This window comes from Microlunatus sp. YIM B11417 (assembly GCF_059617205.1).
In genome coordinates, this window is the sequence record NZ_JCAMPJ010000001.1 from 1841442 (window position 1) to 1897377 (window position 55936).

The following is a 55936-nucleotide window of genomic DNA, read 5'->3' on the forward strand; positions in this document are numbered from 1 at the left end:
GGCACGAGCTGGACGAGGCCGCCCCGGTCGACGCGGGCCGGCTGCTCGGCATCGGCCTGATCATCTCCGGGTCGAGCACCGTCGCGCCGATCCTGTTCGGCGGCCGGATCGGGCAGAGCTACGACATCTCGATCGCCGTGCCCTGGTTGGGGAATCCGCACCTGGTCACGTCGGTGTTCTTCGACGTCGGGGTCTACCTGGTGGTGATCGGCGTGATGCTGGACCTGGCCCGCAGCCTCGGCTCCGGGATCGACCAGCACGAGGAACAGGACCGCACGCCGTCGCCGCTCGGCGCGACCACCGCGGCCGGATCGAGCGAGGCCCGATGAACCCGGTCATGGAACCCAACCTGGCCCTGATCATCGTCGGCGGCGTGTTGATCACGGCCGGCGTGTACCTGCTGCTGGAGCGGTCGCTGACCCGGATCCTGGTCGGCCTGCTGCTGGCCGGCAACGGCGTGAACGTGCTGTTCCTGGTGGCGTCCGGTGCGGCCGGGGGAGCGCCGATCATCGGCCTGACGGCACCGGAGCGGATGAGCGATCCGCTGCCTCAGGCCATGGTGCTGACCGCGATCGTGATCACGCTCGGGATGGCGGCGTTCCTGCTCACGCTGGCGTACCGGAGCTTCCAGCTGAACGGCAACGACGAGGTCGCGGATGACGTGGAGGACCGCAGGATCCGCGAACTGGCCGAGGCGGACCTCGCCTCGGCGTCGTACGACGAGGCCGACGCCTCCGTACCGTCGGAGGACGAGCGGGTGATCATCTCCGAGGACGAGCGGCCCGAGGAGCCGGTGGATCCCAGCGATCTGCCGGAGCCGGACGAGACCGAGGCCGACACCGCCGGGACCGGGGGTGCACGGTCGTGAACAACCTGTTGCCGCTCCCCGTCCTGCTGCCGCTGGTCGGTGCCGGCGTCGCCCTGGCGCTGAGCCGCCACCCGCGGATCCAACGGGTCGTCTCGACCGCCGTCCTGTTGCTGGTGCTCGCCGTCGAGGGCGTCCTGGTCTACCTGACCGATGCGGTCGGGCCGATCGTGCTGTGGGTCGGCGCCTGGCCGCCGCCGCTCGGGATCGCCCTGGTCGCGGACCGGATGTCGGCGCTGATGCTGGTCGTCTCGTCGCTGGTCACGCTGACCGTGTTGATCTTCGCGATGGGTTCGGATCTCGAGGAACGACAACGGGAGACACCGGTGTCGATCTTCCACCCGACCTTCCTGGTGCTGGCCGCCGGCGTCTCGAACGCCTTCCTGGCGGGCGATCTGTTCAATCTGTTCGTCGGGTTCGAGATCCTGTTGTTCGCCTCCTACGTGCTGCTCACCCTGGGCGGCACCGGGGAACGGATCCGGGCCGGCACCACCTACGTCGTGGTCAACCTGCTGTCCTCGTTGCTGTTCCTGGTCACCATCGCGGTGATCTACGCGGCCACCGGTTCGGTCAACCTGGCCCAGCTGGCCGGCCGGCTCGCCGAGCTGCCGGACCAGCTGCAGTTGATCCTGCAGTTGCTGCTGCTCACGGTGTTCGCGATCAAGGCGGCCGTGTTCCCGTTGTCGGCCTGGCTGCCGGACTCGTACCCGACGGCACCGGCACCGGTCACCGCCGTGTTCGCCGGCTTGCTGACCAAGGTCGGCGTGTACGCGATCATCCGCACCCAGACCGTGCTGTTCCCGGACAGCCCGCTGACCGGGCTGCTGATGTGGGCGGCGCTGCTGACCATGATCATCGGCATCCTCGGCGCGGTGGCGCAGTCCGAGATCAAACGGATGCTGTCGTTCACCCTGGTCAGCCACATCGGGTACATGATCTTCGGCGTCGCACTGGCCAGCACCGGGGGCTATGCCGGGGCGATCTTCTACACCGCGCACCACATCACGATCCAGACCACCCTGTTCCTGGTCACCGGGCTGATCGAGCGGCGTGGCGGCACCACCTCGCTGAGCGAACTCGGCGGCCTGGCCGCCCTGTCGCCGCTGCTCGGCGTGCTGTTCTTCGTCCCGGCAATGAATCTGGCCGGGATCCCGCCGCTGTCCGGGTTCGTCGGCAAGCTCGGGCTGCTCGGCGCCGGCGTCGCCGTCGGAACCCCGCTCGCGTACGTCCTCGTCGCGGGCGGGGTGCTGACCAGCCTGCTCACCCTGTACGCGATGGCGAAGGTGTGGAACCGGGCCTTCTGGCGTTCCGCGCCGGACGGCGTGCCGGACCGGGAGGGGACCCTGACCGTGCGGCGCGGCAAGATCGAACTGCCGCGCGGCATGGTGATCACGGCCGCCTTCCTGGTCCTGATCGGGTTCGCGATCACGTTCATCGCCGGCCCGCTCTACGGGTATGCCGAGCGTGCCGCCGGCGACATGCTGCTCCGAGCCCCGTACCTGCAGGCCGTGCTGCCGGAGGGAGTGCGATGAGCGACGCTGCCGAACCCGGGCTGCCTCCGCGACGGAACGGACTCCAGCCGGCGACGATCATCGTGCTGGCCGTGGTGTGGATCGTGCTCTGGGGCGAGTTCTCCCTGCTGATCGTGATCAGCGGGCTGGTCGTCGGCCTGGTGATCACCGTGCTGTTCCCACTGCCACCGGTGCCGTTCGAGGGCCGGGTCCGCCCGCTGCACCTGGTCTGGACGGTGCTCCGGCTGATCGGTGATCTTGCGCTGGCCAGCGTCGACGTGGTCCGGACGATCCTGCGCCCGACACCGCCGCGCGGCGCCGTGGTCCGGGTCAAGCTGCGGTCGGACTCCGATCTCTACCAGACCCTCACCGCGGAACTCGTGTCGCTGGTGCCGGGCAGCATCGTGATCGAGGCCCGGCGCTCCAGCCGCACCCTCTATCTGCACGTGCTCGACGCGACCGGCCCGGGGGAGCTGGACCGGGTCCGGCGCGAGGTCCGTACCGCGGAACGACGGGTGCTCGCCTCGCTCGGCAGCAAGGCGGAACGGGCGCGGCTGAGCGAGGGGGAGCTTCCATGATCGTCACCGTGATCCTCGGCATCGGCATCGTGCTGCTCGGTGTCGCCGCCGTGCTGACCTTGATCAGGATGTCGAAGGGCCCGAGCACGCTGGACCGGGTGGTCGCCGCCGACGTGATGATCGCGATCGTGATCGCCTCGCTGGCCACCGAGGCCGTGATGCACCAGCACGCGACCACCCTGCCGGTGATCCTGGTGCTGGCGCTGCTCGGCTTCGCCGGCTCGCTCAGCATCGCGCGGTTCGTCTCCGACCGGGACAAGGCCGTGAAGTGGAACGTGCCGCCCGACTTCGATCCGAAGCGGGGGGACCGGACATGACCGGCGGGGTCGACGGCGTGCTGGACGTGATCGGCGCGGTGCTGGTGCTGCTCGGCGCCGTGCTCTGCCTGACCGCGGCGATCGGGCTGCTCCGGCTGCCGGACGTGCTCAGCCGGATGCACGCGGCGACCAAGCCGCAGACGCTCGGGCTGCTCTGCGTGCTGGCCGGGATCGGGTTCACCCTGCGCCACCCGGCCGTGATCGGCCTGCTGGTCCTGGTCGGCCTGTTGCAGCTGTTCACCGCGCCGGTCGCGGCGCACATGGTGGCCCGGACCGCGTACCGGACCCATCAGCTGGACGACGACCTGCTGGTCACCGACGAACTGTCCGACGATCTCTCCGATGCCGGCTTCGAGCTGGTCACCCCGGACGACGAGGACACCGATGACGTCGGCGGGCGCTCGGCAACGTAGGTTAGGGGCCATGGGGTGGACCGAGATCACCGACGTGGCTCAGCTCGAGGAACTGATCGGGACGCCGATGCAGCGGGTCCGGGACAAGGTACGACCCGCCCTGCACGACGTCGACCGGGCCTGGCTGGCCGCCGCGCCGTTCTGCCTGGTCGCGACGTCGGCCGTCGACGGCAGTTGTGACGTCTCGCCGAAGGGCGATCCCGCCGGGCAGCTCGCGTACGTCATCGACGACAGGACCATCGCCGTCGCCGAACGCCCGGGCAACCGGCGCGCCGACGGCTACCGCAACATCCTGTCCAACCCGCATGTCGGCCTGATCTTCCTGCTGCCCGGCCGCGGTGACACGCTGCGGATCAACGGCCGGGCCCGGCTGGTCTCGGACGCCGATTTCTTCGACCGGATGGTGGTCAAGGGACACCGCCCGGTGCTCGCGCTGGTGGTCGAGATCGACGAGGTCTTCCACCACTGCAGCAAGGCCTTCCTGCGGTCCCGGCTGTGGGACGCCGAGACCTGGAACCACGACGGCGTGCCGACCCGGCCCGAGATCGCGAAGCTGCTGGAACGGCCCGAATCGACGATCGAGGAACTGCGCACGTACTACGGCGAGCAGTACGCCGACAAGCTGTACTCGGCCTGATCGGACGCCGTGTCGCGACCGCCGGAAATCGGGAATCCGGTTGACTTGTGGAATACTGGGTGCTGTCCAGGGCGCTTCCAGCGCCAGGACTCGACCGCCCGGTGCATCGAGGTGACAGCTCGACACACCAGGTATGGGCACCTTCACCGCGACGCAACCGCCCGGCTGTGGACCTGGCCTGCGACCGCGGGAGGCACCCGGAGTCGACCACTGCAAGCTTTCGCAGCCCGGCCTCGGCCGGAGCAGCTGACGAGGTGGCACGTTCAAGGCGTGCCCTGAAGGAGTCCGGATGCTCGAACATGAGCCCGACACGCATACCCCCGACGAGACACTCTTCGGCGATTCGACGCCGGAGCAGGTGACCAAGCCGCCGACCCGCCGCCGGCGGGCCGCTACGCGCCCGGCAGGACCGCCGAGCCCGGCACCGACGCTGGACCTGCCCTCCGAACCGCCCGCCGCCGAGGCCCCGGCCGCCGAGGCGCCGCCGGCGGAGCCCGTGGCCGAGACGAAGGCCGCCCCGGCGAAGCGGGCGGCCAAGAAGACGACCTCCCGCCGTACCACCAAGAAGGCCGCCGCGGCCGCTGAGTCCGCCGAGCCGGCCGTGCCCGCCGCGGCTGAGACACCCGCCGTCGACACCCCTGCCATCGACACCCCTGCCATCGAGACCCCTGTGGTCGAGGCCCCTGCCGAGGAGGCCCCCGCAGCCGAGGCCGACGCACCGAAGACCACCCGCCGCCGGACCAAGAAGGCCGCGGCCGAGCCGGCCGAGAAGAAGCCCGCACGGAAGCGGACCAGCAAGAAGGCCGCAGCCGCCGAGCCGCCGGCCGAGGAGCCCGTCGTGGCGCCGGAACCGGCCGCCGAACCGGCCGAGGACGAGCAGCCGGTCGCCGCCGAGGCGCCCGCGGCCGAGCCGGTCGCCGCCGAGATCGCGGACGAGGAGCCGCCCGCCGAGGACGTACCGGTTGAGGACGAGTCGGAGACGGCGGAGCCCGAGGACGAGTCGGCCGAGGAGCCCGCGGAGCAGCCGGCCGATCCGATCGCCGAGGCGGTCGCCGCTCTGCTCGGTCAGCCCGAGACGGCGCAGGAGGACGCGTCCGACGACGAGTCGGCCGACGACTCGGCGTCCGACGAGGCCGGCGATGACGTACCCGATGGTCATCGGCGCCGCCGGCGTCGGCGGGGCGGTCGGCGCCGTCGTCGCGGTGGCGGCGAGGGTGACGACGACGAGGCCACTGCTGAGGCCGACGGGCCGAAGGAGACGACCGCCGAGGCGGCGGAGTCCGGCGAGCCCGAGGCGGAGTCCGCGGACGCCGAGTCCGAGGGCGACGGCACTCGTCGCCGGCGGCGGCGCCGGCGTCGTCGTGGCGAGGACGGCGACGAGGGTTCGAGCTCCGGCTCGAGTGCCCGGGGTCGCCGGGACACCAAGTCCGAGGTCACCGGCATCGACGGGTCGACCCGGATGGAGGCGAAGCGGCAGCGCCGCCGGGAGGGCCGCGAGGCCGGCCGGCGCCGTGCCCCGATCCTGTCCGAGGCCGAGTTCCTGTCCCGCCGCGAGTCGGTCACCCGCAAGATGGTGATCCGGCAGCGCGAGGACCTCACCCAGATCGCCGTCCTGGAGGACGACGTGCTGGTCGAGCACTACGTCGACCGGGAGTCGGCGGCGTCGTTGATCGGCAACGTGTACCTCGGGCGGGTGCAGAACGTGCTGCCCTCGATGGAGGCGGCGTTCATCGACATCGGCCGCGGCCGCAACGCGGTGCTCTACGCGGGCGAGGTCGACTGGGACTCGTTCGGTGTGAGCGGCGACGAGCGCAAGGTCGAGCGGGTGCTCAAGTCGGGCCAGACCGTGCTGGTCCAGGTCTCCAAGGACCCGGTCGGCGCGAAGGGCGCCCGGCTGACCAACCACGTGACGATCCCGGGCCGCTACATCGTGTACGCGCCGGGCGGGCACCTGTCCGGCATCTCCCGCAAGCTGCCCGACACCGAGCGCAAGCGGCTGAAGGACATCCTCGCCGACCTGGTGCCCGACGATGCGAGCGTCGTCGTCCGTACCGCTGCGGAGGGGGCCAGCGAGGACGAACTGGTCCGCGACGTCAACCGGCTCCGGGCGCAGTGGGAGGACATCGAGAAGAAGGTCAAGTCCGGCAGCGCGCCGCAGTTGCTCTACGGCGAGCCCGACCTGACCGTACGGATCGTCCGCGACCTCTTCACCGAGGACTTCGCCGAGCTGATCGTGCAGGGCAACGGTGGCAGCACCGACGCCTACGACGTGATCCAGTCCTATGTCGGGCACGTCGCGCCGCATCTGGCGGACCGGATGAAGCGCTGGGACGGCGACGAGAACAGCGACCTGTTCGCCGAGTTCCGGCTGGACGAGCAGATCGCGAAGGCCCTCGAGCGCAAGGTGTTCCTGCCCTCCGGCGGCTCGCTGATCATCGACCGGACCGAGGCGATGACGGTGATCGACGTCAACACCGGCAAGTTCACCGGCAGCGGCGGCAACCTCGAGGCGACCGTCACCAGCAACAACCTGGAGGCGGCCGAGGAGATCGTCCGCCAGCTCCGGCTGCGCGACATCGGCGGCATCATCGTGATCGACTTCATCGACATGGTGCTGCCCAGCAACCGCGAATTGCTGCTGCGCCGGCTGGTCGAGTGCCTCGGCCGTGACCGGACCCGGCACCAGGTCGCCGAGGTGACCAGCCTCGGCCTGGTCCAGATGACCCGGAAGCGGATCGGCACCGGCCTGCTGGAGGCCTTCAGCACGCCCTGCCCGCACTGCAACGGCCGCGGTCTCGAACTGCACGACGTCCCGGTCGAGTCGCAGGCCCAGCCGGACGGCGGCGCGCGCGAGCAGCACCGCGGTGGCGGTGGCGGCGGTCGTGGCCGCGGCGGTCGGTCCCGGTCCCGGGGCGGCAGCGGCGGCGGTGGCAACCAGAACGGCGCCAACCACTCCGACAGCGAGTCGAAGAGCGAGCAGAAGGCGGAGCAGCCCGCCTGATCAACCAAGGATCGGGGAACGCCGGCCGTTCGGGTCGAAGAGCGTTCCCCGATCATGGCGCTCGGCGAAGTTGCGCAGGGCATGATCACGAAGGCTGGTCGAACCGGCCAGTTCGGCCGCCGCGGCGACCTGCAGGGACAGGGTCGCCCGGTGCACCATCGCCCGCCGGAGCACCTCGGTCGAGCAGAGGGGAGCGATCGCGTCCGCGCCGTGGAACCCGATCAACGGCGCGAGGTCGATCGCAGGATCGCCGACGCACGCATGATCAAGATCGAACACTCCCGCCACCCGCCCGCCGTCGGCCCAGAGCAGGTTGTGCGGCCCGAAGTCGCCATGGCACACGGCAGGGACGGCCGCCTGTTCGGCGATGATCACGTCCTCGACGCGCTCCCGGGCAGCGTCGCGGGCCGAGGCAGGAAGGCGCGGAACCAACGTGGCGGCGACGAACTCCGGCCAACGCCGTCCGCCGCACCAGGTCCGTGGTTCCGGCAGGTCTTGGTACCGGCTGGGATCCAGAGCCGCGAACCCGTCCAGAACACTGCGGTAGGCCGCTCCCCGTACCTCGTCGAGAGCGGCAGGATCCGCTCGCCCCGGCACCCGAGTGATCAACACCGCCGACCAGCGTTCCCGGTGCAGCGGTCCGTCCAGGAGCCGGGGGAGCGGGATCGTGGGACCCTGCCCGGCGAAGGTCCGCAGGATCACTGCCTCGCGTTCGGTACGTTCAGCGAATCCGGTCCCGGTCGTCACTCGAACGATCGGTCCGTCTGCCGGGGTGATCACCGTGTGGAAGGCCCCGGAGCTGACCTCGGCACCGTCCCACTCGGTCCCCGGCCAACGCCCGGACGCGAACGTCAGCAGCTCGCGTTCGGTGACCTTCACCCGCGCATCATGCCATCGGCCGCCGGAACACGCGGCCCCAGCGGCTGGCGTCGGATCGTCAGCGCAGCCGCGGCAGGACCTCGGCTGCCAGGCGCTCCAGCTGTTCGCGATCTTCGGCGACGTCCTCGCCGGTCGGATTGAGCAAGATCATCTGGGCACCGGCGTCGCCGACGTCGCGGAGGCCGCGCACCACCTGGTCCGGCGTGCCCGACACCGGCACGTCCTCGATCCCGGCGACGCGGCCGTAGATGCGCTCCAGACCGGCGAGCACCCGCTCCCGGGCCCGGGCCGGGTCGTCGTCGATCATGAGGTAGACCCGCTTGCCGATCGGGAAGGTCGCCAGATCCTTGCCCTGCCGGGCCAGTTCCCCCTTGACCGTCCGTACGGCAGCGGCGAAGTCGGCGGTGGTCGAGGACCCGGCGCCCAGGAACGCGTCGCCCAGCCGCACCGCCCGGGCCAGCGCCTTGGGCGCGTGGCCGCCGAACCAGAGCGGCGGGTGCGGGCGCTGCGTGGGCTTGGGCATGATCGGTTGGTCGTCGACCTGCCGGAACCGGCCCTGGAAGGTCACCCGCGGCTCATCAGACCAGGCCGCCTTCATCAGCTCCAGGCCCTCGGTGAAGCTCGCGATGAACGTCGCCGGGTCGACGCCGAACGCGGCGAAGGGCTGACCTCGACCGCCCGAACCGACACCGAGGTCCAGGCGCCCATGGCTGAGCCGGTCGACCGCGGTGACGCTGGCCGCCAGCTGCAACGGATCGTGCAGCGACGTCACCATCACGGCAACGCCGAGCCGCAGCCGCGTGGTGCACGCTGCCGCATACGCGAGCAGCTCCAACGGCGCGATCGAAGGGGCATCGGCGATCGTCTGCTCGAGCGTCCAGCCTCCTTCGAAGCCGAGCTCCTCGGCACGAGCGAGATAGTCCTTGACGCCGGCCGCGTCGAACTCCCCGGTGACCAACTGTGGAATGGCGATGGAGAACTTCACGGGATCACAGTAGGGACGCCGGCCGTCCCGTGGACTCAGGGGCGCACCAGCACCCGCGGGTAGGTCCCGGTCTCCATCAGCGCGAAGGCGTCGTTGATCTTGTCCAGGGGCTGCGGCGGCGAGACGAGGCGGCCGAGGTCGAGGCGCTCGCCGTGCTCGGTCAGCCAGTCGACGGCGACACGGAACTCGTCCGGTGTGTAGTTGTGGATGCCGCTGAACCGGAGCCGGCGGGTGACCAGGACGGCCGGGTCGAAGGTGACGGTGCCGGCGTCGAGGCTCACCGAACCGGCGCCGATGACCTGGCCGCCGAGGTCGACCGCCCTGAGCGCGTCCGTGAACGCGGTCGGGTTGCCGGAGGCCTCCACGACGATCGGGTACGGACGCTCGGCACCGTCGTCCGGCACGGCGCCGGTCCCGGCCAGCATCGCCAACCGCTGCTGCGACGGGTCCCGCACGACGACGGTGCAACCGAGTCCGGCCAACATGGCGGCACAGTAGAGGCCGACCGCACCCGCGCCGAAGATCAACACGGTCTCGTCGCCGGCCGGCGCGGCGGCCGCCACCACGGCCGCGGCGGTCGCGGTGGCGCAACCGGCCGGGACCATGATCGCGTCGTCGACCCGGTCCGGGATGCGCAGCACCGGGACGCCTGGGCTGACCCGGATCCGGGTGGCCAGGGTGCCGCTGGCGTACGGGGGCTCGGTGACCGAGGCGTGCCCGTACTTGAAGAGGGTTCGGCACTTCATGGTCAGCCCGGCGCGGCAGCGATCACACCGTCCGCAGGATCTGATCATGGAAAGTGCGACCCGGTCGCCGACCCGGAGCGGGTCACCGCGAAGGTCGGTCGTGCCGGGATCGACCGCGCTGATCCGGCCGACGCCCTCGTGTCCCAGCGCCGTCGCGGGCGGCGCCGATCGATGTCCGAGCACGGTGTGCAGGTCCGATCCGCAGATGGCCGCGGCGGTCAGGTCGACGTCCGTCTCGCCGGCCGCCCGGTCGGGGAGCTCGATCCCGCGCAGCCCGATCTCTCCATGATCGAAGACGGCGACCTGGACGGATCCCGGCGCAGCGGCGTGCGTCATCGGTGGTCCCCTCATTCATGATCAGCATGGCCGGTCGGCCTGCGCTCAGTCTGCCCAGCAGCCCAAGCCCGGGCAATGCACAATGAGCAATGAGGTGATCACGGAGTTTGATCAACTGGTCGGCGTCAGCCCCGGGCCGCCGTCCACGGCCCAGTTGCGCAGGTGTTCGATCAGCGCCCGGGTGGCCGGCGTCACGTACCGCTGCGGCGAATGGACCAGGAAGAAGTGGTGCACCGGATGGGCGTCCTGCAGGGCCCGCACCTGCACCGAACCGGCTTCGAGCCAGGCCTTCGCCGTGGTCTCCGGCACCAGGGACACCCCGAGTCCGGCCGCGACCGCCTCGTTGACCGCGGTGGTGCCGCCCAACTGGGCGACCACCCGCGGATCGTGATCTTCGAGCAGCTCCCGCATGATCTCCCAGGTCAGCGAACCGTCCTCGCGGGCGACCTGTGGCAGGGCGGCGAAGTGCTCCACCGTCAACGGGTCCGGCAGCGTCATCGAGGAGGGGAACAGGACGACGAGGTTCTCGATGTAGAGCGACTCGCTCTCCAGCTCACCCCATTCCGGCGGCCGCGGCGTGATCGCGAGCTCGGCCTCGTCCCGATCCACCTGGCCGAGGACGTCCTCGGTGTTGCTCACCTGCATCCGGACGACGATGTCGGGATGCCGGCGCTGGAAGTCGGCGACGATGCCCGGGATGACGTGGTTGCCGGCGCTGGCGGTCGCGGCCAGCCGCACCGTGCCCCGCTGCAGGCCCCGGAACTGCTGGATGACCTGCTCGGCCTCCTCGATGTCGGACAGGATGATGTTGATCCGCTCGTAGAGCGCCAGTCCGGCCTCGGTGAGCGCGATCCCGGGCCGTGACCGGATGAACAGCGGCACCCGGTAGTGCTCCTCGAGTTTCCGGATCTGGTTCGACACATGCGGTTGCGAGGTGTAGACCTCTTTCGCCGCGACGGAGAACGAGAGATTGCGGGCGACGGCGCGGAAGATCTCCAGCTGCTGCAGCGTCACGGCCATGGGCCGACCCTACTCGACGCAATCCGTTATCCCCTCATCACCAATGCCGCATTGACGCTCCCTGCGGCCGCTCGAATACTCATGATCAACGCCGCGGGACTCGGGTCTCCGCCCGGGAATGATCACAATCGCCGCCGATAGGACATGATCATGAGTGAGTTTCCGCTGAGTCGTCGAACCCTGCTCGGAATCGGGGTGTCCGCCGGCGCCGCGGCGACGCTGGCGACCTCCGGTTGCAACGGCGGGCCGGCTGCCGGGATGGCGGCACGGACCGAGTTGCGGATCGGGGTCCAGTCGCTGCCGAGCACCCTGGACGCCAACGGCTCGGTGTCCAACTCGGGGATCCAGGCTTATCACAACATCTACGACACGTTGATCGCCCGGGACACGAAGTCCGAGAAGGCGGCGTTCAAGCCGGGGCTGGCCACAGCCTGGAAGCAGGTCGAGGAGCTGACCTGGGAATTCGAACTGCGCGACGACGTGAAGTTCCATGACGGTACGCCGTTCACGGCGGCGGACGTCGTCTATTCGATGAACCGGGTGATCACCAAGGAGGACCCGAGTTACGCCACCGCGTACGCCTACCTGCTGTCGAACGTCATCGAGTTCAAGGCCGTCGACGACTTCACGGTACGGGCCACGACGAAGCATCCCGAACCCTTGATGGAACACCTGCTGTCGGACCCGAACGCCGGCATCTCGGCGAAGGCGTACACCACCGAAGCGGGTCTGGACGCAGCCTCGAACAAGCCGGTCGCGACCGGGCCGTACAAGGTCGTGGAATACACCCCGGACGTCTCGTTGATCTTGGAAGCCGTGCCCGGGCACTGGTCCGGCGAGCCGCCGTACACCAAGATCACCTATCTCTCGATCCCGGAGATCGCCTCCCGGATCACGGCCCTGAAGAACGACGAGGTCGACTTCATCACGAACGTCCCGCCCGACCAGGAGACGCTGCTCGCCGGTGATCAACGGGTCAAGATCGTCGGCGGCGTGCTGGAGCTGTACCACCTCTACCGGCTGAACATGTCCAACCCGGCGCTGGCCGAGCCGGAGCTCCGGGCCGCGCTGGACTACGCGATCGACCGGGACGCCATCGTCGAATCGATCTGGGACGGCAAGGCCGAGGCCGCCACGTCGTACCAGTTCACCAGCTATGCGGACGGGCTGAAGTTCCCGGACCGGAAGGACATCGCGTTCGACCAGGAGAAGGCCAAGCAGCTGGTCGCGTCGTCGGGCTACGCCGGCGAGGTGATCGAGATCTACAACACCACGAACTACTACACCTACGCCGATCTGGTCGCCCAGGCGGTGGTGGACATGTGGGCCGACGTCGGCGTCACGGCGAAGCTGGTCCAGGTCGACGACATCCCCGACGAGGACCCCGGCCTGGAGATCAGGACCTGGTCCAACCCGCTCTACTACCCGGATCCGATGGGCATGATCGAACGGCACTGGGCGCCGGAGGGGGAGGCGGCGAACGTGAAGCACTTCGTCTCGACCGAGGCCTACACGGACGCCTTCAACCGGATGCGGTACGGCCAGGACGAGGCGCAACGCAAGGAGGCGTTGGGGGAGTTGTTCGACTACTACCGGGCCCAGACGCCGTTCGTCTACCTGTTCAAGCCGTACGAGTCGCTCGGCATGCGGGCCAACATCGATTACACACCGTCGCCGAACCTTCGCCCGTACTGCCTGTCCTTCCGGGCCGGCGACATCGCGGAGCGTTCGACATGACCGGTCCGGGATCCCTGCCGTGCTGAGGTTCCTGGGCTCCCGGGCCCTGGTCAGCGCCGGCACCGCCCTGCTCGTGTTGATCTTCGTCTTCGTCGCCGCGCGGGTCACCGGCAACCCGTTCGACCTGATGTACCCGGACGGTTTGGAACCGGGACAGCTCGACCAGTACAACGCGAAGTACGGATTGGACCGCAGCTACCCGGAGCAGTTCCTGCTCTACCTGCGCAACGCGATCACGGGCGACTTCGGGATGGGCCTGGTGGAACGGCGCCCGGTGCCGGAGATCTTCTTCCCACGGCTGGCCGAGACGCTCAAGCTCGGCGTCTTCTCGCTGCTCTTCAGCGTGGTGGTCGGCGTCGGTGTCGGGATGCTGCTCGCGCTGTACCCGCGGCAGCCCCTGATCCGCGCCCTGGGCCACCTGATGTCGCTGCTCTACGCCGTGCCCGGCTTCGTGCTGTCGCTGGTGATGATCTTGACCTTCGGCTTCGTCCTGAACGCCTTGCCGACGCAGGGCGCGTCGACGCCGGCGCACTACCTGATGCCCGTGGTCTGCCTGTCGGTCGGCTCGATCGTCTCGCTCTCCCGGTACGTCGACAACAGCATGCGGGAGACATTGCACCGGGACTTCGTCGTCACCGCCATCAGCAAGGGCACCGGGCGCCGCTCCGTGGTCTGGCAGCACGTGTTCCCCAACACCGGCGTTCCGGTGATCACCCAGATCGGGATGATCGTCGTCGACATCCTGTCCGGGACGATGGTGATCGAGACGATCTTCTCCTGGCCCGGGATGGGCAATCTACTGGTCACGTCGGTGATCAACCGCGACTTCCCGGTGATCCAGTTCTCCGTGGTCACCGTGTCGATCATCGTCATCGCCCTCAACTATCTGCTGGACGTCGCCTACCTCCTGCTCGATCCGCGGATCGGCCGGACCCGAGGAGTCGCATGACCCTTCGACAGGCTCAGGGCACGGCTCGACAGGCTCAGGGCACCCTTCGACAGGCTCAGGGAACCCTTCGACAGGCTCAGGGAACGGTGCTGCGCCAGGTGAGGTCGATGACCGGCTGGACCAGGGTCTGCGCGGTCGCCTTGATCATCGTCGTGCTGGCCGCCCTGCTGGCCGGGGTGGTGTCGCCGTTCGACCCGGACCGCACCGTGCTGGCCAGCCGGAACGCGCTGCCGGTCTTCCTCGACCCGACCTCGGCCAATCTGCTCGGCGCCGACGGGATCGGCCGGGACACGTTGAGCCGGACGCTGCACGGCACCCGGACCAGTCTGCTGATCGCCGCGGTCGGCCTGATCGTCGGCAGCCTGGTCGGGCTCACCCTCGGCCTGACGGCCGGCTTCTTCGGCGGCGTCTGGGACCGGCTGGTGATGCTCGCGGTGAACTTCCAGCAGTCGGTCCCCCTGACCCTGTTGATCTTGGTCGGTCTGGTCATGTTCGGCCGCGGGATCGGCGTGCTGATGATCTTCATCGGCCTGGCCCGCTGGGAGACCTACGCGCGGGTGATCAGAGGACTGGTGCTGAGCGCGCGGGAGCAGCCGTTCGTGGACGCGGCCCGTTCCTACGGTGCGCCGCCGGTCCGGATCATCCTGCGGCACGTGCTGCCCAACACCGTCTCGTACTACATCGTCCTGATGGTGCTCAGCTTCCCGCCGGTGATGCTGCTCGAGTCGGCCCTGTCGTTCATCGGCATCGGCGTCCAGCCGCCGACGGCGACACTCGGCCAGATGATCGGCGAGGGCCGGACCTACCTGGCGACCAACCCGTGGTCCTCGATGGTGCCGAGCGCCGTGCTGGTGCTGATGGCCTACTGCGTGCACGTGATCGGGGAGTGGCTCCGCTCCCGGGTCCAGGTCAGATTCGCGGATCGGTAGGAGGATCGATGACTCTGTCCCTTTCCGAGCTGACGATCACCGTGCGCACCGACGGCGTGGAGCGGGTCCTGGTGGCCGACCTCGCGCTCGAGGTGGAGGAGTCCCGGACCACCGCCGTGGTCGGCGAGTCCGGCAGCGGCAAGTCGATCACCGCGTTGAGTGTGCTGGGCCTGCTGACCTCCTGGTACGCGGCCTCGGCGTTCTCGGTCAGCGGCCGGCTCGAGATCGACGGGGAGCCGGCCCACACGCTCGACCTGGCCAGGGCCCGGGACACCGACTTCGACGGGATCCGGGGCAGCGCCGTGTCGATGATCTTCCAGGACCCGTGGACCGCGCTCAACCCGATCCGCACGGTCGGCCGGCAGCTCGTCGAGTCGGTCCGCGCGCACAGTACGGTCACGGCGGCCGAGGCTCGCACCAGGGCGCTCGACCTGCTGGAGCGGGTCGGCATCCAGCACCCCGCCGAGCGGTACGACAGCTACCCGCACCAGCTCTCCGGCGGCCAGCTGCAACGGATCATGATCGCGATGGCTCTGGCCGGCCGGCCCCGGTTCCTGATCGCTGACGAGCCGACGACGGCGCTGGACGTGACCGTGCAGCGCGGCATCCTGCAGCTGCTGGACGAGTTGCGCGCCGACGGGCTCGGCATCCTGTTGATCACCCACGACCTCAGCGTGGTGGCCAACCATTCGGACCGGATCGCGGTGATGTACGACGGGGCGATCGTCGAGGCGGGCCGGTCCCGTGCCGTGATCGCCGACCCGCGGCACCCGTACACGCAACTGCTGATCAGTTCGGTGCCGACGCTCGACGTCGCGCCGGGCAGCCGGCTGGTCACCAAGGCCGACGTGCTGGCCGGCCGGTCGATCGATTCGCGGATCGGCAGGTTCGACCCGGCTCAGCGGACCGACGTCGAACTGGTCCGGATCGCCGATGATCACGTCGTGTCCCGGCGCTTCGTCGGAGGTCCGCGGTGAGCACTCCGCTGCTGGAGATCACGGACCTGACCGTCTCGTACCAGGTCGGCTCGAATCTGTTGCGCCGTGGTGGTTCCCGGCACCGGGACGTGGTCAAGGACGTCTCGCTCACGGTCGAACGGAACCAGATCCTCGGTCTCGTCGGCGAGTCCGGGTCCGGGAAGACGACGGTGGCCCGGACCGTGCTCGGGCTGACCGCCGCGCGCCGCGGCTCGGTGATCTTCGACGGCAGGGAACTGGTCGGCCGGACCGGGCTCTGCGCGAACCAGCCCCGGATCCAGATGGTCTTCCAGGACCCGAACAACTCGCTGGACCCGTCGATGACCGTCCGGCAGATCCTGGCCGAGCCGATGATCATCTCCCGGGTCGTCGCCCGGTCGGCGATCGAGGAGTTCAGTGCTGAGTTGCTGGCCACGATGGACCTGCCAGCGGATGCGCTGGACCGACGGCCGTACCAACTGTCCGGCGGCCAGCGGCAGCGGGTCGGACTGGCCCGGGCTCTGGCGACGAAGCCCGACCTGATCGTCGCCGACGAGTGCACCTCCGCCCTGGACGTGACCGTGCAGGCGCACGTGCTCAACCTGATGATGGGGCTGCGCGAGACCGCGGGCGTCTCATTCCTCTTCATCTCGCACAACCTCGGCGTGATCCGGCACGTGGCCGACCAGGTCGCGGTGATGCGGGACGGCTCGATCGTCGAGGCCGCACCGGCGGCCCGGCTCTTCTCGGCACCGCAGCACGAGTACACGCGGGAGTTGCTCGACTCGGTTCCCAGGTTCGGTTGATCATGAGTAAGGAGAACGAGATGACACGGCAGCCCTTCGCCGTCAACGGCCGGGAGTACCGGCCGCCGGCCGAGCCGGTGGTGGTGATCTGCGTGGACGGCAGCGAACCCGCGTACCACGAGCAGGCGCTCGCGGCGGGCCGGATGCCGTGGCTGGCCAAGGCGAGCCAGGACCGGCTCAGCAGCTGGCCCGCCCACTGCGCGATGCCCGCCCTGACCAACCCCAACAACGTCTCCATCGCGACCGGCCGGCCGCCTCGTGATCATGGCATCAGCGGCAACTACATCCTGGACCCGGACAGCGGGCAGGAGGTGCTGATGAACGACAAGGCGTTCCTCCGGATCCCGACGATCTTCGCGGCCGCGAACGCCGCCGGGTACGACGTCGCGGTGATCACCGCGAAGGACAAGCTGCGCCGGTTGCTCGGTGCCGGCCTGGTCGAGTCCGGGCCGTCGCTGGACGGCTCCGGCGGCGAGGACGTACCGGAATGGCGCGGGATCTGTTTCTCGGCGGAGAAGGCGGACCAGGCGACCGTCGCCGACAACGGGATCGGCCAGGTGCTCGACTACGTCGGTCGGCCGCTGCCCGCGGTCTACTCGGCCGATCTCAGCGAGTTCGTGCTGGCCGCCGGGGTACGCCTGCTGGCCGATCGCCGGCCGGACCTGCTCTACCTGTCGCTGACCGACTACATCCAGCACAAGCACGCGCCGGGCACCGACGTGGCGAACGACTTCTACGCCATGATCGACAACTACGCCGGCCAGCTGGACGCGCTGGGCGCGGTGGTCGTGATCACCGCCGACCACGGGATGAGCGCCAAGAGCGACCCGGCCGGAGCCCCGCGGGTGATCTACGTCGAGGAGGAGGCCAACCGGGTCCTGGACGGTGCCGCGGCCCGGGTGATCCTGCCGATCACCGACCCCTACACGGTGCACCACGGGGCGCTCGGCTCGTTCGCCAGCGTCTACCTGCCGGACGGCGCTGAGCCGGCGGTCGTCGGCAGCGCGCTGGCGCGGATCGACGGCGTCCAGGCGGTGCACACCCGGGCCGACGCCGCCGACCGCTACGCGCTGCCCCCGGACCGGATCGGCGATCTCGTCGTGCTCGCCGAGAAGGGGTACGCCCTCGGCCGCTACCCGGCCTGGCACGATCTCGGGCAGCTGGACGCGCCGCTGCGTTCCCACGGCGCGCTCGGCGAGCTCAACATCCCGTTCCTGATCAACCGCGACCTGCCCCGCCCGGCCGATCTCGAGCAGGACATCGCCGAGCCCGCCTGCGTGTACAACTACGACGCGTTCTGGGTGGCGACGACCGGGCTCACCGCGGGAGCCGATCATGCCGGCTGAACCCGTACCGGAACGGCTGCGGCGGAACCACATCGGCGGCGCGTGGACGGCGACCGAGCAGACCAGGACCAACGTCAACCCGGCCGACGTCGATGATCAGATCGGTGAGTTCGCCGAGTCCTCGGCCGCCGACGCGATCGCGGCGGTCGACGCGGCGTGGGCGGTCCGGAGCAGGTGGGAGGAGGCCGGCCCGATCGAGCGGGCGGCCGTGGTCCGGCGGGCCGCCCGGTTGATCGAGGCCGACGCCGACCTCTTCGCCGCCGCGATCACCCGGGAGCAGGGGAAGCGGCTCGGCGAGGCTCGCGGTGAGGTCGAGCGGGCGTTGGCGATCATGGAATTCATCGCCGGCGAGGGCCGGCGGCTGAACGGGATCACCACGCCCGCGGAGGAGCCACGCACCCTGGCGATGACGTTCCGGCGGCCGATCGGTGTGGTCGGCTTGATCACGCCGTGGAACTTCCCGCTGGCCATCCCGGTCTGGAAGGTGGCGCCGGCCCTGGTCGCGGGCTGCACCGCGATCCTCAAACCGTCTCCGCTGACCCCGCTCACCGCCGCGTTGCTGGTCGACGCCTTCCACCGCGCCGGCCTGCCCAGCGGCGTGCTCAACCTCGTCCAGGGCGACCGGGACCCGGGCGCGGCCCTGGTCGATGATCATCGCGTGGCCGGGATCTCGTTCACCGGCTCGCTGCCGGTCGGCCAGGCGATCAACGTGGCCGGTGCCGGACGGCTGCTGCGGACCCAGCTCGAGCTCGGCGGGAAGAACGCGGTGATCGTGCTCGCCGATGCCGACCTGAACGCGGCGGCCGCGGCGATCATCCACGGGGCGTTCGGGCAGAGCGGCCAGCGGTGCAGTGCGACCAGCCGGGTGATCGTCGACCGCAGCGTCAAGGACGAGCTGGTCGGTCGGGTGATGGCCCGGGCGGCCTCGCTGCGGGTCGGTCCGGGCGACGGCGACGGAGTCGAATTGGGTCCGGTGATCAACGAGGTCCGGCGGGACGCCTGCCTGGACGCGATCGAGCGGGCCACCGCCGCGGGTGCGACGATCCGCTGCGGCGGCGGACCGGCCCGGGTCGAGCGGGACGGCCGCGAACTGGCCGGCTTCTACGTCCGGCCGACCGTGCTCAGCGAGGTCGCCTGGGACAGCGAACTGGCCCAGGAGGAGATCTTCGGTCCGGTGCTCGCGGTGATCGACTGCGACGGCTTCGACGACGCGGTACGGATCTCGAACTCGGTCCGGTACGGCATGTCGGCGACGATCTTCACCGCCGACCAGGGGTCCATGTTCCAGGCCCTGAACGTGCTCGACGCCGGCATGCTGCACGTCAACCGTCCCGGTGTCGGCGCGTACGCCCACCTGCCGCACATGGGGGCGAAGGCCTCCCAGCTCGGCGCGCCGGAGTGCTCGCCGGACACCTGGGCCTTCTACACCGACCTCCGGTCGGCCTGCGTCAGCTATTGATGATCATGCCCGAGCCGGTACTGCCGGTGCTGCTGATCATGGTCGCGCTGGTGCTGGTGGTGCTGAGCGGGGCCAACGACGGCGGTGTGATGATCGCGCTGGGCCTGCGGTTCCCGGTGATCACGGCCGGGTGGCTGGTGCCGATCATCGCGATCGGCCTGGTCGTGGTGCCGCTGCTGCTCGGCACCGGCGTCGCGCGACCCTGGCCGACGGACTGGTGGACCGTACCGGGACGGGTGCGGGCTGGGTCTTCCTGGCCGGTGTCGCGGCCGGGCTGGCCGCTGTGCTGGTGCTGGGCCGGTTCGGCCTGCCGACCAGCCTGACCCTGGCCGTCGTGGGCGGACTCTCCGGCGCGGCGCTCGGGGCGGGAGCCGCCGTGTCCTGGCCCCAGGTCGGCCGGGTGCTGTTGATCGGTGCCGTGGCCCCGGTCGCCGGGCTGGTGCTCGGGACCCTGGCCGAGCGGGCTGCCCGACTGGCCCGGATCCGCGGGTCCGGCCGGCTGCTGCGCGGGCTGCAGGTGACCGGGTTCGTCACGCTGTGCTGCGCCTACGCGGCCAACGACGGGCAGAAGATGCTGGCCGTGATCGCGATCGCGCTGACGGCGCTCCCGAGGCCGATCGTGATCTTGGACGCGTCGGCCACCCTGCTCCGGGCGGGGCTGCTGGCCGGCTGCTCCGCGCTGTTCTGCACCGGCCTGCTCTGGCGGCTGCGCCGGGTCTCCACTCGGATCGGCTTCGGTCTGGCCCAGGTCCGGCCGATCGACGCGGTGGCCGCCGAACTGGCCGGAGCGACCGCGGTGCTGGCCAGTTCGGCGTTGGGCGCGCCGGTCAGCCTGACCCAGTCCCTGGCCGGTGGACTGGTCGGGGCGTCCGGAAGTGCCGGGGTACGCCGGGTCCGGTGGACCGCCGCCGCGCGGATCGGTGCCGCGTGGCTGGTCACGCTGCCTGCCAGCGCCGCCACGGCGATGATCATCGCACTGCCGCTGCGGTGGTTCCGATGATCATGGTCAGGCGGGTGCGCCGGCTGCTGGCCGACCTGTCCGGCCGGTCCGGGCAACGGGCGCTGGATCTGATCATCGCGCAGATCGACGTCGCGGTCCGGTCGGCCCGGCTGGCCGAGGCGGTCACCGCCGGTACCTCCTCGACAGCCGACGCGCGTTCGGCGATGAACGCGATCGAGCACGAGGGCGACGACTACCGGGCCGAACTGGTCCTGGTGCTCGGGCACGTGCTGGCGACCCGGATCGACCGGGAGGACCTCTACCGGGTGTCCCGCTCGGTGGACGACGTCGTGGACAACCTGCGCGACTTCGTCCGCGAGGGTGATCTCTACCAGCCGGTGTCGCTGGCCGGGGACGCGCCGCTGCTCACCGCGGTCGCCGAGGGTCTCGCCGACCTGCGCCGGGCCGTGCGGGCCCTGGCCGAGGAGCCCGGCCGGGTCGACCTGCACCTGGTCGCGGCCCGGAAGAGCGCCGGCGCGGTCCGGACCTCGTACCAGCGGCGGTTGGTCGACCTGTTCGCCGCCGACGACGTGGCCATGGAGTTGATCAAGAGGCGGGAGTTGTTGCGCAGGCTGGACGTCGTCGGGCTGCGGCTGATCGAGGCCGTGGACGCGTTGAGCGACGGTCTCCTGACGCGACACTTCTGAGGGGCTGGCCGCCCGTCCGCGGGAAGAGTGCGATCAGAGCGGCCAGCCTGCTTCGTGGCCGGTCCAGGGGGATCGGCCCCCGAAGTGGGACCGGGGGTGTCCCTGGCCCCAGTGTGACTCGAATGTGGCGGGAACGGAGCACCGACCCGTCACGATTGGATCACGCGGTGGCGAGTTCGGTCCGGGCGCCGAACGGAAGCCCGACGAACGGGTCCGGCTGGCCGGTCAGCCCGAGCACGTGGTGGACGTGGCCGGCGACGTCGGCCTGTTCCAAGATCAGCGGACCGCCGGTCGGCACCGCGCTGCCGCAGGCGGCGATCCAGGCGGTCCGTTCCTCCGGCGAATCGCCGCCGTGGCCGCCCTCGTCGACGTGCCCGTGGTCGGTGGCGACGATGATCAGCCAGTCCTCGGCGGCCCGGTCGGGCCGCTCGTCGACGGTGCGGAGCAGCGCGTCGAGCCGCCGGTCGGAGGCCTCGATGAACTCCCGGTAGCTGGCGCCGACGCCCTCGCGGTGCCCGGCCGTGTCCGGACCGTGCTGATAGACGAACGTGACCGAGCCGGGCTCGGACGCGAGTGAGGCCAGGTGGGCGGCAGCGAGGTCGGCGACCTGTTGATCACCCTCGTGCCAGTCCGCCGCGGTGTCGTCCTTGCCGCGGTGCCGGTCCGGTACGAAACCGCCGCCGGCGAAGATCGGGCCACCGCTGTGACCGCTGACCAACGGCTCCCAGTCCGCGGCCGCGAACGTCTGCAGCCCCGGGTACGCCCGCTCGGCCAGCGTGATGAAGTCGGGGTAGCGACCAAGATCATGATCGGTCAGGTCGTTGTCGAAGATCCGGTGCGTCGGCGGCAGGACCCCGGACACCATGGTGGACCAGCTGGGCCCGGAGATCGTCGGGCCGGCCGGGTTGACCTGCACCGACTGCAGGAAGCCGGCGGCGGCGACCTTGTCCAGCGCCGGGGTCTCCTGCTCGGCCAGAATGTCGAACCGGACCCCGTCGATGCCGACGAAGAGGACGTGCGGTCTGCTCATCGAAACGCCTTCCAGCGATGGAAATCGTCCATGATCGTAGCAACGCGGCACCGCACGATGATCGAAAAGTCCGATTCGCGGTCGTGATGTGCGGATAACCTGAGCCGATGAGACCGTACGTCGTCGCGATCATCGGGTCCGGGCCGTCGGGGATCTATGCCGCCGAGGCCCTCTGCCAGCAGACCGACGTGCCGGTCGCCGTCGCGGTGCTGGACCGGCTGCCGGTCCCGTTCGGTCTGGTCCGGTACGGCGTCGCCCCCGATCACCCGTCGATCCGGTCGATCCGCAACATCCTCGAGCGCACCCTGAGCCGTCCCGAGGTGCGGTTCTACGGCGACGTCTCGGTCGGCCGGGACCTGACCGTCGAGGAACTCCGCGCGTCGGTGGACGCGGTGATCTACGCGTACGGCGCGGCCGGCGACCGCCGGCTCGGCATTCCCGGCGAGGACCTGGACGGCAGTATCGCGGCCGCCGAACTGGTCGCCTGGTACTGCGGCCATCCGGACGTCCATCCCGACCTGGACCGGCCCGGCGCCGGCGAGCTCGATCAGGTGCCGGCCATCGACGCCGCCGCCGCGGCCCGGCTGGTCGGCAGCACCCGGTCCGCGGTCGTGGTCGGCGTCGGCAACGTGGCGCTCGACGTGGTGCGGATCCTGATCAGGCCCACCGCGGACCTGGCCCGGACCGACATGGCCGAGGAGGTACTGACCGCGCTGGAGGACCGGGCGGTGACCGACGTGCACGTGCTGGGCCGCCGCGGCCCGGCCCACACGTCCTTCACCACCAAGGAACTTCGCGAACTCGGCGACCTGGACGGCGTGGACATCGTGATCGACCCGTTCGATCATGATCTTGATCCGGCGGCGGTCGGCAAGGTGGCGTTGCGCAACCTCGGCGTGCTGTCCGAGTGGGCCGAGCGGGGCAGCAGCGGGGCCGACCGGCGGATCCACTTCCACTTCTGGACCCGGCCCGCGGCGCTGGTCGGCGACGGCCGGGTCGGCTCGGTGATCACGGAGCGGACCAAGATCGACTCCGCCGGTGCGCTGGTCGGCGACGGTCCGGGACCGGAGCTGCCGGCCGACCTGGTGGTCCGCTCGGTCGGCTACCGGGGCACCGCGCTGCCCGGCGTCCCGTACGACGAGGAGCAGGCCCGGGTGCCGCACGCGGAGGGCCGGGTGATCCGGGACGGCGCGTTCGCCACCGGCGAGTACGTCACCGGCTGGATCAAGCGCGGCCCGACCGGTGTGATCGGCACCAACAAGTCCGACGCGGTGGAGACCGTCACCTCACTGCTGTCCGACATCGCCGATGGCGAGCTGACGGCCGGCCACGATCCCGACGAACTCGGCCGGCTGCTGGCCGGCCGCGGGATCACCCCGCTCGGGATGGGCGACTGGCGCCGGATCGACGCCGCCGAGATCGCCCGCGGCCAGAGCCAGGGCCGCGACCGAGCCACCCTCGCCCACCGCTCCGCCCTGCTCGCCGCCGCCGAGCACGAGGAACGTGCCTGAAGAATTCGGGGGCCGCAGTTTTTCACGTTAACGTGAAAAACTGGCACTTTCCATGCGTTACATCTCGTGCAAAGTGCCAGATTCTGACGGGTCGTGGGTCAGCTGGTGAAGGTGAGCCAGAGGACCAGGCCCGCGAGCACGGTGTCCAGCACCATGCAGAATTCCGCCATCGAGCGGACCACGACGCGGTCCTTGCGGTGGTGGTACGCGTCCCAGCCGGCATGGGCGAGCAGGCCCGCGGCGACCAGGATCGCCGAGACGGTCGGGTCGAGCCGGGCGGCGATCAGGGCCAGGCCGGCCAAGATCACCATCGCGACCAGTTGCAACGGCAGGCCGTGCAGGGGCTTGCCGCGGCCGCGGGCGAAACCGTACCCGATCAACAGGACGGCGAGGGCGATCATGATCAACGACGGGTCGAAGGCCGGGACCAGGAAGCCGACCGAGATCAGCACGAAGCTGACTCCGAAGATCGGCCAGGCCGACCAGCGCAGGCCCAGCGCGGCGGAGCCGAGATACACCAGTGCCGAGGCGGTGACGACGGCTGCGGCATCGGCGTGCCGGAGCCACAGCGCGACGGCGGTGAGGACGGCGACGGCCAGGCCGGCGAAGGCCGGCCAGCGGTCGCGCAAAGCGGTGACGACGGTGCTCACCCTGTCTTTATACCCTAGGGGGGTACCGTACGTCCAGGGTACGGCTCAGCGGGCACCGCGGAGCAGTTCGAGTTGGTCGTCGATCGGTGGATCCTGGCCCTGATCGGCCGCGGCGGCGACGACGAACCGGCCCAGCCGGCTCAGGCAGTCGGACTTCTCGCGCGGCCGGAAGCCCTCCACGCAGACGGTCCGGTCGGCCCTGGTGCCGGGGTGCTCCCGGACCTCGTGGCCGTGCTCGCTCCTGGTGCTCAGTCGCCGCTCCAGCACGGCCGCCGCGGCGTCGGCGTCGGTGTAGGCGGCGACCTCGTACCGGCCGTCGAAATAGACCTCCAGCCCGTCACCGCGCAGGTCGGCGGGCACGGCGCGCCGGCGCTCCGGGTCGGAGTCGACGATCACCTGGCGGTCCCGCCAGTTGCCGCTGCTGATCACCGGGATGTCGTCGGCCCGATCGAACAGCGTGGGCGGTACGGGCTCGTCCTCGAGTCCGGCCGCGGTGCCGACCGCCTCGGCGAGCGTGGCGGTCGCCGGCTCGACGTACTGCTTGGCCTGCTCCGGGGTGCCGCAGGACACCGAGACCGTCACCGCGGTCCGGGTACCCACCGCGGCCAGGCCGTGGATCGAGACGTTCCGGCCGCGGCCGGAGGAGCAGGCTCCGACGCGCTGGATCAGCTGAGCCCCGGCCGCGCCGTCGAGCTTCGGCTCGTCGAGGACGGTGGAGGAGCCGCGGGTCGACTGGCCGTAGGTCAGCAGCGCCGCGTCCCGCTGGTCCGTACCGGTGAAGAGCTCGACCGCGACCGACAGACTGGCCCGGTCCGCGGCGCTCGGCACGGTGTCGGAACGGTACGTCGACACCCGCGCGATCCGGCCCGCCGGCGGCTGCGGTCGCTCGCGGTCGAAGATCCGGGCCTGATCGTCGAACGCGTAGTCCACCTCGAACCGGGCGTCCTCGAGCGAGGGTGCGGTCGCCAGCCGGTCCCGGATCAGTCCGGCGGTCGCGTAGCTGAACAGCTTCGGGTCCTCGCCGACGGTGACCGGGGCCAGGCGCTGGCCGGCCGACCAGGGCGGTGGGTTCACCAGTGGCGGCGACCAGCCGATCAGGCCGAGGGTGACGGCCAGGATCCCGGCCAGGCAGCCGGCGATCACGACGCAGCTGCCGACGATGATCAGGACGCGTTTCACCGGACCGGTCCGGGCGGGTCGGGGGCGAGGGTGCCGTCGGGGGCGATGTGCTCGAAGATCTGCTGCACCATGGTCAGGACGTGCGGGTCGTCGACCGTGTAGATCTGCCGCCGGCCCTGGCGCTCGGCCCGGATGATCCCGGCCAGCCGGAGCTTGCTCAGGTGCTGGCTCGCGGTCGCGATGGTCACCCCGACCCGCTCGGACAGCGTGCCCACGTCGTATTCGCCGGCGGCGGCCAGGGCCACGAGATGCAGCCGGACCGGCGCGGACAGCAGCGCGAACGTCCGCGCCGCGACCTCGAGCTGGGCGTGGGTCGGGTCGGGGATCATGGCTGCATTGTGCCCGGCCGCGGGGCAGCGCCGTGACCAGCCTCACGCCGATTTGACACTTCCTCACTTGCGTAACTGTCAAAGTGTCGCAAGGATGGTCACGTGCTTCGAACGCTGCGCCCGGTCCTGATCTGCCTGGCGATCGCCCTGCCGGCCCTGATCGCCCGGGTCTCCGGGCTCCACCTCGCGCCGGCGCTCGGCCTGGTCGTCTTCGGCGCCGGCGTGGTGGCCGCCGCGTTCGTCCTGGCCTGGGCCGCGGAGGCCGCCGAGGTGGACATCTCGGGCGGGCTGGCCGTCGCCGTGCTGGCGGTGATCGCGGTGTTGCCCGAGTATGCGGTCGACCTCTACTTCGCGTTCACGGCCGGCAGTCGGCCGGAGTACGTCCAGTTCGCCGCCGCCAACATGACCGGGTCCAACCGGCTGCTGCTCGGGCTCGGCTGGAGTGTCGTGGTGCTGGTGTCGTTGATCATCGCGAGCCGCCGGTCCGGGCAGACGGTCCGGGAGCTGGTGATCGAGTCCCGCTACCGGCTGGAGCTCGGCTTCCTGATGATCGCCTCACTGCTGGCGTTGATCATCCCCGTGACCGGGCAGATCCACCTGATCCTCGGCATCGGCATGCTCGCCCTGTTCACGTACTACCTGCTCCGGGTCGCCCGCACCGAGGACGAGGGCGAGCCCGAGCTGGTCGGCCCGGCCGCCCGGATCGGTGCGCTGCCGGCCCGGCTCCGCCGCCCGCTGGTGGTGATCATGTTCGTCGGCGCCGCGGTGATGATCATTGCCTGCGCCGAGCCGTTCGCCGAGTCGCTGGTGTCCGGCGGCCGGTCGCTCGGCATCGACGAGTTCCTGCTGGTGCAATGGCTGGCGCCGCTGTCGTCGGAGGCGCCCGAGTTCATCGTGGCGATCATGTTCGCGATCCGCGGCAAGGCGTCGATGGCGATCGGGACCTTGATCAGCGCCAAGGTGAACCAGTGGACGCTGCTGATCGGCAGCCTGCCGGTGGCGTACCTGATCGGTGGCGGCGGGCCGTCGCTGCAACTGGACGCCCGGCAGGTCGAGGAGTTCTCGCTGACGATCGCGCAGACCCTGCTCGGCATCGCGATCCTGCTCACGCTGCGGTTCCACCGGCTGGCCGCACTCGCCCTGCTGGGACTCTTCGCGGTCCAGTTCGCGGTGCCCGGCACCGAAGGCCGGTACGTGATCACCGCCGTCTACGCCGTGATCGCGCTGGTGCTGATGATCATCCACCGGCGCCGGCTGGTGCCGACACTGACCGCGCCGTTCCGCAGCCTGCGCTCGCTCACGGAGCCGGCGGCGTCACCAGACGGTTCATCAGACCGGCCAGGGTCCGTGCCGGATCATCGGTGACACCCGCGTGCACCGGTGACGGCTGCACCACCGTGCTGCGTGGCGCGGTCAGGATGCCGAACCGGTAGAGCAGGCCGTCGTTCTCCCGGGCGCTGCCGGCCGGTTCGGCGCACCGCAGCTCGATCGCCTCGGCCGACCGGCGGACCGCGTCCAGGTCGACGCCGGGATCGAGGGCCCGCAGCCGGGCCTCCTCGATCGCGACGTCGGCGGCCAGGAAGTCCAGGTCCTGGCAGTAGACGATCACTCCGATGTTGACGAACTCGCCCCGCTCCACCCGGGGCACCGCCCGGATCGTCGCGTAGCTGTAGCCGTACCTCATCGAAGCCACCGATCGGCCGCCTCGAGCCGTGCCGCGAGGTAGTCCCGGTAGGCGGCCCGGGCCGTCGCCGGGTCGGGCGGGGCGGCTGGATCGGGGCGCTCCGGATCGGGCAGCAGCCACGCATCCGGTACGTCGGCGATCACCGCATCGAGGGCCGCGGCGTCGAACCGGCCGGCCAGTCGATCATGGGCCTCGCGCGGCCGGGCTCGGCCGGACAGCACATGATCACCGTAGTTGTACGGAGACTCGGCGAAGGCCTGCGGCCGGCCCCAGGCGTGGTGGAAGCGCAGGCAGGCGCCGTGGTCGATCGCCCACAACTGCCGGTGCCAGACCAGCAGGTTGGTGTTCCGCAGGCTGCGGTCGACGTTCGCCGTCCAGGCGTCCAGCCAGACCAGGGTGGAGGCCGTCTCGCGGTCCACGTCGAAGGTGCGGTCGTAGCCGACCGAGCCGGGCAGGTAGTCCACCGCGAGGTTCACCCCGACGCTGGCCTTGATCAGCTGCTGGATCTCCTCGTCCGGTTCGGTCCGGCCGACCTCGGCGGCCACCTCGATCAGGGCGAGCTCGGGCGTGTGCAGGCCGGCCCGCCGGGCCAGCCCGGCGACGATGATCTCGGCGACCAGGGCCTTGACACCCTGGCCGGCGCCGGTGAACTTCACCACGTACGTGCCCAGGTCGTCGGCCTCCATGATCCCCGGCAGGGACCCGCCCTCGCGGAGCGGCGTCAGGTACGCAGTGGCGGTGATCCGTGGCAACACGTCCGCCAGCGTAGTGGGACCGGTGCGCGGCGCCGATTCATTTACGGACGTGGGAATCCGTGGCCGGAGGGTTCCGGCGGCCTCCCGGTCGTGCCTACGCTGATCCGGTGCAGCCACTGACGCTCGGTGACGAGACCTTCCTGATCATGATCGAGGTCGGTGGCGACGAGCCGCCGGCGATCACCGCGGTGCAGCGGGACGGGCACCGGCTGACCCTGGCCCGGCCCCGGCCGCTGGTCGAGGTGCTCACCCTGGCCGACGGGCATCACAATCCGAGCCCGCGAATGATCCGGACCTCGGTCGGCGCTGGGCTGCGCCATCGCGGTCATGATCATTCCGACGACGGGTCCGCGCTGCGACTCGACGTCGCCGGACCGGACGGGCTGGCCGCCGAGGTGGAGCTGCGGACCCGGCCCGGCGTCGCGGCGCTCACTGGCGTGATCACCGTACGCAACGAGGGCGCGGAACCGGCCTGGCTGACGGCCGTGCCGTCGCTGAGCATCGGGTTGTCCGGGCGGCTGGACGAGGACGAGCTGACGCCGGACCGGCTGGACCTCGTCTCCGGGGCCTCCGACTGGCTGGCCGAGTTCCGGTGGACCCGGGAGCCGCTGCGCGACCGGCTGGTGGTGCTCGAGTCGGCCGGGCATCCGGTGCCCGGCAAGGGAGCGGCGGGGCAGCGGTCGGTCGGCAGCTGGTCCACCGGCGCCGACCTGCCGACCGCGGGCGTCGTGGCCGACGACGGCGGCTGGGCCTGGCTCTGGCAGGTCGAGCACAACGGCGGTTGGCGCTGGGAACTCGGCGATGATCAGGGCGGGGTGTCGCTGACCGCCGGCGGCCCGACCGAGGCCGATCACCACTGGGTGCAGCGGCTGGATCCGGGCGCCGAGTTCCGTACCGTGCCGACGACGATCGCCGCCGGCCTCGGCTTCGACGACGCCGTCGATCAGCTGACCCGGCACCGCCGCGCGACCCGCCGTGATCATCCGGACCGAGGCCGGCTGACGCTGATCTACAACGACTACATGAACACGCTGTCCGGCGATCCGACGACGGAGAAGCTGCTGCCCTTGATCGACGGTGCCGCCGACGTGGGCGCCGAGGCGTTCTGCATCGACGCCGGCTGGTACGCCGAGGACGGCAACTGGTGGGACACGGTGGGCGAGTGGCTGCCGTCGACCGGCCGGTTCCCCGACGGTGGCCTGGCCGCTGTGCTGGACCGGATCCGGGACCGCGGGATGATCCCCGGCGTCTGGCTGGAACCCGAGGTGATCGGCGTCCGCAGCCCGATGGTCGACCGGCTGCCGGCGGAGGCCTTCTTCAGCCGTCACGGCGTCCGCATCCGGGAGGCCGGCCGCTACCACCTCGACCTGCGCCACCCGGCCGTCCGTGATCATCTCGACGCGACCGTGGACCGGCTGGTCGGCGAGCTGGGTATCGGGATGTTCAAGTTCGACTACAACATCAACCCCGGCGCCGGCACCGACCTGGACGCCGACAGCGCCGGGGCCGGGCTGCTGGCCCACAACCGGGCCCACCTGGACTGGTTGGACGGCCTGTTCGACCGGCACCCCGAGTTGATCATCGAGAACTGCGGCTCCGGCGCGATGCGCTGCGACGACGCGATGCTGTCCCGGCTGCAGCTGCAGTCGACCAGTGATCAACAAGACGTCGCCCGCTACGTGCCGATCGCGGCCGCGGCCCCGCTGCAACTGCTGCCCGAGCAGGCCGGCTCCTGGGCCTACCCGGCCGACTGGATGGGGCTCGAGGAGACCGCCGCGACCCTGCAGGCCGGCCTGCTCGGCCGGCTCTACCTGTCCGGCCACCTGAACCGGCTCAGCGACCAACAGCTCACCCTCGTCCGCGACGCGGTCCGGGCTCACCGGGGGATCCGCACCAAGATCAGCAACGCCGCGCCGAGCTGGCCGCTGGGCCTGCCGGGCTGGGACGACCCGGTGACCGCGCTGCGGCTGACCGGCCCGGACGAGTCGCTGCTCACGGTCTGGCAGCGGGGACCGGAGGGTGCCGAGGTGATCATCCCGCTGACCCGCCCGGCCCGGGACTGCACGGTGATCTTCCCGACCACGCTCGCACCGTGGCCGGCCGAACTGATCAACGACGGCCGCGCCCTCCGCCTCGGCACCGGCCCGGGCCCCGTCGCTGCCCGTACCTTCCGGCTGGGGCACTGAGCACACGATTCTCAAAACTTCGTCATGCGTACGGAATTATCCTGATTCTCGAGGCGTTGAGATCAACGACCGACCCGCCGATCAGGAGGAATCACGCTTGCGCCAACTCGAACGACTCGTCGACCTCGGCGTCCCGGCACTGGCCGGACTCAGCGTGGAGGCGTTCCGCGCACTCGGCCGGGGGCTGCCCGACCGGGCGGACGCGGTCCTGGCCGTGCATCCGTCGCTGGTCCCGGCCAGCGCCCTCGCGCCGCTGCTGTCCCGGGACGGCAAGCCGGGCTTCGTGGTGGAGGACCTGACCGATCTGGGCCGGTTCGTCCCGATCCCGACGGTCGAGGTCCCGGACCGGCCGCTGTATCTGGTCACCGGGCCGGACCGGGGCGACGACCTGCTCAACTGGAGCCCGGACGAGGCGCTGCCGGAACTCACCGGCCGCGGCCGGACGCCGTTCACGATCAGTGAGGGGATCAGCTGGCTGCTGCAGCGGCCGGACCGGCTGGAACCGAACCGCTGCTTCATGTGCATCGGCTCCCGGACCAGCAACGCCCGGGGCAGGCTCGATGCGCGCACACCGGCGATCTGGATCAGCGGCGGCACCGGCCGGGACGGCAGGGAGCGGAGGAACGCGCCCAAGGTCGGCTGGTGCTGGGCCGGCAACCGGCACACCTGGCTCGGCTTCGGCTCGGCCACGGGCCGGCTTGCCGGATGATCAGCGAGGGTTCGCGGCCGCGTAGAAGTCCAGGGCGGTGGCCAGCACGGCGCGCGCGGTCCGGGCGTCGGCCCGCTCCGGGCGGGTGCCGTCCCGGAGCGCGGTGATCATCAGGTCGACGCTGTCGGAGCCGTCGTCGGGCAGCCTCCGGTACGTCCACGGCTCGTCGCCGGTCGCGTGGCCGAGCAGGCCCAGTGCGCTGTCGTACCAGAGCGAGCCGAGGCTGCCGACCAGCTGGGCCCGGCTGCTGAACACGCCCGGTGCCGCGAGCCAGGAGTCCTCGACGCTGACCACGGCTCCGCTCTCCAGGGTCAGTACGGCATGCCCGAAGTCCTCCACCCGGAGCTCCGGGTGCGCGATCCTGCCGACCGTGCCGGTGATCGAGGCGACCGGACTGTCGAACAGCCAGGCGATCCGGTCCAGCTGATAGACGGCATGATCGAGCCAGCCGCCGCCGGGCACCCGGTCCGGGTCGACCCACCAGCCGCCGTCGGCCGGGCCGTCGATCCAGCCGCGGGGGAGCGAGGAGGTCAGCTCGAAGCTGCCGCTGCGCAGTTCGCCGAGCCGGCCGGAGCGCACCCAGTCCGCCAGTGTCCGGGCCAGCGGTGAGGTGCGCCGGGCCTCGTACGGGACGAAGATCACGCCGGCCGCCTCGACGGCTTCGATGATCGAATCCGCCTCGGCCAGGGTCATCGCCAGCGGCTTCACCGAGATGATGTGCTTGCCGGCCGCGGCGGCCGCCCGGCACAGTTCCGGGTTGCGGTCGACGCTGGTGAAGATCGCCACCACCTCGATCGCCGGATCCTCCAGCACCAGGGCGGGATCGGTGCCGACGGCGGCCTCCCCGGCGATCACCTTCGCATGATCGACATCGGCGTCGACGACCGCGACCAGCCGGGTCGCCGGGTCGGCCGTCACCTGCCGGGCCAGCGGCAGCGCCGAGTACCAGTGATCGACGCCGATGATCCCGAAGCCGTACGTCATCGGTCCACCCCTGGCACGGCGAAGGTGGTGTGCAGGTCGACGATCCGGCCCTCGCGGGCCGAGGTCTCGACCGCGAGCATGATCTCCAGGGCGTGCCGGGCATGATCGGCACCGAGCTCGTTCGGGGCGCCGGCCAGCACGATCTCGGCGAGATGGCCGACGATGACCGCGCGGCCGGTCTTCGCCGAGGCGTCGGCGGCCAGCGGCCAGGACGGGTCGATCCAGCCGTCGACTCCGGGCAGCAGGTCGGTCTTGAACACCTCGAACTCGGGCCCGCCCGGCACCCCGAGATTGATCACGCCGCGGCGGCCGAAGATCTCCAGCCGCGGGCTGCGGCTCGCGTGCAGGTTGTAGTTCCCGTCGACCACCGCGTACGCGGACCCGCCGAAATCCAACAGGAACAGGGTGTTGTCGTCGGCCGTGACCTCGATCTCCAGCCCGGCGAACGGCCCGCCGCGGACCACCCGGACCGGATCGGTGATCCCGGAGAACGCCACTACCCGCTTGGCCGGCCCGAGGATCCCGGTGATCTGGTGGATCCCGTACACGCCCATGTCGAGCAGCGGCCCCGAGCCGCGCTGGTAGAACCAGGTCGGATCCGACGGCCAGCCGCCGGGTCCGCCGCCCGGTCCCTGGTGCGAGCTGTGCACCCGGGCGAACGCGACCCGGCCGATCTCGCCGGCCGCGACCAGATCCCGGGCCCGCTTGATCGGTGCCCGCAGCAGGTCCGGCGGGGCGCTGACGATCACCTTGCCGCGGCTCTCGGCGAGCATGATCAACTCGTCGGCCTCGGCCAGCGTCGCCGCGATCGGCTTCTCGGTGACCAGGTGCAGGTCGTGCTCCAGGACCACCTTCGAGGTCGCGTAGTGCACCGGGATCGGGGTCAGGTTGACCACCGCGTCCAGGTCGCCGGCGGCGACCAGCTCCTCGACCGTGGTGTGCACGCGCGGGATGCCGTACCGCGCGGCGACCTCGGTCGCCCGGTCATGATCGACATCGGCGATGGCGATCACGTCGATGGTGTCCTCGTAATGGTGCAGGTTGGGCAGCACGCCGTACGAGGCGACGGCGATGCCACCGGCCCCGAGGATGCCCACCCGCAGCGGACCGCTCGCCTCGATCATCGGATCCCTTCCCTCGTCGGACCCGCTCATTGTCGGACGGGACCCGTGACAGGGGCCAGGTGGGATCCGAAGAATGGGCTTCGCAAGATCAACGGACTGAGCTCGAGGGAGAGACATGAACCGACCGTCCTTCGGAGTCGGCCTGATCGGCGCCGGCTTCATCGCCCACTTCCATGTCCGCTCGTTCCAGCAGGTGCGCGGGGCGGAGATCGTCGCGGTCGGCTCGCGGACCCTGGCCAGCGCGCGCACGGTCGCCGCCGAGGCGGAGGCGCTGGCTGTCGGGACCGACGTCGCCGCCTACGACGACATCGCCGCCCTGGTACGGGATCCGCGGGTGCAGGCGGTCTGGGTGCTCACTCCGAACGACACCCGGGTCGAGGTGATCGACACCATCTGCGCCGAGGTCGTCTCCGGCCGGGCCGAGCTGACCGGGATCGCGATCGAGAAGCCGCTGGGCCGCAACCTGGCCGAGGCCCGGGCGGTCGCCGAGGCGGTGGAACGGGCCGGCCTGCTGCACGCGTACCTGGAGAACCAGGTCTACGCGCCGCGGCTGGTCCGGACCCGGGACCTGGTCTGGGCCCGGGGCGCCGGCCCGTCCGGCTCGCCCTACCTGGCCCGGTGCGCCGAGGAGCACTCCGGGCCGCACTCGGCCTGGTTCTGGGACTCGGAGGCGCAGGGCGGCGGCGCGCTGAACGACATGATGTGCCACTCGTTGGAGGCCGGCCGGTTCCTGCTGACGCCGCCGGGGACCGACCCGGACACCTGGCTGACTCCGGTCAGTGTCACCGCGACCATCGCGTCGCTGCGCTGGGGCCGGGATCACTACGCGGCGATCCTGGAGCAGCGGTTCCCGGGCGTCCAGGACTACCGGGAGACGCCGGCCGAGGACTACGCCAGCGCCACCTACACGTTCCGCAACGGCGACGGCGAGCCGGTGATCGTCGAGGCCACCACCTCCTGGAGCTTCACCGGGGCCGGCCTGCGGCTCTCGTACGAACTCCTCGGGCCGGAGTACTCGCTGAACACGCACTCGCTGAACGGCGACGCCGAGGTGTTCTTCTCCCGGGACCTGCCGCAGCAGGCGGGGGAGGACCTGCTGGAGAAGCAGCTCGCCGAGCAGGGCACGATGCCGGTGATCGCCGACGAGCCGCACGCGTACGGCTATGTGGCCGAGAACAGCGAGGTCAGCGGGGCCTTCGCCACCGGCCGGCAGCCGCTGGAGTCGCTGCGCAGCGGGGTCAGCGTGACCGAGCTGCTGATGGCCGCCTACTATGCGGCCGAGCACGCCGAGGTGGTCAGGTTCCCGCTCGATCTGTCCGGCTACGTGCCGGCGGTGGCCCGGCGGGCCTGGCGGCCGAGACGCGACGGCTGAGGGGTGCGGGGCCCGGTTTGACCCCCTTCCCGCTGGCCGAGTATCTTTGACCCTCGGTGCGCTCCCCGCATGCGGTGGGTTGCGCCCGCTCGGCATCGGCGGCCCGGAACCCCGGCGCCATCCAGTCAAGGCTTCGACGAGAGTAGGTTCAGGCGTGTACGCGATCGTGCGCAGTGGCGGCCGCCAGCACAAGGTAGCTGTTGGCGACGTCCTCGAAATCGACCGGATCAGCGATGAGGCCGGCGCCAGCGTGCAGCTGCAGCCCATCCTGCTGGTCGACGGCGAGTCCGTGACGTCGGACAAGGCAGCGCTGGAGGCGGCTTCGGTCACCGCAGAGGTGCTGGACGAGACCAAGGGTCCGAAGATCCGCATCCTGAAGTTCAAGAACAAGACCGGGTACCGCAAGCGCCAGGGCCACCGGCAGCGGTACACCAAGGTCAAGGTCACCGGCATCGAGAGCTGAGGTAGAGACATGGCACACAAGAAGGGCGCATCCTCGACCCGCAACGGTCGCGACTCCAACGCCCAGCGCCTCGGCGTGAAGCGGTTCGGCGGCCAGCTGGTCGGCGCCGGCGAGATCATCGTCCGGCAGCGCGGCACCCACTTCCACCCGGGCGACGGCGTCGGCCGCGGTAGCGACGACACCCTGTTCGCGCTGGTTCCGGGGACGGTGCAGTTCGGCACCCGCCGCGGCCGTCGCGTGATCAACATCGCTCCGGCCGAGAAGGTCTCGGCCTGAGCGGCGCCAACGCGCCAACCACGAGGGTGGCCGGGGACGAACCTCCCCGCGCCACCCTTTTCCTTTGCTGCAACGTGTGAGAAGAGGCCCGTCATGGCGATTCCGAGTTTCGTCGATCGGGTCACCCTGCACGTGTACGGGGGCAAGGGCGGCAACGGCTGCGCCTCGGTGCACCGGGAGAAGTTCAAGCCGCTCGGCGGACCGGACGGCGGCAACGGCGGCGACGGCGGCTCGGTCATTCTGCGGGTCGACTCCAGCCTGACCACCCTGGTCGACTACTACCGCGAATCGCACCGGCGGGCCCGCAACGGCGTGCCCGGCCGGGGTGATCACGCGAACGGTGCGGTCGGCGGCGACGTCGTGCTGACCGTCCCGCGCGGCACCGTGGTCACCGACGCCGACTCGGGCGAGCAGCTGGCCGACCTGACCCGGGACGGCGCCGAGCTGGTTGTCGCCCAGGGCGGCCGCGGCGGCCTCGGCAACGCCGCGCTGGCCTCGGCGGCCCGCAAGGCTCCCGGGTTCGCGCTGCTCGGCGAGGAGGGCGAGACCCGGCGGATCACCCTCGAGCTGAAGCTGGTCGCCGACATCGGCCTGGTCGGGTACCCGAGCGCCGGCAAGTCGTCGCTGATCGCGGCCATCTCGCGGGCCCGGCCGAAGATCGCCGACTACCCGTTCACCACGCTGGTGCCCAACCTCGGCGTGGTGGTGGCCGGCGACGTGACGTACACCGTGGCCGATGTGCCCGGCCTGATCGAGGGCGCCAGCGAGGGCCGCGGGCTCGGGCTGGAGTTCCTCCGGCACATCGAGCGCTGCGCGGCGATCGTGCACGTGATCGACTGCGCGACGTTCGAGCCGGGGCGGGACCCGCTGACCGACCTGGACGTGATCGAGGCCGAGCTGACCGCGCACGGCGGGCTGGCCGACCGGCCCCGGATGGTGGCGTTGAACAAGATCGACATCCCGGACGCCGCCGAGCTGGCCGACCTGGTCGCGGCCGATCTGGAGGCGCGGGGCCTGCGGGTCTTCCGGGTCTCCACCAAGAGCGGCGCGGGGTTGCGCGAGCTGACGTACGCGATGGCGGAGCTGGCCGCCCAGCGAGCCGCCGAGCCGGAGCCGGAACCGGCCCGGCCGGTGCTCCGGCCCAAGCCGGTCGGCGGGGTCCCGGACTTCACCATCGTCCGCGAGGGCGAGCTGTGGCGGGTCCGCGGCGAGAAGCCGGAGCGCTGGGTGCGGCAGACCGACTTCGGCAACGCGGAGGCGGTCGGGTATCTGGCCGATCGGCTGAACCGGGTCGGCATCGAGACCAAGCTGCTGGAGCTCGGCGCCGAGCCGGGCGACGGGGTCGCGATCGGCGGCGAGGACGCGGTCGTGTTCGACTTCGCGCCGCAGATCGACGTCGGCGCCGAGATCCTCAGCCGGCGCGGCGAGGACAACCGATTCGTCGAGGAACGGCCGGCGGCCCAGCGGCGGCGGGCCAAGGACGAGGCGTACCACCGGGCGAAGGCGGAGGAGGAGAACTCCGAATGAGCGGGGGTCGGCGCCAGGGGGTGGCGGAGGCCCGGCGGGTGGTGGTGAAGGTCGGTTCGTCGTCGTTGACGACGGCGATCGGCGGCATCGACCCGAATCGGGTACGAGAGCTGGTGGACGATCTGGCCGGCGTCCGGCTGGCCGGGCGCGAGGTTGTGCTCGTCTCGTCCGGCGCGATCGCCGCCGGGCTGGCGCCACTGGCCCTGAAGACCCGGCCGCGGGACCTGGCCACCCAGCAGGCGGCCGCCTCGGTCGGCCAGGGTCTGCTGATGGGCCACTACACGGCCATGTTCGCCGATCACGAGCTCGGGGTCGGGCAGGTGCTGCTCACCGTCGGTGATGTGACCCGGCGCGGCAACTACCACAACGCGTACCGCACGCTGGGCCGGCTGCTGGAGCTCGGCATCGTGCCGATCGTCAACGAGAACGACACCGTCGCCACCCACGAGATCCGGTTCGGCGACAACGACCGGCTGGCCGCCCTGGTCGCGCACCTGGTGCACGCCGACGCCCTGGTCCTGCTCAGCGACGTCGACGCGCTCTACAGCTCGAGCCCCTCGAAGCCCGGCGCGCGGCGGATCGACGAGGTCCGTTCCGACGACGACCTGGAGGGCGTCGACATCTCCGCGCGGGGCAGCCGGATCGGCACCGGCGGCATGATCACCAAGGTCGAGGCGGCCCGGATCGCCACCTCGGCAGGGATCCCGACCGTGCTGGCGAGCGCCGACCGAGCCGCCTCCGCCCTGGCCGGAGACCCGGTCGGCACCCTGTTCCACCCGACCGGCAAGCGCCGGCCGACCCGGCTGCTCTGGCTGAAGCACGCCAGCGCTGCCCGCGGCGAGTTGATCTTGGACGCGGGCGCGGTCCGGGCCGTCGTCGAACGCAAGGCCTCCCTGCTCCCGGCCGGCGTGACCGGCATCAACGGTGCCTTCGCCGTCGGCGAGCCGGTCGACCTGGTCGCCCCCGACGGCGCCGTGATCGGCCGCGGCCTGGTCAACTACGACTCCGAGGAACTCCCCGGCCTGCTCGGTCGCAACACCGCCGACCTCGCCGCCGAACGAGGCCCCGGCTACGACCGCACCGTCGTTCACCGAGACGCCCTCGTCCTGCTCTGATCAACCGGTCCAGGTGGGGAGGCGGAGGGCGGCTCGGTCGGCGCTCTCCATGATCAGTTTGGCGTTGGCCTGGTCGACTCGGGCCACCCAGTCGGCGGCTTCGGCCGGGGTGCGGCCGTGGTCGACGTGGCGTCGGGTGAGGCGGTCCAGGCGGAGGTCCTCGTCGGGTTCGAGGTACCAGCCTTCGTCCAGCTCGGCGGCGACGTCGCGCCAGGCAGGGTCGTCCAGGAGGAGGTAGTTGCCCTCGGTGATCACGATCGGCACGCCGGAGCGGACGCAGTCGTTGGCGGCGATCGGTTCCTCGAGGCGGCGGTCGAAGACGGGCACGAAATGATCAAGGTCGGTACGGGAGCGGACCCGGCGCAGCAGCTCCAGGTAGCCGAGCGCGTCGAACGTGTCCGGGGCGCCCTTGCGGTCGGCCCGGCCGAGCCGCTCCAGCTCCCGTTGGCCGAGGTGGAAACCGTCCATGCCGAGCAGGGCGGCGCGGTCGCCGAGCCGGTCCAGCAGGGCGGCGGCCAGGGTGGACTTGCCCGAGCCGGGGGCGCCGACCAGGCCGATGATCACCCGGTCCCGCGTCGCGGCGAGGGATTCGATCCTGGCGATCAAGGAGTCGAGGGTGATCGGAGCCTGGCCCACCGCGAGGCTCGTGGCACGTTGAGGTGGGGAGGCCAGGGCGAGGCGCTGGGACAGCGAAGGCGCCAGGGGGAGTTCGGTGAGCAGGGCGGCCTGCAGGGCGTGGTAGACGTCCGGCTTGCCGCTCCACATCGTGGCGGACGGGCGGTTGTCCGGGTCCAGTTCGTGGTGCCAGCTGCCGTGATCATGGTCGATCAGGTGCCGCTCGGCGTAGTCGAGCAGCAGGGCCAGCCGCTCGCCGAAGATCGGCTCGGAGCTCAAGCCGCGCCAAGTCGCGGTGGCGCCGATCGCCTCGGCCAGCACCCAGTGCGGCCGGGTCCGGACCACCGGGCGGCCGTCCCAGTCGATCGTGTAGACGAAGCCGGGGGAGCCGTCGACGGCCCAGCCGCGGTCCCACGCGGTGTCGTACAACGCGCGAGATGCCTCGGCCAGCCAGGCCGGCGGCTCCTGGTACGCCGAGCCGAGCTCGAGCAGCAGCCGGCTCCACTCGAACAGGTGCCCGAGGGTGACCCCGTACGGTCGGAACTCGTCGGCCGGCCGGTCCGCGTTGTAGCCGCGCTCCTCCCGCCAGTCCGGGTCGTAGTGCTCCGGCAGCAGCCAGCCGGCGGCCCGGGCGTGCCGGTCGATGAACCGCTCCGCGATCTTCAGCGCGCGGTCCCGCCAGAGTTCGTCGCCGGTCCGGCCGAAGGCGGCCAGCAGGGCCTCGACGCCGTGCATGTTCGCGTTCGCGCCCCAGTACGGCTCCGGGGTGCCGAACGCCACGTCCCAGCTCTCCACCAGAGCTTGATCATGATCGGACCAGAACTGCCGGTCCATGATCATCAGCGCCTCGTCGAACAGCTCCTGGGCGCCCGGAATCCCTGCCCCCGCAGCGGTCGCGGCGGCCAGCACCACGAACGCGTGCGGATAGGCCGCCTTCCGCCCGCCGGTGCCGTCGACCGGCAGCGCTCCGTACCAGCCGCCGTGTTCCTGATCATGGAACGGGCCGCGCAGGGCGGCGATCCCATGCCGGGCCAGGTCGACGGCACCGGGATGGCCGAGCACGGTCCCCAGTGCGAAGCAGTACGTCAGGCGTGCCGTGATCACCAGGTCCCGCCGCGGCTCGGCCTCGAGCCGGCCCACCCGGTCCAGGCTGCCGAAGCCGACGTCGGCCCGTGCGGCCCGCCCGAAGTCGAGCAGCCGGTGCGCCTCGGCCCAGCCGTCGAATGCGGGCCCGGGCGGTGATCCAGTCATCGAAGAAATCGTAGGGCACTTACGCTGACTTCCCGTGAGCACAGAACTTCCGACGACGATGACCGGCATCACCCTGCCCGGCGGCAGCCGGGTCGACCGGGCCGAGGTCCCGGTGCCGCGGCCGGGTCCGGGGCAGGTGCTGGTCGAGGTCCGGGCCTCCTCGATCTGCGGCAGCGACATCCGCGCGATCTACCGGGAACACCTGGGCCACGGCGCAGAGGCGTACCAGGGTGTGATCGCCGGCCACGAGCCGGCCGGCCGGATCGTCGCGGTGGGCGAGGGCGTCACCGAGCACGCGGTCGGGGATCGGGTCGCCTGCTACCACATCTCCGGCTGCGGCCAGTGCGCCGAGTGCCGGCACGGCTACTACATCGGTTGTACGTCGAGCGCCCGCGCCGCCTACGGCTGGCAGCGCGACGGCGGCCACGCCCCGTACCTGCTGGCCCAGGCCGACACCTGCATCCCGCTGCCGGACGGGCTCAGCTACGCCGACGGCGCGCTGGCCTCGTGCGGCTTCGGCACCGCGTACGAGGGCCTGCTCCGGCTCGACCTGTCCGGCCGGGACCGGCTGCTGATCACCGGCCTGGGACCGGTCGGCCTGGCCGCGGGGATGCTGGCCAAGGCGATGGGCGCCGGACCGGTGGTCGGCCTGGACGTGATGCCGGACCGGGTCGCGCTGGCGACCGAGCTCGGCGTGATCGACCACGGCTTCACGGTGGAACAGGCGGCCGAGCTGGACGCGGTCACCGGCGACGGGTTCAGCGCGGCCATCGACTGCTCCGGCAGCGCGCCCGGACGGCACACGGCGATCGAGCGGCTGGCCACCTGGGGCCGCTGCGCGTTCGTCGGCGAGGGCTCCACGCTGAGCCTCGAGGTGTCGCCGCTGCTGATCCACAAGCAGGTCACCCTGTACGGCTCCTGGGTGACCTCGCTGCGGCACCTGCAGGACCTGCTGGAGCACCTGGTCAGGTGGGGGATCAGCCCGGAGCGGACGATCACCCATCGGTTCGGGCTGGACCAGGCCGAGACCGCGTACGAACTCGCCGATCAGGGCCGTTCCGGAAAGATCTGTCTCTATCCGCACGGCGTGGAGTGAAAGCTTCGGTCAGGTTTCACTCCTGCAACGACGAGTCGGTATTCCGACACCGCAAGCTACTCTCCGGTAATGTTCCGCCCGATCGAGCCACCCCTCACCGAAATCGAGGTATCCACGATGCGGTTCACGAGATCGCTCCGGCGCGGACTGGCGGCCATCGCCGCGGTCGCCCTCGCCGGCTCCCTCGCAGCCTGTGCCCAGAGTCAGCGGGACGATCCCGGCGCCGGTACGTCCTCCGGTGCCGCCGAGACCAAGGACACCTTCGTCTTCGCGGCGTCCTCAGATCCGGTCATGCTGGACCCGGCGATGGCCAGCGACGGCGAGACGTTCCGGGTGGCCCGACAGATGTTCGAGGGTCTGGTCAGCACGAAGCCCGGCACGGTCGAGCTGATGCCCGGCCTGGCCGAGAGCTGGGAGGCCGCGCCGGACGGCAAGTCGTACACCTTCAAGCTGCGGTCCGGGGTCAAGTTCCACGACGGCACCGACTTCAACGGTGAGGCGGTCTGCGCCAACTTCGACCGTTGGTACAACTGGACCGGCCTGAACCAGAACGAGAACATCACGTACTACTACGGGAAGCTCTTCAAGGGCTTCAAGACCGGCAAGACCGGCGGCATCTACGAGAGCTGCGAGGCGCCGGATCCGCAGACCGCCACGATCAAGCTGAACGCCCCGTTCGCCGGTTTCGTCCAGGCGATGACGCTGTCGTCGTTCGCCATGCAGAGCCCGACGGCGATCGAGAAGTACGACGGCAACAACACCACCGGCACTGTCGACGACACCCGCTTCTCCGAGTACGCGACGGCGCACCCGACCGGCACCGGCCCGTTTGTCTTCGACTCCTGGGAGCGCGGGGAGCAGGTCCGGCTGAAGCGGTTCGACGGCTACTGGGGCGACAAGGCCAAGGTGTCCCAGATCGTGATCCGGACCATCAGCGACGGGAAGGCGCGGGCCCAGGAGCTCGAGGCCGGCACGATCGACGGCTACGACCTGGTCGCGCCCGCCGATCTGGCGCCGCTGAAGGAGAAGGGGATGCAGCTGCTCAACCGGCCGCCGTTCAACATCCTCTATCTGGCCTTCAACCAGAAGAACAAGGCCTTCCAGGACGTACGGGTCCGGCAGGCGATCACCTACGCGATCGACCGCCAGGCGGTGGTGAACAACTCGCTGCCGGAGGGCTCGCAGGTCGCCAAGGAGTTCATCCCGGATCTGGTCACCGGCTACAACGACGCCGTCACCGAGTACCCCTACGACCCGGAGAAGGCCAAGCAGCTGCTGAAGGAGGCCGGCCAGGAGAACCTGGAGCTCAAGTTCGCCTACCCGACCGGCGTCTCGCGGCCGTACATGCCGACGCCGGAGGACACCTTCCAGGTGATCAAGACCCAGCTCGAGAAGGTCGGCATCAAGGTCACCCCGGTGGCCGCGAAGTGGAGCCCGGACTACCTCGACATGGTGCAGGGCCCGAACGGCACCGACAAGCGGGACATCCACCTGCTCGGCTGGAACGGCGACTACGACGACACCGACAACTTCCTCGGCGTCTTCTTCGCCGCCAAGTCCAACGAGTGGGGCTTCGACAACCCGGAGCTGTTCAAGGCGCTCAAGGAGGCCCGCGAGCTGCCGACCGTCGAGGAGCAGAAGCCGGCCTACGAGAAGATCAACGCGTTGATCGCCGACTTCGTCCCGGGCGTGCCGATCGCGCACCCGGCGCCGACGCTCGGCTTCGGGCCGGGTGTCGAGGGCTACGTGCCGAGCCCGGTGCAGGACGAGGTCTGGAACACGGTCACCGTCAAGCCGTGACCGCGGCTCATCCATGATCAGGTTCGCGGTTCGCCGGCTGCTGTTGCTGGTGCCGGTGCTGTTCGGGCTGAGCGTGCTGCTGTTCATCTGGCTGCGCGCTCTGCCCGGCGACCCGGCCCGGGCGCTGCTCGGCGACAAGGCCACGCCGGAGTCGATCGCCCGGCTCAACGAGGTGTACGGCTTCGACAAGCCGATCCCGCAGCAGTACCTGACCTACATCGGCCGGCTGCTGCAGGGAGACTTCGGGGCGTCGGCCCGCACCGGCCAGCCGGTGCTGGAGACGTTCCTGGAACGGTTCCCGGCCACCATCGAGCTGGGCGTCGCGGCGATGATCTTCGCCCTGGTGATCGGGATCCCGCTCGGCTACCTGGCCGCGAAGCGGGCCGGCGGGTTCCTCGATCTGATCACCGTCGGCGGCTCGCTGCTCGGCGTGGTGATCCCGGTGTTCGTGCTGGCGTACCTGCTCAAGATCGTCTTCGCGATCGGGCTGCCCGGGCCGCTCGGCGCGTTGGCGTTCCTGCCGGCGTCCGGGCGGCAGGACGCCCGGATCGACGCCACCCACATCACCAACTTCTACGTGCTGGACGGCATCCTGACCCGGGAGTTCGACGCGTCGCTGAACGCGATCACGCACCTGATCCTGCCGGCCATCGCGCTCGGCTCGATCCCGCTGGCGATCATCGTCCGGATGACCCGGGCCTCGGTGCTGGAGGTGATCGGCGAGGACTACGTCCGGACCGCCACCGCGAAGGGCCTGGCGGCTTCCTTGATCACCCGCCGGCACGTGCTGCGCAACGCCATGCTGCCGGTGGTCACCACGGTCGGCCTGCAGACCGGTGCACTGCTGGCGGGGGCGGTGCTGACCGAGTCGGTGTTCGCGTTCAACGGCATCGGGTCGTACCTGTTCGACGCGATCAGCGGGCTGGACTACGCGGTGCTGCAGGGCTTCATCCTGTTCATCGCGATCACGTACGCGCTGGTCAACCTCGTCGTCGACCTGCTGTACGGCGTCATCGATCCCCGGCTGCGGACCAGGTAGGGGCGATCATGACGACCGTTGATCCGTTGGTCGAGCGGCCGGCCGCCCTGGCCGGGCTGACCGGCAGCGACGACAGCGACCGCGGCACGAGCCTGTGGCAGGGCGCGCTGCAGCGGCTGATCCGCAACCCGGGCGCGATCCTGGGCGCGCTGATCGTGCTCGGCTTCGTGCTGGTCGCGATCCTGGCGCCGGTGATCGCGCCGTACCAGCCGTCCTCCAGCGAATGGATCACCCAGGTCACGCCGTCCGACGTGCCGGGGCCGTCGCCGGAGCACGTGCTCGGCCTGGACCCGTTCGGGTCCGACCTGCTCACCCAGCTGCTCTACGGGGCTCGGCAGTCGTTGATCATCGGCGTGGTGTCGACGACGCTCGGGCTGATCGGCGGCTCGCTGATCGGCGGGCTGGCCGGCGCGTTCGGCGGCTGGGTGGACACGCTGCTGATGCGGCTGGTCGACATCCTGCTCTCGGTGCCGTCGCTGCTGCTGGCGGTGAGCATCGCCGCGGCGATCGGGCAGAGCCCGAACGCGATCATGATCGCGATCGGGGCCGCCTGCGTGCCGATCTTCGCCCGGCTACTGCGCGGTTCGATGCTGACCCAGCGGCACTCCGACTACGTGCTGGCCTCGGAGTCGCTCGGCCTGCGGCGCAGCACCATCGTGGTCGGGCACGTGCTGCCCAACTCGGTCGGGCCGGTGATCGTCCAGGCGACCCTGACGCTGGCGACGGCGATCATCGAGGTCGCCGGGCTGTCGTACCTGGGGCTCGGATCGCCGGATCCGGCGATCGCGGAGTGGGGCCGGATGCTGGTCAAGGCCCAGGACCGGCTGCAGAGCGACCCGCACCTGACCGTGCTCCCCGGCGCCTGCATCGCCGTCACCGCGCTCGGCTTCACCTTGTTCGGCGAGGCTCTGCGCGAAGCGCTCGACCCGAAGTCGAGGAGATGATCATGGGCACCGAGCTTGATCAGCCGCTGCTGCTGGTGGACCAGGACCGCCGGCTGGACGACCGCGAGCCGCTGCTCGAGGTGGACGGCCTCGGGGTGAGGTTCCGGCGGCGCGGCCGGGACCCGTTCGTGGCCGTGGACGGGGTGTCCTTCTCGGTCGGGCCGGGCGAGATCGTCGGCATCGTCGGCGAGTCCGGCAGCGGCAAGTCGGTCACCTCGATGGCGATCATGGGCCTGCTGCCGAAGCGCTCGGCCATGATCACCGGGACCGCCCGTTACCGCGGCCAGGACCTGATCGGCCGGTCGCCCGCGGAGCTGTCGTCGCTGCGCGGCCGCGAGCTGGCGATGGTGTTCCAGGACCCGATGAGCTCGCTCAATCCGGTCCTGCCGATCGGGCTGCAGGTCACCGAGGTGCTGCGCCGGCACCAGCAGATCAGCCGGGCCGACGCCCGGGACGAGGCGGAGGACCTGCTCCGCCGCTGCGGCATCCCGGATCCGGCCCGCCGGCTGCGGGAGTATCCGCACCAGCTGTCCGGCGGCATGCGGCAGCGGGCGCTGATCGCGATCGCCCTGGCCTGCAAGCCGAAGCTGCTGATCTGCGACGAGCCGACCACCGCGCTCGACGTGACGATCCAGGCCCAGGTGCTGGAACTGCTCAGCGAACTGGTCCGCGATCTCGGCACCGCGATGATCATGATCACGCACGACCTCGGTGTGGTGGCCGGGCTGTGCGACACGGTGAACGTCATGTACGCCGGCCGGGTGGTCGAGACGGCCGAGCGGCGGGAGCTGTTCGCCCACCCGCAGCACCGCTACACCGAGGGTCTGCTGTCCTCGATCCCGCGGCTGGACGCGCCGCGTGGCGAGCCGCTGCACCCGATCCCGGGCACGCCGCGGGACGTCGTCCCGTGGACCAAGGCCTGCGCGTTCGCGCCGCGCTGCCGGCACGCCGACGAGGCCTGCGTCCGGAGCGATCTGCAGCTGGTCGACTCGGTCCGGCCCGATCATCCCGTGCGCTGCGTGCATCCGGTCGGCATGACGCCCGCCGAGCCAGGCGAGGCGTCAGGCCCTTCGACAGGCTCAGGGCGCGGAGGGCGCGGAGGTGATCATGACTGACGGGCAGCCGCTGCTCGAGGTGCGCGGGCTCAAGGTGCACTTCCCGATCAAGCAGGGGATCGTGCTGGACCGGACCGTCGGCCACGTCCGGGCCGTCGACGGTGTCGATCTTGCGCTGACCCAGGGCCAGACGTACGGGCTGGTCGGCGAGTCCGGCTGCGGCAAGTCGACGCTGGGCCGGGCCCTGCTCCGGCTGGAGCGGGCGACCGAGGGCCAGGTGATCTTCGACGGCACCGACCTCGGCACCCTGCGGCCCGAGCCGCTGCGCCGGCTCCGGCGCCGGATGCAGATGGTGTTCCAGGACCCGCTGGGCAGCCTGGATCCGCGGCAGTCGGTGCGCAGCCTGCTGCTGGAGCCGCTCAAGACGCACGGGCTGTCCGAGGCGGACCGGGCCGAGTTCGGCGCCGACCGGCCGGCCAGCCACCTGGCGAAGGCCGAGTCGATGCTGGAGCTGGTCGGGCTGCCCGGCTCGGCGCTGGCGAAGTACCCGTACGAGTTCTCCGGCGGGCAGCGGCAGCGGATCGGCATCGCCCGGGCGATGATCTTGAACCCGGACCTGGTGATCGCCGACGAGCCGGTCAGCGCGCTGGACGTGTCGGTGCAGGCGCAGGTGATCAACCTGCTGGAACGACTGCAGGACCTGCTCGGGCTGAGCTACGTCGTGGTCGCTCATGATCTTGCCGTGGTCCGGCACATCTCGGACGTGATCGGCGTGATGTACCTCGGCCGGCTGGTCGAGGAGGCCGACAGCGACGACCTCTACGCGACGCCGCTGCACCCGTACACGATCGCGCTGATGTCGGCGATCCCGATCCCGGACCCCGAGGTGGAGGACCGGCGGGAACGGATCCTGCTCCGCGGCGACCTGCCCAGCCCGGCCCGGCCGCCGGCGGGCTGCCGGTTCCACACCCGCTGCCCGTACCGGCAGCCGGAGCGGTGCGACACCGAGGTGCCGGAGCTGCGGGTGATCGACGCGCACCCCGGCCGCCGGGTGGCCTGCCACTACGCCGAGGAGATCCTGTCCGGCGCGGTCACGGTGTCCGACCCGGCGCTGGTCGTCGAACCCGGCTGAGCCCGGATCCCCGCGCCCGGGCGGTGTGCAGCTAAAGTTAGGCTCACCAAAGTCGGCCTGACGAGCAGGGGGTTCGCGATGACCGGGGAGACAGTCGCGCTGGAGCCGTTCTCCGCCGAACTGCGGCGGGCGACGGCGGAGCAGCACGACCGGGCCGAGTCGGCGCGCTTCGTGGCCGAACTGCTCGGCGGCCGGCTCGGCCTCGATGCACTGGCCGCGCTGGCCGGGCAGAACCTGTTCGTCTACACCGCCCTGGAGGGCGCCGCCGAACGGTGGCGGGACGACCCGGTCGCGGGACCGTTCGTCATCGAGGGGCTGGAGCGGCTGCCCGCGCTGCGAGCCGACCTCGAGCGGCTGGTCGGCCCGGCCTGGTCGACCGCGGTCCGGGCGCTGCCCCCGACGCTGGCGTACGCGGAACGGATCCGTGCGGCGGACTCGGCCGCCCGCTTCGTGGCCCACCACTACACCCGCTACCTGGGCGACGTCTCCGGCGGCCAGGTGATCGCGTCGGCCATGCGGCGCCAGCACGGCGACCGGGCCGGGCTGGCGTTCTACGACTTCGCCGGGCTCTATGCGGGGCCGTTGCGGAATCCGGCCGAGTTCCGGCGGCACTACCGGGCGCTGCTCGACGGCGCGCCCTGGAGCGCCGCCGACCGGGCCGCGGTGATTGAGGAGTCGGGGCTGGCCTTCGGCTACAACCGGATGATCTTCGACGGACTCACGGGCGCCTTCGGCCTCGACGCCGCATGATCAACTTCTGTCCAGGGTCACCGACCGGTCCTTGACCCGTGTCGGAGCGCGCCCTAGCGTCGAAGACGTTCCCTGAGCTGGTCGAAGGGCAAGGCCGGAACCGGCTCGGCACTTCGACAGGCTCAGTGCGCGAGCGACAGCACCAACGGAGGTCAGGGCATCATGGTCGATCCCGTCAGTCCCCGATCGTTGCAGGTGCCGCGGCGGCAAGCCCTGGGCATGCTCTCCGCGGCGGCCCTCGCCGCGACCGCGTTCACCGGCCTCCAGCCGCCGGTCCCCGCGGTCGCCGATCAGCCGAGATCCCCGTACCCCAAGGGAATCGAGCCGACCGAGCTGCACCTGGTCGATCGGGCCCGGCTGACCGACGACGAGGCGATCATGATCGCCACCCTGCAGGGGCTGCTGGCCCGGCCCGTGGACGGCCGGCTCCAGGGGCCGGCGATCTATCTCGAACTGGCGAACGGCTACCGGCTCTGGCTGGACGACCTGACCGAGCGGTACGGCCTCCCGGCGAAGCGGGCCGACGATCCATGGCGGCTGGTCGCCCGGTTCGCCGATCGGGTGGCCGGCTACGTCCTCTACCGCAGCGGCGGCCCGACGATCAACGTCGCGACTACCGCGGCCGGCGCCTCCCGCGGCATCGCGGTGTCCGAGGCCGACGAGAAGCACGCGATCGACCTCGGGCTGCGCCGGCTCGCCGATGTCCGCGACCGCGACGACGCGTGGGCCTGGCGGACCTACCGGGCGAAGCTGCGGAATGATCTTGTGGTCGAGCAGAAGGCGGACCCCGAGGTCGGTCTGTTCACCCATCAGCTCCGCGACTACGCGACGATGGCCGGCGCGTTCACCTTCTACGACGGCAATTCCGAGTTCCGGCGGTCGGTCGTCGAGGACCTCGACGCCGATGCGGCGGTGATCGGCTGGGGCGACGCGCGGCAGGGTGAGGACGGCTTCGTCGGCGTCTCGTCGGCGGCCGGCGTTGCGACCATCCCCGGTGACTGGGCCGCCAACCTGGCCTGTCTGTCCGGCATCACGACCCGTACCCTGCGGCAGCGGACGCCGGTGCGCACCCCGGCTCCGGGCCGGGGCCGGCACCACGTCGCGTTCCTCGTCACTGACGGCGACAACGTGCAGTGGCTGCTGAACGACCTGCCCACCGGCGAGAACTGGTTCGGCAGCCCGCGGCGCGGCACGTTCGACCTCGGCTGGGGCGTCCCGCCGTCGGCGATCGACCTCGCTCCGTCGGTCCTGGACTGGTACTACCGCAACGCCGCGGCCGGTCCGCACCATGATCGTTTCGTGGTCGGCCCGTCCGGCGGCGGGTATCTGTACCCGAGCCGGTATCCGCGCGACGAGCTGAAGCTGCACACCACCAGGCTCGCCCGGGCGATGGAGCGGGCCGACCTCGGCGTCGTCCAGATCCTCGACTTCGAGTCCTTCGACGCCCGTGGGCTCTGGGAGAACTACCTGCGCCATGATCAGATCACCGGCCTGATCTATCTGGAGTACAGCCGCTACGACGGGCTCCGCGGCCGGGTCCGCTGGGTGGCGGACAAGCCGGTCATCTCGGCCCGGACCATGCTCTGGGACGGGCTCGGTTCGCCGGCCCAGGTGATCGAGACGCTCAACGCGGCGGCCACTGATCCGACCTCGGCCGACGGCTACTCGGTGGTGGTGCTGCACTGCTGGAGCATGAGCCTGGACGATCTCGGCCAGGTCGTCGACAACCTGGCGCCGCACGTCTCCGTGGTCACGCCGGACGCCCTGGTCGCGATGATGACCCGGTACGTCCGGCGCTGACCTCACCCGGCGGCCAGGGCGGCGGCGACGGCCACCGCGGTCGGCACGCTGCAGGCGATCGCCGGTGCGACCCCGGGACCCTTGGGGCGGCTCAGGGCCAGCCGGTCGGCGACGAACAGGACGACGCCGCAGCCGAGCATGAACAGCCCGGTGTAGATCACCAGCGTGCGGCCCTCGGCGACCGAGCCCGCGGCCCACAGGATCACGCCGGCCACCGCGCCGAGGCTGAGGAACAGGTTGTAGAAGCCGACGCAGAAGGACCACAGCCGGACCGGCTCGACGTCCTGCGTCGGCACCGCGAAGATCCCCTGGTGGACACCGGGACGGCGGAACAGGATCGTCTCCCAGACGAAGGCGAGGAAGTAGATCACCGCGCCGAGCAGCACCCCGATCCAGGCGACGATGATCATGGTCCGACCTCCGCCGGGACCGGCTCGGGCGCCAGCGCGACCCGGTGCCGGGCCAGCACCGGCGCAAGATCGGGACCGACCGTGGCGCCGTCGGCGACGGCCCGCTGCAGATCGGCATGGAAGCGGCCCATGGCGCCGGTCAGGCTGATCACCAGGAACCGCACGGCGGGGCTGAGCACGGTGAACGTGTGCCACGCGTCCGGCGGGATGGTGATCACGGCGCCCGGTGCGAGGTCGACCGCCCGGTCCTCGACCTGCACGATCATCCGGCCGTGCAGCAGGTAGTAGGCCTTGGGCCAGCCGGTGCGGTGCAGCGGCGTTGCCGGGCCGCGCGGCGCGTCCACCTCGAACAGTTCGTAGCCGTCGTCGGTGTCGGTCGCGTCGATCTTGATCGTCAGGACCGCGTCGGGCGCGGTCAGTTCGGTGCCTTCGCCGGCACCGCGATGGCGTACCTGATGAGTCATGGCAGCGACGCTAGGCCGGTCGCCGGCACCGGTCGATCCCAGGAATCAGGGATATCGCGGGCGCTGTCGCGCGCGCATACTGAAGGCGTGTGGGAGGACCGGGCCGACCGAGCTCGGCGTGAGATCACCGACCTCGCCGTCGGGGGAGCCGGCGTGGCGGAGCTGCAGGCTGCCGCGATCGCCTTGGTCGACCGGGCCGTACCCAGCGAGCTGACCTGCTGGGCGACGCTGGACCCGGAGACGTTGATGATCACCGGCATGGTCGGCGGCGCCGCCAAGATCACCGCCGAGTACGAGGAGCGGCTGGCGGCCGCCGAGTACGCCCCGGGGGAGCCGCACACCTTCGCCGGCCTGGCGCGGGAGCACCGGGTGGTGGCCCGGCTGTCCGAGCTGCCGGAGCATGACCTGGCCCGCAGCGGCCGCCTGCACGAGGTCTGGCGGCCGCTCGGGCTGGATCGTGACGTCCGGGTGCTGTTCCCCGACGCCGGGGTCTGGTGGGGTGCCGCCGGCTTCGTCCGGCAGGGCGTCGACTTCACGGCCCGCGAGGAGGAGTTCCTGGCCGCGGTCGCACCGGCCGTCGGCGCGTCGATCCGGGTGGCCGTCCGGGCCGAGGCGTCCAGGGCCGGCGGTCGGCCGGCGATCGTCGTGCTGGGTGCGGATGGAGCGATCCGGGCGGTCACGGCGGCTGCCGCGGACTGGCGGGACAGCCTGGACGAAATCGCTCCCGGTCGGTTCCAGACCATGATGCGGGTGCTGGCGTACGGGGCGCGGACCGCGGGACCGGACGGGTTCCACGGCCGCCTCCGGGACGCCCGCGGCCGCTGGGCGCAACTGGAGGCGAGCCGCCTGATCGGTGCCGGCGACGAGCGGATCGTGATCACCATCGAGCCGTCCTCGGGTGATCGACTGCTGGCCCTACTGCTCGTCGCGTACGGGCTGTCCGTCCGGGAACGTGACCTGTGCGCCGAGGTGCTGGCCGGGCGGTCCACCGCCGAGATCGCCGACCGGCTGTACATCTCGGCGCACACCGTTCAAGATCATCTGAAGTCGATCTTCGGCAAGGTCGGCGTGCACAGTCGCGGCGAACTGATCGCCCGGCTCCGGCCGGCCGCTAGCTCCTGATCAAGGTCCGGGTCCGGAACTGGGCCCGGTGCGCGGCCGGGCTGGTGCCCAGCTGCCGCCGGAAGTGATGCCGCAGGCTGACCGCGGTGGCGAAGCCGGCGTCGGCGGCGACCCGTTCGACCGGGTCGTCGGTGGTCTCGAGCAGCAGCCTGGCCCGGTCGAGGCGCTGGTGCAGCAGCCACTGCTGTGGGCTGGTGCCGGTCCGGTCCCGGAAGCGGCGGGTGAAGGTCCGGCGGGACAGGGCGGCGGCGCGGGACCAGGCGTCCAGGCCGATCGGCTCGGCGAGCCGCGCGGACGCCCAGGCCATGGCTCGTTCGATCGGGTCGTCCTGGTCGGACGGCGGGACCGCGACCGGGACGAACTGGGCCTGGGAACCGCTGCGGTGCGGCGCCAGCACGAGGCTGCGGGCCAGTTCGGCGGCGGCCCGGCTGCCCAGGTCGGTCCGGACCACGTGCAGGCAGCAGTCCAGGGCGGCGGCCACGCCGGCCGAGGTGATCACGTCGCCGTGGTCGGACCAGAGCAGGTCGGCGCGGACGCGGACCGCCGGGTAGGCCCGGGCGAGCCGCTCGGCGTCCGACCAGTGGGTGGTCAGCTCCCGGCCGTCGGCCAGGCCGGAGGCGGCGATCACCCAGCCGCCCAGGCACAGCCCGACGACCCTGGCCCCGCGCCGGTGGGCCGCCCGGATCGCGGCCAGGAGTTCCTCGGACGGGGTCCGGTCGCGGATCCAGCTCGGCACGATCAGCAGGTCGTCCGGTTCGCCGGGGCGGCCGCCGGAGAGGTCGGCCAGGGCCTCGAGGCCGTACGGCACGGCGAGGTCGAAGCCGGCCTCGGTCGGCAGCGGGCCCGGCCGTTCCGCGCAGACCCGGAGCCGGTACGGCCAGTCGCCGGGGCGCCCGACGCCGGCCCGGCCGAACACCAGGGCCGGCACCGACAGATGGAACGGGCTGATCCCGTCGAAGGCGAGGATCGCGACGGACGGCATGGCCCGATCTTATCGAACATCGTCCATCGGGCCACTGTTGCGTCGGTACGGCAGCGCCGAGACTCGAAGCCATGACTGCATCGCTCGAACCCCTGGAAGCCCTGCACGTGGGCGGCCCGACCCTCCGGCTCCGCTACGCCGGGCTGACCTGGCTGACGGACCCCACCTTCGACCCGCCGGGGGACTACCCGGGTCCGGTGGTGCTGCACAAGCTGACCGGCCCGGCCATGCCGCCGGACCGGGTCGGCCCGATCGACGTCGTGCTGCTGTCGCACGACCAGCACGCCGACAACCTGGACCGGGCCGGCCGCGCCCTGCTCTCCGCGGTGCCGACCGTGCTGTCGACGCCGGATGCCGCGGGCCGGCTGCCGGGCGTCACCGGGCTGGAGCCCTGGCAGACCGTTGCGGTGTCCGGGTCCGTCGAGGTCACCGCGGTCCCCGCACTGCACGGGCCGGCCGGCGCGGAGGCGTTCAGCGGGGTGGTCACGGGGTTCGTGCTGCGCGCGCCGGGGGCGCCGACCGTGTACGTCTCCGGCGACAACGCCTCGGTCGACCTGGTCGCCGAGATCGTGGACCGGGCCGGCCCGCTCGATGTCGCCGTGCTCAACGTGGGCGCGGCGAACGTCGGCCGGTTCGGCGATGCGGACGCGACCCTGAACGCGCAGACGGCGCTACGGGCGTCGGCGCTGCTCGGCGACGCGATGATCATCGCCGTGCACGGCGAGGGCTGGGCGCACTTCTCCGAGTCTCTTGATCATCTGCGGCGGACCTTCGGCTATGCCGGCCGGGCCGAGAAGTTGATCATCCCGCCGCTCGGCGTACCGATCATGATCACCGATCTTCAGGCCGACAGCGTCCTGGCGAACAGCGCCTCCAGTTCGGCATAGTGCCGCTCGGCGCCGGCCTCCTGATACATCGAGGTGTCCGGCATCGTGTAGCCGTGCGGCGCGTCCGGGTAGATCGCCGTGGTGCGGGTGATCCCGGCCGCGTCCAGCGCCTCGTCGAGGGCGGCGATGGCCTCCGGCGGGTTGGACCGGTCCTGGTCGGCGTGACCGGCCAGCACCTCGGCGGTCGCCGTCGCGATGATCTTGTGCACGCTGTCCGGTTCCTCGGTGACCAGGTTGCCGGAGTGGAACGCGCCGGCGGCCCGGAGCCGGTCGGGGTGCGCGGCGGCGGCGCGCAGCGCGAGCATGCCGCCCATGCAGTAGCCGGTGGTGCCGAGCCGGTCACCGACGACACCGGGCTGCGCGGCCAGGGCGTCGAGATAGGCCTCGATGTCGCGGAGCAGGTTCGCCGTGTCCAGGCCGGTCCGCCGGTTGCCCATGCCGGCGAAGAAGGCCTCCCGGGCGCCCGGCTGGCGAAGGTCCTCGGTCGGGGCCAGCTCGGCTGCCGTACCGGCGCGGTAGAAGACGTTCGGCGCCAGCACCGTGTAGCCCCAGCCCGCGATCCGGTCCGCGATGCCCTCGATCGCCGGCCGTAGCCCGATCGCGTCGATGAACAACAGCACCCCGGCGTGCGGGGCGTCGGGGCCGGGGGAGAGGTAGGCCTCCGCCGTGCCGTCCGCCGCCGCGATCTCGATCGTCCTACCCGCCATGCCCGCCTCCAAGTCTCGTTGCTCCTGAGCGTACGGCGCGGCGGCGGGACGCCACGGACGGGGGCCGGCTCAGTCGGCGAGCTGGGCGAAGACGACGAAGTTGAGGTCCTGCTTGGAGCCGTCCGCGTTGAGGTAGCAGCCGACCAGGACCAGCCGGCCGGGTACGGCTTCGTACACCTCGTCGGCCCCCTGGATCTCGTTCTTCGGGTACATCTTGGTGGCCTGCACCCGGTACGTCAGCGTGCCCCGCTCGGTCTCGACGATGATCGACTGGCCGGGGCCGACGTGCTGCAGCGGGTCGAAGACGCCGCCGCCGGCACGGACCGTGTGGCCGAGCAGGTAGACCGTGTCGCCGGAGTCGGAGCCGGGCCGGCCGCGCTCGGCCCACCGGTAGACCAGGGTGGTCTTCGGGGGAACGAGCTCGTTGGTCGCCGGATCCGGGGAGATCGCGCCGCCGGAGTCACCGGTCAGGACGTCCGGGATCTCCAGCCGGACCACTTCGGACTCCGGCACCGAGCGGTCCGGGTCGCTCGCCTCGCGCCGCGGCGGAAGGGACCCGTCGCCGTTGGTCTTGGCGTACGGCCGCTCCGGTGCCTGCGTCGCCTTCGCCGACGGCGAAGGACCCTCCGACGAGCCGGAGGCGGAGGGTTCCGCGGGGACCGCCGAGCTGGACGCGACGCCCGTCGACGGTCCCGGTTGCGGACCGGGGCCGGCCGCCGGCGGTGTCCCGCAGCCCACGAGGAGCCCGGACACCGCCAGCGCCGCCGTACCGGCAACGAGGATCGAACGGAGCAACCGGCGCACGATCAGCTGCGACGCAGGCGCTTCATCAGCAGGGTCAGCCCGGTGCCGACGACGCCGGTGGCAATCACGCCAGCGCCGGCCAGCAGCGGCCAGGCGGTGCCGCCGTCGGTCCCGGTGCCGAAGCCCGGCCGCGTGGTCGACGGGGTCGCCGTCGGGACCGGGGTCTCACTCGGCGATTCGGACGGGGTCTCGGTTGCGACCGGGGGCTCGCTCGAGGCGGGCGGCGTCGGCGTTTCGCTGGGCTCGCTCGGGGTTTCGCTGGGCTCGCTCGGCGTTTCGGACGGCTCGCTCGGGGTTTCGCTGGGCTCGCTCGGCGTTTCGGACGGCTCGCTCGGCGTTTCGCTGGGCTCGCTCGGGGTTTCGCTGGGCTCGCTGGGCGTTTCGGACGGCTCGCTGGGCGTGCCGGACGGCGTCGGGGTCTCGGACGGGCCCGAGTCCGCGGCGCACAGGATCACGTGCGAGATGTCCTTGCTGGACGGATGGTGGTAGGCAGTGCCCGAGACCGGGTCCTTGATCACAAAGTTCTCGTCGTCACCGGAGCCGGCCTTCAGCACCAGCAGGACCCAGGTGCCTGCCGGGACCTCGTACGGCGTGGCGACCGAATCGTCCTTCTCACAGGTGGGGTTGTCGTACCCCTGTTCCTTGAGGTAGTCCTCCCAGTACTCGACCTGGTTGGAATTGCTGTTCTTGGTCTCGTCCGCGCTGGCGGCCAGCGTGGCCGCGCCGACCGTGGCGAGTGCGAGCGTCGCGCCGGCGATCAGCAAGCCGGCGGCCTTGATACGTGCGCTGATGCGCATCCTGCGTCTCCCCCGAATTCTTGGTCCGCCTCCTCGGTGAGGCGAACACGCTGCTCGGGGTCAGATGGTCCGAACGGACCGAAGAACTGATGCCGACACCCCCGAAATGTCACCATCCGCCGAGGATGCTATCGCTTCGGGCCGACACTGCACAGTAGGCGCTCAGGGATTGTCCGGCCCGACAAGTACGCTCGCGATCATGAACGACAACGACGCGGAGCCGGGCAGCTACGTCGAGGCCGGCGAGTTCAAGCGGGACACGAACTACAT

At 71.1% G+C, this 55936-nt stretch carries 56 protein-coding genes and 1 pseudogene (2 of these 57 only partly in view); 38 read left to right on the forward strand and 19 right to left on the reverse strand.

The window, feature by feature from the left end:
* The 8 genes from AC6CCG_RS09095 to AC6CCG_RS09130 all read left to right on the forward strand — a co-directional run.
* Positions 1–329, forward strand: partial view of a Na+/H+ antiporter subunit A gene (locus AC6CCG_RS09095; protein ID WP_496654171.1) — the final stretch only. 2596 nt of this gene lie to the left of the window's left edge; 329 of the gene's 2925 nt are visible here — the last part of the coding sequence; its start codon lies off the left edge, out of view; it ends in the stop codon at positions 327–329.
* Positions 326–868: a Na(+)/H(+) antiporter subunit C gene (locus tag AC6CCG_RS09100; protein WP_496654172.1), complete on the forward strand. Its 543-nt coding sequence runs from the start codon at positions 326–328 to the stop codon at positions 866–868. The genes AC6CCG_RS09095 and AC6CCG_RS09100 overlap by 4 nt, the downstream gene beginning before the upstream one ends.
* Entirely contained in the window at positions 865–2397 is a 1533-nt protein-coding gene (locus AC6CCG_RS09105) for a Na+/H+ antiporter subunit D (protein ID WP_496654173.1), read from the forward strand. The genes AC6CCG_RS09100 and AC6CCG_RS09105 overlap by 4 nt, the downstream gene beginning before the upstream one ends.
* Positions 2394–2954, forward strand: a complete 561-nt coding sequence (locus AC6CCG_RS09110) for a Na+/H+ antiporter subunit E (protein ID WP_496654174.1) — start codon at positions 2394–2396, stop codon at positions 2952–2954. Before AC6CCG_RS09105 ends, AC6CCG_RS09110 begins: the two co-directional genes overlap by 4 nt.
* On the forward strand, positions 2951–3271 hold the full coding sequence (locus tag AC6CCG_RS09115; protein WP_496654175.1) for an MrpF/PhaF family protein: 321 nt from the start codon (positions 2951–2953) through the stop codon (positions 3269–3271). The genes AC6CCG_RS09110 and AC6CCG_RS09115 overlap by 4 nt, the downstream gene beginning before the upstream one ends.
* Positions 3268–3684, forward strand: a complete 417-nt coding sequence (gene mnhG / locus AC6CCG_RS09120; protein WP_496654176.1) for a monovalent cation/H(+) antiporter subunit G — start codon at positions 3268–3270, stop codon at positions 3682–3684. The genes AC6CCG_RS09115 and mnhG overlap by 4 nt, the downstream gene beginning before the upstream one ends.
* Positions 3685–3694: 10 nt before the next feature.
* Positions 3695–4321, forward strand: coding sequence for a pyridoxamine 5'-phosphate oxidase family protein (locus AC6CCG_RS09125; protein WP_496654177.1), 627 nt, complete (start codon positions 3695–3697; stop codon positions 4319–4321).
* 289 nt (positions 4322–4610) lie between these two features.
* Complete coding sequence (locus tag AC6CCG_RS09130; RefSeq protein WP_496654178.1) at positions 4611–7322, forward strand: Rne/Rng family ribonuclease; 2712 nt, start codon at positions 4611–4613, stop codon at positions 7320–7322.
* Here the strand turns inward: AC6CCG_RS09130 and AC6CCG_RS09135 are convergent, their stop codons facing one another.
* From AC6CCG_RS09135 to AC6CCG_RS09150, 4 genes are all read right to left on the reverse strand, one after another.
* Positions 7323–8201: an aminoglycoside phosphotransferase family protein gene (locus AC6CCG_RS09135; RefSeq protein WP_496654179.1), complete on the reverse strand. Its 879-nt coding sequence runs from the start codon at positions 8199–8201 to the stop codon at positions 7323–7325. It lies immediately after the preceding gene.
* Positions 8202–8259: 58 nt separating this feature from the next.
* Positions 8260–9186 (reverse strand): LLM class flavin-dependent oxidoreductase, encoded by a 927-nt coding sequence (locus AC6CCG_RS09140; RefSeq protein ID WP_496654180.1) that lies wholly within the window; start codon positions 9184–9186, stop codon positions 8260–8262.
* Positions 9187–9221: 35 nt separating this feature from the next.
* Positions 9222–10268: an alcohol dehydrogenase catalytic domain-containing protein gene (locus tag AC6CCG_RS09145; RefSeq protein ID WP_496654181.1), complete on the reverse strand. Its 1047-nt coding sequence runs from the start codon at positions 10266–10268 to the stop codon at positions 9222–9224.
* 111 nt (positions 10269–10379) lie between these two features.
* Complete coding sequence (locus AC6CCG_RS09150; RefSeq protein ID WP_496654182.1) at positions 10380–11288, reverse strand: LysR family transcriptional regulator; 909 nt, start codon at positions 11286–11288, stop codon at positions 10380–10382.
* A gap of 150 nt (positions 11289–11438) precedes the next feature.
* On the opposite strand from AC6CCG_RS09150, the gene AC6CCG_RS09155 reads away from it, so the two are divergent.
* From AC6CCG_RS09155 to AC6CCG_RS09200, 10 genes are all read left to right on the forward strand, one after another.
* The gene (locus tag AC6CCG_RS09155; protein WP_496654183.1) at positions 11439–13025 is read left to right on the forward strand and encodes an ABC transporter substrate-binding protein; all 1587 of its coding nucleotides are present in this window, start codon (positions 11439–11441) and stop codon (positions 13023–13025) included.
* Positions 13026–13044: 19 nt separating this feature from the next.
* Complete coding sequence (locus AC6CCG_RS09160) at positions 13045–13974, forward strand: ABC transporter permease (RefSeq protein WP_496654184.1); 930 nt, start codon at positions 13045–13047, stop codon at positions 13972–13974.
* Between the two features lie 107 nt (positions 13975–14081).
* On the forward strand, positions 14082–14903 hold the full coding sequence (locus tag AC6CCG_RS09165) for an ABC transporter permease (RefSeq protein WP_496654185.1): 822 nt from the start codon (positions 14082–14084) through the stop codon (positions 14901–14903).
* Positions 14904–14911: 8 nt separating this feature from the next.
* Positions 14912–15880 carry an ABC transporter ATP-binding protein gene (locus AC6CCG_RS09170; protein ID WP_496654186.1) on the forward strand — a complete coding sequence of 323 codons (969 nt, stop codon included), beginning with the start codon at positions 14912–14914 and terminating at the stop codon, positions 15878–15880.
* Positions 15877–16665: an ATP-binding cassette domain-containing protein gene (locus tag AC6CCG_RS09175; protein WP_496654187.1), complete on the forward strand. Its 789-nt coding sequence runs from the start codon at positions 15877–15879 to the stop codon at positions 16663–16665. The genes AC6CCG_RS09170 and AC6CCG_RS09175 overlap by 4 nt, the downstream gene beginning before the upstream one ends.
* Before the next feature lie 20 nt (positions 16666–16685).
* Positions 16686–18011 carry a phosphonoacetate hydrolase gene (gene phnA, locus AC6CCG_RS09180; protein ID WP_496654188.1) on the forward strand — a complete coding sequence of 442 codons (1326 nt, stop codon included), beginning with the start codon at positions 16686–16688 and terminating at the stop codon, positions 18009–18011.
* Positions 18001–19470: an aldehyde dehydrogenase family protein gene (locus tag AC6CCG_RS09185; RefSeq protein ID WP_496654189.1), complete on the forward strand. Its 1470-nt coding sequence runs from the start codon at positions 18001–18003 to the stop codon at positions 19468–19470. The genes phnA and AC6CCG_RS09185 overlap by 11 nt, the downstream gene beginning before the upstream one ends.
* A gap of 5 nt (positions 19471–19475) precedes the next feature.
* Positions 19476–19793 (forward strand): hypothetical protein, encoded by a 318-nt coding sequence (locus AC6CCG_RS09190; RefSeq protein ID WP_496654190.1) that lies wholly within the window; start codon positions 19476–19478, stop codon positions 19791–19793.
* Positions 19688–20470: an inorganic phosphate transporter gene (locus AC6CCG_RS09195; RefSeq protein WP_496654191.1), complete on the forward strand. Its 783-nt coding sequence runs from the start codon at positions 19688–19690 to the stop codon at positions 20468–20470. Before AC6CCG_RS09190 ends, AC6CCG_RS09195 begins: the two co-directional genes overlap by 106 nt.
* Positions 20467–21117, forward strand: a complete 651-nt coding sequence (locus AC6CCG_RS09200) for a DUF47 domain-containing protein (protein WP_496654192.1) — start codon at positions 20467–20469, stop codon at positions 21115–21117. The genes AC6CCG_RS09195 and AC6CCG_RS09200 overlap by 4 nt, the downstream gene beginning before the upstream one ends.
* A gap of 160 nt (positions 21118–21277) precedes the next feature.
* Here AC6CCG_RS09200 and AC6CCG_RS09205 read toward each other — a convergent pair whose 3' ends face one another.
* Positions 21278–22147, reverse strand: a complete 870-nt coding sequence (locus AC6CCG_RS09205; RefSeq protein ID WP_496654193.1) for an alkaline phosphatase family protein — start codon at positions 22145–22147, stop codon at positions 21278–21280.
* 107 nt (positions 22148–22254) lie between these two features.
* On the opposite strand from AC6CCG_RS09205, the gene AC6CCG_RS09210 reads away from it, so the two are divergent.
* On the forward strand, positions 22255–23658 hold the full coding sequence (locus tag AC6CCG_RS09210) for an FAD-dependent oxidoreductase (RefSeq protein ID WP_496654194.1): 1404 nt from the start codon (positions 22255–22257) through the stop codon (positions 23656–23658).
* A 98-nt stretch (positions 23659–23756) separates the two neighbouring features.
* Here AC6CCG_RS09210 and AC6CCG_RS09215 read toward each other — a convergent pair whose 3' ends face one another.
* From AC6CCG_RS09215 to AC6CCG_RS09225, 3 genes are read right to left on the reverse strand one after another with little or no spacing between them, the layout of a single operon-like run.
* Positions 23757–24308: a hypothetical protein gene (locus tag AC6CCG_RS09215; protein WP_496654195.1), complete on the reverse strand. Its 552-nt coding sequence runs from the start codon at positions 24306–24308 to the stop codon at positions 23757–23759.
* A 45-nt stretch (positions 24309–24353) separates the two neighbouring features.
* On the reverse strand, positions 24354–25487 hold the full coding sequence (locus AC6CCG_RS09220) for a hypothetical protein (RefSeq protein WP_496654196.1): 1134 nt from the start codon (positions 25485–25487) through the stop codon (positions 24354–24356).
* Complete coding sequence (locus AC6CCG_RS09225; RefSeq protein WP_377490979.1) at positions 25484–25816, reverse strand: ArsR/SmtB family transcription factor; 333 nt, start codon at positions 25814–25816, stop codon at positions 25484–25486. The genes AC6CCG_RS09220 and AC6CCG_RS09225 overlap by 4 nt, the downstream gene beginning before the upstream one ends.
* Before the next feature lie 102 nt (positions 25817–25918).
* Between AC6CCG_RS09225 and AC6CCG_RS09230 the strand changes: the two genes are divergently transcribed.
* Entirely contained in the window at positions 25919–27181 is a 1263-nt protein-coding gene (locus AC6CCG_RS09230; protein WP_496654197.1) for a calcium:cation antiporter family protein, read from the forward strand.
* Here AC6CCG_RS09230 and AC6CCG_RS09235 read toward each other — a convergent pair.
* On the reverse strand, positions 27114–27500 hold the full coding sequence (locus AC6CCG_RS09235) for a DUF3037 domain-containing protein (protein WP_496654198.1): 387 nt from the start codon (positions 27498–27500) through the stop codon (positions 27114–27116). The two genes, AC6CCG_RS09230 and AC6CCG_RS09235, sit on opposite strands and share 68 nt — an antisense overlap.
* Positions 27497–28255: a HipA family kinase gene (locus tag AC6CCG_RS09240; RefSeq protein WP_496654199.1), complete on the reverse strand. Its 759-nt coding sequence runs from the start codon at positions 28253–28255 to the stop codon at positions 27497–27499. The genes AC6CCG_RS09235 and AC6CCG_RS09240 overlap by 4 nt, the downstream gene beginning before the upstream one ends.
* A gap of 107 nt (positions 28256–28362) precedes the next feature.
* Between AC6CCG_RS09240 and AC6CCG_RS09245 the strand changes: the two genes are divergently transcribed.
* Together AC6CCG_RS09245 and AC6CCG_RS09250 are read left to right on the forward strand one after the other, a co-directional pair.
* Positions 28363–30441 carry a glycoside hydrolase family 36 protein gene (locus AC6CCG_RS09245; protein WP_496654200.1) on the forward strand — a complete coding sequence of 693 codons (2079 nt, stop codon included), beginning with the start codon at positions 28363–28365 and terminating at the stop codon, positions 30439–30441.
* Between the two features lie 97 nt (positions 30442–30538).
* Entirely contained in the window at positions 30539–31150 is a 612-nt protein-coding gene (locus tag AC6CCG_RS09250) for a DUF5701 family protein (protein ID WP_496654201.1), read from the forward strand.
* Here AC6CCG_RS09250 and AC6CCG_RS09255 read toward each other — a convergent pair whose 3' ends face one another.
* Both AC6CCG_RS09255 and AC6CCG_RS09260 read right to left on the reverse strand, forming a co-directional pair.
* The gene (locus AC6CCG_RS09255; RefSeq protein ID WP_496654202.1) at positions 31151–32134 is read right to left on the reverse strand and encodes a Gfo/Idh/MocA family protein; all 984 of its coding nucleotides are present in this window, start codon (positions 32132–32134) and stop codon (positions 31151–31153) included.
* Entirely contained in the window at positions 32131–33258 is a 1128-nt protein-coding gene (locus AC6CCG_RS09260) for a Gfo/Idh/MocA family protein (protein WP_496654203.1), read from the reverse strand. Before AC6CCG_RS09260 ends, AC6CCG_RS09255 begins: the two co-directional genes overlap by 4 nt.
* A 115-nt stretch (positions 33259–33373) precedes the next feature.
* Here AC6CCG_RS09260 and AC6CCG_RS09265 point away from each other — a divergent pair, with 115 nt between their 5' ends.
* From AC6CCG_RS09265 to proB, 5 genes and pseudogenes are all read left to right on the forward strand, one after another.
* Entirely contained in the window at positions 33374–34630 is a 1257-nt protein-coding gene (locus AC6CCG_RS09265; RefSeq protein ID WP_496654204.1) for a Gfo/Idh/MocA family protein, read from the forward strand.
* A 154-nt stretch (positions 34631–34784) separates the two neighbouring features.
* On the forward strand, positions 34785–35093 hold the full coding sequence (gene rplU, locus AC6CCG_RS09270; RefSeq protein WP_496654205.1) for a 50S ribosomal protein L21: 309 nt from the start codon (positions 34785–34787) through the stop codon (positions 35091–35093).
* A gap of 9 nt (positions 35094–35102) precedes the next feature.
* On the forward strand, positions 35103–35369 hold the full coding sequence (gene rpmA / locus AC6CCG_RS09275; RefSeq protein ID WP_496654206.1) for a 50S ribosomal protein L27: 267 nt from the start codon (positions 35103–35105) through the stop codon (positions 35367–35369).
* 93 nt (positions 35370–35462) lie between these two features.
* Positions 35463–36878, forward strand: a pseudogene (gene obgE, locus AC6CCG_RS09280) (GTPase ObgE); the annotation flags it as partial.
* A gap of 14 nt (positions 36879–36892) precedes the next feature.
* The gene (gene proB / locus AC6CCG_RS09285; RefSeq protein ID WP_496654207.1) at positions 36893–38011 is read left to right on the forward strand and encodes a glutamate 5-kinase; all 1119 of its coding nucleotides are present in this window, start codon (positions 36893–36895) and stop codon (positions 38009–38011) included.
* Here proB and AC6CCG_RS09290 read toward each other — a convergent pair whose 3' ends face one another.
* Positions 38012–39877, reverse strand: a complete 1866-nt coding sequence (locus AC6CCG_RS09290; protein ID WP_496654208.1) for a nucleoside/nucleotide kinase family protein — start codon at positions 39875–39877, stop codon at positions 38012–38014.
* Between the two features lie 34 nt (positions 39878–39911).
* Between AC6CCG_RS09290 and AC6CCG_RS09295 the strand changes: the two genes are divergently transcribed.
* From AC6CCG_RS09295 to AC6CCG_RS09330, 8 genes are all read left to right on the forward strand, one after another.
* Positions 39912–40973, forward strand: coding sequence for a zinc-dependent alcohol dehydrogenase family protein (locus AC6CCG_RS09295; RefSeq protein ID WP_496654209.1), 1062 nt, complete (start codon positions 39912–39914; stop codon positions 40971–40973).
* Between the two features lie 117 nt (positions 40974–41090).
* Complete coding sequence (locus tag AC6CCG_RS09300; protein WP_496654210.1) at positions 41091–42773, forward strand: ABC transporter substrate-binding protein; 1683 nt, start codon at positions 41091–41093, stop codon at positions 42771–42773.
* A gap of 13 nt (positions 42774–42786) precedes the next feature.
* Positions 42787–43812 (forward strand): ABC transporter permease, encoded by a 1026-nt coding sequence (locus AC6CCG_RS09305; RefSeq protein ID WP_496654211.1) that lies wholly within the window; start codon positions 42787–42789, stop codon positions 43810–43812.
* Between the two features lie 8 nt (positions 43813–43820).
* Positions 43821–44756, forward strand: a complete 936-nt coding sequence (locus tag AC6CCG_RS09310; RefSeq protein WP_496654212.1) for an ABC transporter permease — start codon at positions 43821–43823, stop codon at positions 44754–44756.
* Positions 44753–45871: an ABC transporter ATP-binding protein gene (locus AC6CCG_RS09315; protein ID WP_496654213.1), complete on the forward strand. Its 1119-nt coding sequence runs from the start codon at positions 44753–44755 to the stop codon at positions 45869–45871. Before AC6CCG_RS09310 ends, AC6CCG_RS09315 begins: the two co-directional genes overlap by 4 nt.
* The gene (locus AC6CCG_RS09320) at positions 45864–46943 is read left to right on the forward strand and encodes an ABC transporter ATP-binding protein (protein WP_496654214.1); all 1080 of its coding nucleotides are present in this window, start codon (positions 45864–45866) and stop codon (positions 46941–46943) included. The genes AC6CCG_RS09315 and AC6CCG_RS09320 overlap by 8 nt, the downstream gene beginning before the upstream one ends.
* A 78-nt stretch (positions 46944–47021) precedes the next feature.
* Complete coding sequence (locus AC6CCG_RS09325) at positions 47022–47693, forward strand: biliverdin-producing heme oxygenase (RefSeq protein ID WP_496654215.1); 672 nt, start codon at positions 47022–47024, stop codon at positions 47691–47693.
* A 162-nt stretch (positions 47694–47855) separates the two neighbouring features.
* The gene (locus tag AC6CCG_RS09330) at positions 47856–49493 is read left to right on the forward strand and encodes a GxGYxYP domain-containing protein (protein ID WP_496654216.1); all 1638 of its coding nucleotides are present in this window, start codon (positions 47856–47858) and stop codon (positions 49491–49493) included.
* A gap of 2 nt (positions 49494–49495) precedes the next feature.
* On the opposite strand, the gene AC6CCG_RS09335 is transcribed toward AC6CCG_RS09330, so the two are convergent.
* Both AC6CCG_RS09335 and AC6CCG_RS09340 read right to left on the reverse strand, forming a co-directional pair.
* Complete coding sequence (locus AC6CCG_RS09335; protein ID WP_496654217.1) at positions 49496–49903, reverse strand: DUF1304 family protein; 408 nt, start codon at positions 49901–49903, stop codon at positions 49496–49498.
* The gene (locus tag AC6CCG_RS09340; protein ID WP_496654218.1) at positions 49900–50367 is read right to left on the reverse strand and encodes a cupin domain-containing protein; all 468 of its coding nucleotides are present in this window, start codon (positions 50365–50367) and stop codon (positions 49900–49902) included. The genes AC6CCG_RS09335 and AC6CCG_RS09340 overlap by 4 nt, the downstream gene beginning before the upstream one ends.
* Positions 50368–50454: 87 nt before the next feature.
* On the opposite strand from AC6CCG_RS09340, the gene AC6CCG_RS09345 reads away from it, so the two are divergent.
* A complete protein-coding gene (locus tag AC6CCG_RS09345; RefSeq protein WP_496654219.1) occupies positions 50455–51489 on the forward strand; it encodes a helix-turn-helix transcriptional regulator in 1035 nt (344 codons plus the stop codon).
* Here AC6CCG_RS09345 and AC6CCG_RS09350 read toward each other — a convergent pair.
* Positions 51479–52471 (reverse strand): GlxA family transcriptional regulator, encoded by a 993-nt coding sequence (locus tag AC6CCG_RS09350; protein WP_496654220.1) that lies wholly within the window; start codon positions 52469–52471, stop codon positions 51479–51481. The genes AC6CCG_RS09345 and AC6CCG_RS09350 overlap by 11 nt on opposite strands.
* 71 nt (positions 52472–52542) lie before the next feature.
* On the opposite strand from AC6CCG_RS09350, the gene AC6CCG_RS09355 reads away from it, so the two are divergent.
* Positions 52543–53358, forward strand: coding sequence for an MBL fold metallo-hydrolase (locus AC6CCG_RS09355; RefSeq protein WP_496654221.1), 816 nt, complete (start codon positions 52543–52545; stop codon positions 53356–53358).
* Here AC6CCG_RS09355 and AC6CCG_RS09360 read toward each other — a convergent pair.
* The 3 genes from AC6CCG_RS09360 to AC6CCG_RS09370 all read right to left on the reverse strand — a co-directional run bounded on the left by AC6CCG_RS09360 (position 53313) and on the right by AC6CCG_RS09370 (position 55666).
* Complete coding sequence (locus tag AC6CCG_RS09360; protein WP_496654222.1) at positions 53313–54065, reverse strand: dienelactone hydrolase family protein; 753 nt, start codon at positions 54063–54065, stop codon at positions 53313–53315. The two genes, AC6CCG_RS09355 and AC6CCG_RS09360, sit on opposite strands and share 46 nt — an antisense overlap.
* Before the next feature lie 69 nt (positions 54066–54134).
* A complete protein-coding gene (locus AC6CCG_RS09365) occupies positions 54135–54860 on the reverse strand; it encodes a class F sortase (RefSeq protein WP_496654223.1) in 726 nt (241 codons plus the stop codon).
* Between the two features lie 11 nt (positions 54861–54871).
* Positions 54872–55666, reverse strand: a complete 795-nt coding sequence (locus AC6CCG_RS09370) for a hypothetical protein (RefSeq protein ID WP_496654224.1) — start codon at positions 55664–55666, stop codon at positions 54872–54874.
* Between the two features lie 199 nt (positions 55667–55865).
* On the opposite strand from AC6CCG_RS09370, the gene AC6CCG_RS09375 reads away from it, so the two are divergent.
* Positions 55866–55936 carry the start of a glutathione S-transferase family protein gene (locus AC6CCG_RS09375; protein WP_496654225.1) on the forward strand. Its footprint extends 967 nt past the window's final position, so 71 of the gene's 1038 nt are visible here — the first part of the coding sequence; it begins with the start codon at positions 55866–55868; its stop codon lies beyond the right edge, outside the window.

Excerpts from the sequence above, each read along its gene's own strand:
- AC6CCG_RS09130 (WP_496654178.1), top strand. The coding sequence starts at position 4,611 with ATGCTCGAACATGAGCCCGACACGCATACCCCCGACGAGACACTCTTC.
- AC6CCG_RS09265 (WP_496654204.1), top strand. The coding sequence starts at position 33,374 with ATGAACCGACCGTCCTTCGGAGTCGGCCTGATCGGCGCCGGCTTCATC.
- AC6CCG_RS09145 (WP_496654181.1), bottom strand. The coding sequence starts at position 10,268 with ATGACGCACGCCGCTGCGCCGGGATCCGTCCAGGTCGCCGTCTTCGAT.
- AC6CCG_RS09185 (WP_496654189.1), top strand. The coding sequence starts at position 18,001 with ATGCCGGCTGAACCCGTACCGGAACGGCTGCGGCGGAACCACATCGGC.
- AC6CCG_RS09360 (WP_496654222.1), bottom strand. The coding sequence starts at position 54,065 with ATGGCGGGTAGGACGATCGAGATCGCGGCGGCGGACGGCACGGCGGAG.
- AC6CCG_RS09210 (WP_496654194.1), top strand. The coding sequence starts at position 22,255 with ATGAGACCGTACGTCGTCGCGATCATCGGGTCCGGGCCGTCGGGGATC.
- AC6CCG_RS09320 (WP_496654214.1), top strand. The coding sequence starts at position 45,864 with ATGACTGACGGGCAGCCGCTGCTCGAGGTGCGCGGGCTCAAGGTGCAC.
- AC6CCG_RS09300 (WP_496654210.1), top strand. The coding sequence starts at position 41,091 with ATGCGGTTCACGAGATCGCTCCGGCGCGGACTGGCGGCCATCGCCGCG.
- AC6CCG_RS09110 (WP_496654174.1), top strand. The coding sequence starts at position 2,394 with ATGAGCGACGCTGCCGAACCCGGGCTGCCTCCGCGACGGAACGGACTC.
- mnhG (WP_496654176.1), top strand. The coding sequence starts at position 3,268 with ATGACCGGCGGGGTCGACGGCGTGCTGGACGTGATCGGCGCGGTGCTG.
- AC6CCG_RS09325 (WP_496654215.1), top strand. The coding sequence starts at position 47,022 with ATGACCGGGGAGACAGTCGCGCTGGAGCCGTTCTCCGCCGAACTGCGG.
- AC6CCG_RS09190 (WP_496654190.1), top strand. The coding sequence starts at position 19,476 with ATGCCCGAGCCGGTACTGCCGGTGCTGCTGATCATGGTCGCGCTGGTG.
- AC6CCG_RS09125 (WP_496654177.1), top strand. The coding sequence starts at position 3,695 with ATGGGGTGGACCGAGATCACCGACGTGGCTCAGCTCGAGGAACTGATC.
- AC6CCG_RS09310 (WP_496654212.1), top strand. The coding sequence starts at position 43,821 with ATGACGACCGTTGATCCGTTGGTCGAGCGGCCGGCCGCCCTGGCCGGG.
- AC6CCG_RS09155 (WP_496654183.1), top strand. The coding sequence starts at position 11,439 with ATGAGTGAGTTTCCGCTGAGTCGTCGAACCCTGCTCGGAATCGGGGTG.
- AC6CCG_RS09170 (WP_496654186.1), top strand. The coding sequence starts at position 14,912 with ATGACTCTGTCCCTTTCCGAGCTGACGATCACCGTGCGCACCGACGGC.
- AC6CCG_RS09115 (WP_496654175.1), top strand. The coding sequence starts at position 2,951 with ATGATCGTCACCGTGATCCTCGGCATCGGCATCGTGCTGCTCGGTGTC.
- AC6CCG_RS09350 (WP_496654220.1), bottom strand. The coding sequence starts at position 52,471 with ATGCCGTCCGTCGCGATCCTCGCCTTCGACGGGATCAGCCCGTTCCAT.
- AC6CCG_RS09355 (WP_496654221.1), top strand. The coding sequence starts at position 52,543 with ATGACTGCATCGCTCGAACCCCTGGAAGCCCTGCACGTGGGCGGCCCG.
- AC6CCG_RS09205 (WP_496654193.1), bottom strand. The coding sequence starts at position 22,147 with ATGAGCAGACCGCACGTCCTCTTCGTCGGCATCGACGGGGTCCGGTTC.
- AC6CCG_RS09100 (WP_496654172.1), top strand. The coding sequence starts at position 326 with ATGAACCCGGTCATGGAACCCAACCTGGCCCTGATCATCGTCGGCGGC.
- AC6CCG_RS09255 (WP_496654202.1), bottom strand. The coding sequence starts at position 32,134 with ATGACGTACGGCTTCGGGATCATCGGCGTCGATCACTGGTACTCGGCG.
- phnA (WP_496654188.1), top strand. The coding sequence starts at position 16,686 with ATGACACGGCAGCCCTTCGCCGTCAACGGCCGGGAGTACCGGCCGCCG.
- AC6CCG_RS09200 (WP_496654192.1), top strand. The coding sequence starts at position 20,467 with ATGATCATGGTCAGGCGGGTGCGCCGGCTGCTGGCCGACCTGTCCGGC.
- AC6CCG_RS09330 (WP_496654216.1), top strand. The coding sequence starts at position 47,856 with ATGGTCGATCCCGTCAGTCCCCGATCGTTGCAGGTGCCGCGGCGGCAA.
- AC6CCG_RS09315 (WP_496654213.1), top strand. The coding sequence starts at position 44,753 with ATGATCATGGGCACCGAGCTTGATCAGCCGCTGCTGCTGGTGGACCAG.
- AC6CCG_RS09260 (WP_496654203.1), bottom strand. The coding sequence starts at position 33,258 with ATGATCGAGGCGAGCGGTCCGCTGCGGGTGGGCATCCTCGGGGCCGGT.
- AC6CCG_RS09225 (WP_377490979.1), bottom strand. The coding sequence starts at position 25,816 with ATGATCCCCGACCCGACCCACGCCCAGCTCGAGGTCGCGGCGCGGACG.
- AC6CCG_RS09165 (WP_496654185.1), top strand. The coding sequence starts at position 14,082 with ATGACCGGCTGGACCAGGGTCTGCGCGGTCGCCTTGATCATCGTCGTG.
- AC6CCG_RS09150 (WP_496654182.1), bottom strand. The coding sequence starts at position 11,288 with ATGGCCGTGACGCTGCAGCAGCTGGAGATCTTCCGCGCCGTCGCCCGC.
- AC6CCG_RS09370 (WP_496654224.1), bottom strand. The coding sequence starts at position 55,666 with ATGCGCATCAGCGCACGTATCAAGGCCGCCGGCTTGCTGATCGCCGGC.
- rpmA (WP_496654206.1), top strand. The coding sequence starts at position 35,103 with ATGGCACACAAGAAGGGCGCATCCTCGACCCGCAACGGTCGCGACTCC.
- proB (WP_496654207.1), top strand. The coding sequence starts at position 36,893 with ATGAGCGGGGGTCGGCGCCAGGGGGTGGCGGAGGCCCGGCGGGTGGTG.
- AC6CCG_RS09340 (WP_496654218.1), bottom strand. The coding sequence starts at position 50,367 with ATGACTCATCAGGTACGCCATCGCGGTGCCGGCGAAGGCACCGAACTG.
- AC6CCG_RS09335 (WP_496654217.1), bottom strand. The coding sequence starts at position 49,903 with ATGATCATCGTCGCCTGGATCGGGGTGCTGCTCGGCGCGGTGATCTAC.
- AC6CCG_RS09235 (WP_496654198.1), bottom strand. The coding sequence starts at position 27,500 with ATGAGGTACGGCTACAGCTACGCGACGATCCGGGCGGTGCCCCGGGTG.
- AC6CCG_RS09305 (WP_496654211.1), top strand. The coding sequence starts at position 42,787 with ATGATCAGGTTCGCGGTTCGCCGGCTGCTGTTGCTGGTGCCGGTGCTG.
- AC6CCG_RS09290 (WP_496654208.1), bottom strand. The coding sequence starts at position 39,877 with ATGACTGGATCACCGCCCGGGCCCGCATTCGACGGCTGGGCCGAGGCG.